The sequence below is a fragment of the Coprococcus sp. AM100_B19A genome (assembly GCF_027662015.1).
Taxonomy (GTDB): Bacteria; Bacillota; Clostridia; order Lachnospirales; family Lachnospiraceae; genus Allocoprococcus; species Allocoprococcus comes.
The window spans coordinates 115,343-173,013 of the sequence record NZ_JAQDKN010000005.1; the positions used below are offsets into that span (position 1 = coordinate 115,343).

Below are 57,671 nucleotides of genomic sequence, written 5' to 3' on the forward strand. Positions count from 1 at the left end.
CGCGCCTGTCTTGCGTTCCCTAAATTTAATTCAATTATTTTCCAACATCTCTAGCAACGCCGAATTTGTTGATTTATTTATGATTTCTGTAATTTTCAATCAACCAGATTAAACTATAATGGACCCTATAGTGTGGACATGAAATTTAGATAATTAGGTCAATTCCTTAGAGTATTTTCCAAGTTGTAGACATGAAATTGGTAAACAATTATTCCTTCATGGTCTTATTTCCAACTTGTAGACAAAGGTTTAACCACCATTGCTGTTGTGATATATTAATAAACAGAAAGGTGGACACACTATGAGCAAAAAAGTACCTTTTACAGAAGAACAATTACCTGTTTTGGAGTTGAATCCTTATACTTATTCCGTAAGTTCGAATCGCATTACGTTTACACTTGAATTCAAAAAATTCTTTGTTGATCAGATTCGAAATCACAGAAAAACAACCCCTGAAGTCCTTAAAGCAGCTGGTTATGATCCGTCTTGGTTTGCACAAGGATGCAAAAGCAGTCTGCGCAGACGTATTCTTGAAGAAGCAGATTCTGAGCAAGGACTTCGTCCTCCACGAGGCCTTTCTACAGAACAACAGCTTGCTGCATTCGAGGCAAAAGATCTTTCTACCCAAAAAACAGATGCCAGTATCAAAGAATTACAGGAACGGATTGTTCATTTAGAAAAACAGGTTGAGTTTTTAAAAAAAATTTCAAATATCGTAACAAATCCGAAACTGCAGTAGCCAAAACGCGTGAGCAGACAAGCGCTATCTTTGAATTAATCTTTAAAGAAACTCAAAACAAGTCTGCTTTAAATGTTTTGGAATTATGTAAGCTGGCAGGCGTTTCCAGATCCGGTTATTATCGCTGGATCGCAGCCTCAAATCAAAGAGCTATCCGTGAAGCATCTGATTATCAGGATTTTCTGCTAATCAAGGAAGCATATGATTACCGAGGTTATGCAAAAGGATCCAGGGGCATTTGCATGCGTTTAAAGCGTATGGGCATTACTATGAACAGAAAAAAAGTTCAAAGATTAATGCGAAAATACAACTTGTGCTGCCCTATACGCAAAGCCAATCCATATCGAAGAATGGCAAAGGCATTACGTACAAGTACAATTGCCCCGAATTACGTTAAGAGACAATTCCGTTCCTATGGCCCGCGAAAAGTATTACTAACAGATATCACCTATCTGCGGCTCAAGCAGAAGCATGTATATTTATCCGTTATAAAAGATGCATATACAATGCAGATCCTAGCTTATCAATTAAGCGAATCTCTGGAGATTGATTTTGTCCTTGAAACAATAAAGTCTCTCATGAGAAATCATTTATACGAGATGAATGCAGAAGTTTGGATTCATTCGGATCAAGGATGCCATTATACAAGTGTTGCATTTCGGCGGCTTTTGAATGACTTTAGGCTACGCCAGTCTATGTCCAGGCGAGGAAACTGTTGGGATAACGCACCACAGGAAAGTTTCTTTGGTCATATGAAAGATGAACTTCAGCCATATGTGAATACCTGGGATTGCTTTCAGGATGTAAAGGAACGAATTGATGATTACATAACTTACTACAATAATGATCGTTATCAAACCACCCTTGGAGGAATGTCTCCAAATGAGTATTATCATTATGTGGTTACAGGAGAGAAACCATCAGCATTGGTTGTTTAACCAATTGACCTAAAAAATTTACTGTGTCCTTGACATGGGGTCCAGTTTAAACGAATTTGTTGATCTGTTTTTAATTTCTGAAATTCTAAATCAACTATATCTGCATATTTCGTTGATTAGCTTTGAATTTTACAGTATCTAAGTCAATAAAATATTCTTATTCTGTTGACTTGTTTTTGAGTTTTATAGTATCTAGATCAATAATAGTTCCTTATTTCGTTGATTCATTTTCGGCTTTTAAGTTTTGCAATCATTTTTTTCAGTATAACGCATGTAAAAATGTGTATCAATGAAGCAAAAAATAAATATGAAAAACTGTAAAAAATATTGCCATCAATAAAAATCATATATATGATATTTATAAAGAACAAAGGAGGTTTAAAATAATGCCTATGAAAAAAAGATTATCCAGTTCCATTGGTACTATTATTGTTCTCTGTGCGATAATCATAATATCGTTGCAGAAATATCAGCCGGATAAAGAAGTAATTACTACTTTCATATATGAATGGCTAAATGACGATTCCAGGGCAGAGACAGAATACAAAAAAATTCTGGAAACCGGAAGTGATAATCAATCCTTATCTCAGCCTTTGCAAAAATACTTCATAACAGAAGCGGCATTCCAATCTTTCTTAAAGACATTTTATTATTTACCAGTAAAAATTCTGCAACAATACGATTCCTACAATTTAATAGACATTAACATAACAAAAGAATCTAATAGTTACTTTGTAAAAGTAGACTTAGAATTGATAAAAGAAGAAAAATCAAAGAATCATTCCATCACAATAAAAATTCAAATGGATCATAAAAAGTTTACCTATTTTACCATCACAGAAGGAAAAGAAATTTAACACAAATAAGCGGTTGAAAGATAAGAAACAAATAGGATATAATAACCCATAGATATTCAGGAAGGGAGGAAATCTTTCATGCAAAAAGTAATCAGTATCGGAAAACAGAATTTTGTATCTCTTCGGGAGAATGATTGTTTTTATATTGATAAAACAGATCTGATCTGTAAGTGGTGGGAATCAAAAGATGAAATTACTTTGATCACCAGACCGCGTAGATTTGGAAAAACATTGAATATGAGTATGCTGAATTGTTTCTTTTCCAATCAATTTACAGGACGGGAAGACCTTTTTAAAGGATTGGCAGTCTGGAAAAAGGAAAAGTATCGTAAAATGCAAGGAACCTATCCGGTAATTTTTCTGAGTTTTGCCGCAATTAAAGGCAGTAATTATGAAGATGCCAGAGATGGGATTATCATGGCGATCAATGAAGCCTATTCAGAACATAGGTATCTGCTTGAAAGTAATGAACTTACGGATGGTGAGAGGAAATGCTTTGAAGAGTTAGATTATTATGCAAAAAATCCAGGAATCAAAAAACAGGTGGCAAATGATACAATCTGTAATGCGGTAAAAAATCTGGCAAATTGCCTGAGCCGGTATTATAAAAAGAAAGTTATTATTTTGCTGGATGAATATGATACCCCGATGCAGGAAGCTTATCTCTATGGATATTGGAAAGAATTTACAGCATTTATCAGAAGTTAATTTAATGCAACGTTTAAGACAAATCCATATTTGGAAAGAGCAATGATGACAGGGATTACACGCGTGTCGAAAGAATCTGTATTTTCAGATTTAAATAATCTTAACGTTGCAACAACGACATCAACGGAGTATGAAACCTGTTTCGGATTTTCGGAAGAAGAAGTATTTCAGGCGTTAGAAGAGCGTGGGATGAACAATCAGAAAAAGCTTGTAAAGTCCTGGTATGATGGTTTTATATTTGGAAATACGCATGATATCTATAATCCTTGGTCAATTACTAATTTTTTAGATAAAAAACAGGTCCGTCCTTATTGGGCAGATACCAGTTCAAATAGTATGATTGATGAACTGATTCGAAAAGCTTCCACAGACATCAAAGAAAAGATGGAAGAATTGCTGCAGGGAAAAGAAATCGTAGTTAATTTTGATGAACAAATCGTATTTGAGCAGCTTGATCAAGATGAGAATGCAATCTGGAGCCTGATGCTGGTAAGTGGTTATCTGAAAGCAGAGCAGATAGAATATCGGGGCGTTTTGTTAGAGCCATGGTATCATCTGCGAATCACCAATCTGGAAACAACAGCAATGTTTACAACTATGTTTAAAGGATGGTTCGCAAAGAATCAATCCAATTATAATCAGTTCATGAAGGCATTATTAAGTGATGATATAGATGCTATGAACTATTATATGAATCAGATTATAATGACAATATTCAGTTATTTTGATGTAGGACAAAATGAACCGGAACGATTTTATCATGGATTTGTTCTGGGACTCATTGCGGATCAGACTGATATCTATGAGATTCGGTCGAACAGAGAAAGTGGTTTTGGACGTTATGACGTGATGATGATTCCTAAAATAAAAGAAACAAAAAAGTATCCGGCGATTATTATGGAATTTAAAGTGAGAAATATAAAAAGAGAAGAATCGTTGGAAGACACTGTGCAGACGGCACTGACACAGATTAAAGAAAAATGTTATGATGCAGAACTATATGACAGAGGTCTAAAAAAAGAAGAGATTCATCATTATGGTTTTGCATTTGAAGGAAAAAAAGTATTGATAGGATAAAAAGAAGAAAGTCAAACTGCTATTGCGATTTAAAACTTTTTCATATAGCAGTTTGACTTTATCCGTTTTATAGATTAATGTAAATAAAATCCCAGATCCAATATACATTCCGGAGGCAGATATTCTCGCGGAATATTCACAAGTGCAGTAATTTTCCATAAGATACCAAATCCAATCAGAATGAGTAGCATTCCTCTGACACATTTTCTATAATCTCCGGCAGGAAACTTATACAAATCTTTAATTCCAAAAGCAAAGATAAAAATTAAAATCAGGACGGTTATTCCAAACAAAAAGAAAAAAGATTTTTGCTTTTCTAAAATACGTCTGTTTTCACCAGACTGTTTTTTATGTTCCCCTTCCTGATCGATGGTGACTTCATCTCCATCTTTTAATGGATATGTAGACCATTTTATGATCTGCAAAAGTTGTCCTTTTTCATCTTTTTCTTCCGGAAGAAGAATACTATCTGCGGTTATGGAAAGAGGATCGACAGCCTTTGAAAAGGCGAGAAATTTTGTTCCGAATACTCCTTCTTGCTCTGCCAGATAAAAAATCATATTTGTATCGGTATTATAGCAACTTTTGGGAATACGGATGGTAGAATTAAGCTTTTCTTCTTCTGTCTGACTGATCGTTGCAATCTCTACAGGTATCTGCATCCATTTTTCTATACGGATGGATAAAATAGTACAGATCATTAAAGAAATCAGGATCATACATCCGGCATTCCAGGTTTTCTTTTTCATCATTTTATCAACTCCATAAAATATCTTTTAGTCCATCCGTCAATTCTGTATTGTAATATAAAAAGAAAAATGTCACTGGAAGTAAACATAGTAGACCACAGACGGATTGAATTCCAACAGCATTTTGATTGAGTGATGCGAGAAAAACAGAAAGGGGATAGTCGGTTTCTTTTTCGAGAAAAAGGATAGGCTGTTCAACCATATTCCAGCTTTCTGTAAATACTAATATAAATAATGTGATAACGGCAGGTTTTGAATTTGGAACTATAATGTAGCGAATCATTTGTAGCTGATTTACGCCATCCATTCTTGCGGCATCAAGTGTAGAATCTGGGATTGCCTGGAAAACGAAAGTAAGCCATACAGTTCCAAAAGGTGAAAATATTGCAGGGATTATCAAAGCTTTCCAACTGTTTAAAAGTTTTAGTTTTTCTAATAAAATATAATTCGGCAGCAGTGTTACCTGAATCGGTAAAATCATAAATAGTGCAAATAGTATAAACCAGAATTTTTTCAGAGGAAAAGAATATTTTGCAAATGCTGTTCCTGACATACAGGAAAAAAGGGTTTGTCCTGCCGCAATCATCAGACACATGGCAAGGCTTCTCCAAAATTTTATCAGATAATCAGGTTTTGCCAGAAAAACTTTATAATAATTCATCAGAGAAAATCCGGTATCTGAATGAAAAACTGAAAATACAATCAGATAGATAATTGGAAATAAAAAAATAAAGGCTATGATCGAAAAAACAAAGAGCCGGGTGTACTGTTTGTACTTATGCATCGGCAGTCCTCCTCTTTAGAAAATAGTATATCATATAGATAAGACCACTTAGAAAAAGAATAAATACGGTAATAATAGTTGCACTGGCGGAAACCTTTTGGTAATTCAGATTTTGTAAATTATTATTCATAAAATGTTGTAAAAAATAAATACTGTTGTCTGGATGAGTTCCGCCAAGTAAAAAGGCTTCTCTGTAGCATTTAAACGCATTCATTATGGAGAGTATTAATGTAAAAAGGATAACCGGAAACAATATAGGACAGGTAATATAATAAAAGCTCTGCCATTTTCCGGCTCCGTGAAGACTGGCATATTCATAATATTCTTTCGGAATCATCTGAAGTCTGGAAGAATAAATGAAAATATAATATCCAACAAATTTCCAGAAATATAAAATACAGATGATCCAAAAAGCGCTTGATGTATGAAGCCAGTCTTTTTCAGGAAGATAAAAAAAGTTTAGTATCAGATTCAAAAAACCATTATTTTTGAAAAAAAACTGGATGACTAAAACTATAGATGCGATTGGCATGATGATTGGATAAAGAAAAGAGAGTCGGAAAATTTTCTGACCTTTCGTAATCTGTTGTAAAATTACAGAAATACAGAGAGCTGTCCCTAAAGTAACTGGTATTGTAACAAGCATATATTTACAAGTGTTTTTTACTGCCAGTAAAAACATTGTATTTTTAAATAGTTCTTTATAATTATCAAGACCTACAAATTCGCGTTTTCCGATACCAAAAGAAACTGAATACCACAAAACAATCAAAAATGGGATCAGATAAAAGAAAAGAAATCCTGATATTGCAGGGAAAGCCAGTAAGAATCCCTTCTTCTTTTTTTTCATTGCATCACGCTCGCTTTCACTTAAAACTATTCTGTCACCTGTGTATGATAATCATTCCATGCTTTGTCTGCTAAAGCCGAAAGCTTATCTTGCCATATCTTTTTAAAATCAGTTTGCGGACCATATAATAAACTACTATTTTCTATAATCTCTTCATAAATAAAATGTTCAACTTCTGTCGGAAAATATGCTCCTTCTAAGGACTGAAATGCTTTTATAGCTAAATCCTGTTTTGACTGATCTAAGAAGGACAGTTTTGTACGGATGGCAGATACTTGTACCGGATAATCTGTTCCAAGGACACCATTTGCGCTTAGTGACATTCCATTAGTACTAGTTGATTCCTGAATTACGTTATTTAAAAAATACATTAAGAAGTGATAAGCTTCTTCTTTATAATCAGATGCCATACTTACAGCACCAAAGCAACGAATGGCAGCCATTTTTTTCCCCTGAATATCAGGGATTATGTCTATTTGCGTTGTGTGTTCGTTTATGTCATCCAAAGATGAGATTAAAATATGCGAAGAGCTAGTATCAGTATTATTTGTCTTTTCATTTTCTAAATAATCTTGTTTAAATAATAAGTATTCTAATGCGAAATTACTCCACTTTTCCTTATCAAAGAAAATCTGACCGGAATTGTAATCCGCAGCAGGTTGAAACCAGTTACCACTGATATTATCTAATTCGAATAGTGCATTTTTCAGAGCGTGGTCAGAAGAACTTTTTATATTTGAAATCCAATCTTCTAAGGTATCATTTTCCTGTGTATAATCAAGTACAGTATCGGAGATTAACATATTATAATGGCAGGAAAGAGGAAGAATATATTGTCTTTCCTGATATTGACCGGGGAGAAGAAAAGACGGATTATAGTTTTCCTTTTGCCAATAAGAATCTTTTTTCATATATTTATCCAATGAGGCGAATACACCACTTTGCATTGCCTTATAAGGATTTTCAAAAAGAGGTTCGTTCATCTGCGCAGCTCCATCGGTGGAACAGTTAACAAGATATAAGTCAGGACCTTTTCCAGACATGATCTGTGTACGGAGTTTCTGAATTTCTGCAGATCTTTTATCAGGATCAGGAGATAATATTTTAATTTCAAATTCCAGAGAGTTATTTTTGGATGTGGCATATTTTACAGCATCAATAACCTGCTCCTTAAAAGCAGGTTCTATAACAATAGAGAGTGTTTTGGAGACATCTTTATTTAGCTTTGTACATCCGGATAATCCAATTGAAAGGATGAGGAGTGGAAGAAGAGCAAATTTAAAATTGAACATTGGTATGATCCATCCTTAAAAATTACAAAGTATAATTGATTGAATTTAAATGATGTATATGTCTTAGTATCTAAATTTTAACACAAAAATAAAACGATGTCAAAAAAATAAAGGAATTTTTTGAAAACGAAGTAGTTCGTATGATTTTGTTGATTTTCGAAGAATACCAGAGGACGCTTGCATTTCAAAAAAATACAAGTTATCCTTAAGAAGATGTACAAAGGAGGAAAAGAAGATGCAGCTTGCAACAGCAATGAATCTAAGAAAAGCAATGGATGAGGAAACCAAAAGAGAGCGGTTCGCTTCCTGGTACAGCACACTGCCCGGAATCCCGGCACATGAAAAAGAGATCATAGAAAGGTCTTTAAAATATAACGTGTGGAAAGAACTCATAAAACTCTTTGTCGTTTATATGATCCTTTCACTGGTATGGTTTTTCGGAGCCGGTCAGTATGATCCGTTTGAAAGTGTAACAGGATATTCTCTCATAGGAAAAAAGAGCGTAATTGGAGTTGTGCAGGAGGATGGCGAGTCATTGCGCTTGAAAAATCCGAATAAAGGCGAGCATGTAAGTTACACACTTGCAGAACTTGGAATGGATCCGATCAAATATTTTTATGGCAGTCGGTTTCAGACATACTGGGAAAAAGAAAAGAATGGGGAATATCAGTTACTTGCGGTATTGCCGGAAAAGCAGGTATCGAAAATAGAAGGTCTTTATTATGGCGTAATGGGAGTCGGATATTTTGCAATTCTTATTGGCGGGATTTGTGCGTTTTTTATCCGGAGAAAACGATATACAGGATGGTTTTTATCGTTCTATTACAGGCTGGAAAAGTTTTACTCAGAATATGGTGTATGGCAGAAATACAGTGTTGAAAGAGGTTATGACACGGTCGATGCGATTATTGCTTACGGAAATGAAAATCCGATATATTTTGTAAACGAATTTTCGAATATCCATCTCACAAAAGAGGAAGTAAAGAAAAAGAAATCAAAGCTTGCCAAGGTCTGGCTAACATCAATAGCGGTTATGGCTGGGATTATACTTGTTATTTCACTGTATGTGAATATTACGTCAGCGATCGAGTGCAGGCAAAATGAGGCAAGAACAGCAGCAGTTTTAGAAAAGCTGCAGAATGCGATCGATGAAAAAACGACAGGTCTTGGTGAAAAATCGGAATATTACAATTATGCGGACATGATCGACCGGGCAAGGGATACATTCCCGGAAGAAGATATCTACTACAAGCTTCAGACAACGGAGGATTATGTCACGATAATTGTCACAACAAAAAAGAAACAAAATGTCTGCTTTGACCGGTATGTGCCGGTTCAGGGATCAATTGGTGATGAGGATACAGAGTATAAGCTTGAGATTGCCATGGTATCGGATGCGATGCAGCCGGACGACATTTTACATAATTATACAGGGATACTTAAGATAAAGTAAGGTAATGGCAAAAAGATGATTCTGCGAAAGGACGAAGGAGAAAATTTATGAAAAAGAAAAGATTTGCAATGGCAGCAGTATGCGCAGTCATGACTATAGCGCTTGCGGGATGCAGTATGCTCAGTTCCAAATTGAACGATATTACAGGAAAATTAGTGGGGAATTCGTACACGATCACGACCTATGATAATTACGGGAATCGTGTAATGACAACTACAGGAGACAAGATCAATGTGCAGGGAAATGCAGTGGAAACTTCAAGCTATGATTCAGACGGTAATGTTATCACAGGATATGAGCTTTCCTCTGTCATTACGATTACAATCGATGGAAAGGAAATCGAGAGTTGTGGTGATACCTGTATTTTTGCGCAGGACGCGTTGAAAGCGGATGTGGATTTTACGCAGGAGGATATTGAAAGCAATGCAAGCGGTAAGATTACAGACAATACTGCGTTCGCAGGTGTCCTGAATAAGTATAAAAATATGTTTGGAAAAGCCAGAGTTGTTGTTATCAAATCCCAACTGGGACAGCCGATCGTAGCGTATAGTGGAGAAGATGTGTACTGGGAAATCCCGGATGATCTGCCAAAGTTTACGAAGTTGATGATCGATGGGAAAGCGCTGTACATACACCGGGCGAATTTCCAGATCATTGATAAGAGTTTGTTGGAATCCAACTGATAAATTTACTGTGGTGAAATTTCACGGCTGATATAATCAAAGCATGGGTGCTATCATAACGGTGGTGGTTAGTCCTTTTTCAGAGGGTGCAGAGTGCTAGTGGCACTCGTTTTGCAACGACCGAAGTAGAACGGAGACCTGTGACCCTCTGATTACATAGAAACCTTGATAAGGAATCTGCTGGAAAGGAGGGCTAAGCCAATGAGTATTTTGGATTTTATTGCAGTTGTGAGTTTTGGAATCACCTGCTTTTGTGTCGGATACACATTCGGCAAAGATAATAATAAGACACAAGAATAACCGCCCCAGCCTGCAAACTGAACGGTTATTTTTAATCAATTAGTATAAGGGCTAACCGTCTATCGGTAGCACTCTTTTTCTATAGTCATATTATCATGTGTCTGTTGAAATGTCAAATTTTCTTACTTTAAATTGGGGTTAAAACCTTATATTTTAGGTCAAAAATTTTTGGTTTATATTTTGTTAGCATTTCTGAAAAAAATTTTTAGTGTAGAAAAATTCACAGTTTAGATTCAAACTTATTTCTCAAAAATATATTTTAATAGAGAGCCACATTCCAAAGAAAATGAGTAACTGTAAGTGAGAGAATGCTAAATTTATCAGGGAAAAAAGTTCTTAAAGAACAATATAAAATGGAAATAATACATGTATTAATAACCTGTGTAAAAGAATAAGTAACAGGAAAATGCATCAATCCAAAGAAAACAGAAGTAATAAAAATAGCAAAGAAATTATTTGATTTCTTTGACAAAAAAGTCAAAACAAATCCACGCCAGAGAATTTCTTCGGTCAGTACATTTAAAAGCATATTAAATATGTAGAAAAAGTTAGCTATGTTTATTCGGTCAAATTTAGCAATTATATTACGGAGTGCTTCAGAAAAAGGTGGTGGGGATAAGAAAGTAAAACGGAAAAAGATTCCCATAAATACATAAAGAACGATTCCACAAAATAATTGAATTATTGGTTTATGTAAATGAAATCCGTATTCTTCAAGAGACTTATTATAGACAGAAATATAAATTATAATTGCAATTGACGGAATAATCGTAATCAATAAAAAGAGCATTTCTGAAATAAGACCATTCAAATATACATAGATAATTCTTTGCAATAAAAACGCACCTAAAAGAGTATAAATTGGGAGAGCTAAGAAAAATATCCATTGTTTTGTTGTAGATTTCATACAGAATCTCCTTTTTGATTTTCTTGTGTAGTAATTGAAAGGTCTTGTTAGTTAAACTGGAATACAGAATATTTTTTTTCACATCTACAAAATGACCGCAATCAATCACTTGCCGCCCAATGATCAGCGCGGCGATCATTCCGGCAAATACTTTTGCGTTCACGGATCATTAGATATCCGTCGAGCCTGTATCCGTACACGATAAAAAGCAGGAACATCACCAGAGTTGGGATGGTCAGCTCTTTAAAGAACAGCACGATCAGGCCCACGCCGATTCCGGCGATAGAGAAACAATAGACAAGCGAGATGAACCAGACAATTTTTTTAAACCCGATCGAACTGATGACCAGTGCAATAATCAGTAAAATTAGAAACTTCATATGTATGTCTTTTTTTTGTAAAATTGAATTAGTATAATGATAACACTTTTGCGGAAACAAGTAAAGTTATTCCGTGCTTGCATTTTCCCAAAATACCAGTTATCCTTATCTGTATATCAAGAGGAGGCAGAAAAAAGTGGAAGAAACAAAAAAGTTGTCATGTATAGATTGCAATGTCAAGAAATGCAATGTAAAGCAGAATATAGAGAATCATAAGCCATATCCGGGATTTTGCGTGTCACATAATATGGACTTGAAAGACCGGCAGATGGCGCTTGATACCTATCTGGGAGATGAAAAAGATTTAAAGATCATGCGTGCAAGTGCCGAGATTGAGCACGATTTTTACTGCCAGGCAACCCGTGTGGAGGAGACGATCCGCTGGGCAAAAAAACTGGGTGTCAAGAAGATCGGAATTGCAAGCTGTGTGGGACTCTTAAAGGAAAGCCACCTGCTGGCAGGACTTTTGAGAGAATACGGCTTTGAAGTGTACGGTGTGGGCTGTAAGATCGGAGAAGTTCCAAAGACCGAGGTCGGCATTCCGGAACGCTGCGAGGAGGTCGGAGTTCATATGTGTAACCCAATCCTGCAGGCGCAGATGCTGAACAAAGAGAAGACGGACATCAATATCGTGATGGGACTTTGCGTGGGACATGACAGCCTCTTTTACAAATATGCCGAGGCGCCGAGTACAACGCTGGTTGTAAAGGATCGGGTGCTTGGAAATAATCCGGTGGCTGCTTTGTATACGCTGGACTCTTATTACAAAAAGTTACATCATCTGAATCTGGAGGAAGAATAATGCACATTCGACATATTTTATTTGATCTTGACGGAACGCTGCTTCCGATGAACCAGGACGAATTTGTTACCTTTTATATGCCGCTTCTGGCAAAAAAATATATATCCGAGGGGATTTCCTTTGATCCGAAAGCATTTATTGCATCCGTGTGGAAGGGCTATGGAGCGATGGTGAATAATGACGGAAGTTGTACCAACCGGGAAGCATTCTGGCAGTATATGGACGAACTGCTTCCGACGGATTCGGAGAATTCCGAACGGATTGCCCTTGATTTCTATGCAAATGAATTTAACCAGGCAATTGCGGTGACGCAGCCAAACAGTCTGTCGGACAAGATTGTGAAAAAGGCAAAGGAAAAAGGAATCCGCACCTACCTTGCAACCAATCCGGTATTTCCAAAGGTGGCAACGATGAACCGGATCAAATGGGCGGGACTGGATGCAGAGGATTTTGAGCTGATCACAACCTATGAGGATAATTGCTACTGCAAGCCAAATACGGATTATTACCGGACAATTCTTGAACAGTTTCATCTTAGACCGGAAGAGTGTCTGATGGTAGGAAATGACGTGGAAGAGGATCTTGCAATTCGGAAACTCGGTGTAAAGACATTCCTTGTTACAGATACGAAGGAAAATAAAAAGGATCTTCCAATCGAAAGCGATTATCAGGGATCGATGGAAGAGCTGTTTGCATTTGTGGAAAGCCTGGAAAATGCTTAAAAATTTATTGAAATTCCAAACTTTTATTGTAAATGCATGGCGGACGTGGTAAATTATTCTAAGTAGTATCCGGAGAGAACCGGAGAAGAGTATATGATAAGAAACAGAGGGAAACTGATATGAAGAAAAAGTTACTTGTTGTTTGTGGCGGACAGTCCAGTGAGCATTCAATTTCACGAATTTCCTGTAATTCAGTGATGAAGCATCTGGATAAAGATAAATATGAGATTACACTTGTCGGCATTGCAAAAGATGGGAAATGGTACATCTTAAAGCAGGAAGATAATGACCTGTCAAAAGATACCTGGCTTGACGGAGCAGAAGTGGTAGAAGGTGTATTCAATCTTCTGAGAAGTCAGGATGTTGCATTCCCGGTACTTCACGGACTTTACGGAGAAGATGGAACTATCCAGGGATTATTTGAACTGGCACAGCTTCCGTATGTAGGATGCCGTGTATTTGCATCCAGTGCATGTATGGATAAGATTTTTGCAAAGAAAGTATTTGAAAGTGCAGGAATTCCGCAGGTCAAATCTGTATATGTAAAGAAGCGCAATGATGGAAGACTGGTCGTTGTCGAAAAAGACATGGAAGAAACAGAAGAAGTAGAAGCTTCGATTATGAAAGAACTTGGTATGCCATGCTTTATCAAAGCAAGCCGTTCAGGATCCAGTGTGGGCTGTTATCGTTGTGATAAAGTTGAAGATTTACTTCCGGAGCTGGAAGAGGCAGCAAAATATGACACTCATGTTGTAGTAGAAGAGTGCGTGGATTGTATCGAACTTGAGACTGCTGTTCTTGGAAATGATGACATTATCGTATCCAGAGTCGGACAGATCATGCCACACGGTGAATTCTATACCTTTGAATCCAAATATGAAGATGCAGAGAGCAAGACATGTATCCCTGCAAAAGTAGATGAAGAGATTCAGGAACAGATCCGTAAGTATGCTGTTCGTGCCTTTAAGGCAATTGACGGACACGGACTGAGCCGTGTGGATTTCTTCCTGGATAAAAAGACCAATCACGTTTACCTGAATGAGATCAATACCCTTCCGGGATTTACAAGTATTTCCATGTATCCACAGCTGATGGAAGATTACGGATATAGTTATTCTGAACTGCTGGATAAACTGATTGAGATTGCTGATGAAAATTAATTACAGATAATAGAAGAATGTTTTGCTGCCGCCGTAATTGGCGGCAGTTTCAAATTACAACAGGAAATGGTATTTCAACAGCAAATAGTGAATGGATATTTTCCATTCAAAACACATTTCTTTTCATATTGAAATGGTTTGGACCGATCTTATCAATCATATGTATATACGGAATTCTAAAATGGTTAAAAAAGAATGAATAAAGAAAAACTCCAGAATCAATTTTATACTGCTGATTCTGGAGTTTCTTTTACTTAGAAATGATATAATTTCACTTTATTACTTCTCTTTACTATATTCCAGAGAAGCTTCCACAAATCCCTTAAACAGCGGATGTGGTTTGTTCGGACGGGATTTGAGTTCCGGATGTGCCTGTGTTCCGATGAACCAAGGATGTTCCGGAATTTCCACCATCTCTACGATTCTTCCGTCCGGAGAAAGTCCGGATAAGAGCATACCGTTCTGGGTAAGAGCATCACGGTAGTCATTGTTGACTTCATAACGATGACGATGACGTTCGTGGATTTCTTCTTTTCCATATAATTTATAAGCTTTTGATTCTTTGTTAAGAACACAAGGATAAGAACCAAGACGAAGGGTTCCACCGATGTCTTCAATACCGATCTGGTCAGGCATGATGTGGATGACCGGATGTGTAGTGTTTGGATTCAGTTCAACGCTGTGTGCATCATGATATCCGACAACGTCTCTTGCAAATTCTACGATGGCAAGCTGCATTCCAAGGCAGAGTCCGAGGAACGGAACCTTATGTGTTCTTGCATATTTGATAGCTTCGATCTTACCTTCGATACCACGGTCACCGAATCCACCAGGCACGAGGATACCACTTACATCACCGAGAAGTTCATCGACATTTTCCGGTGTGACAGTTTCAGAGTCAATCCATTTGATATTTACGGTTGTGTGGCTGTAGATGCCGCCATGTTTTAATGCTTCAACAACACTGATATATGCGTCATGGAGCTGGATATATTTGCCGACCAGGGCGACTGTTACATCTTGTGTCGGATGCTTCAGGCATTCGACCATCTCTTTCCAGTCTTTCAGATCCGGTTCCGGACAGTCAAGCTTCAGGCATTCGCATACAACGGAAGCGAGATGTTCTTCTTCCATGGCGAGTGGTGCTTCGTAAAGATATTCCACATCCAGGTTCTGAAGAACGTGATCAGATGGCACGTTACAGAAGAGGGCGATCTTGTCTTTGATTCCCTGATCCAGTGGATGCTCAGAACGGCAGACCAGAATATCCGGCTGGATTCCCATTCCCTGTAATTCTTTTACGCTTGCCTGAGTCGGTTTGGTCTTCATCTCCTGGGAAGCATGCAGATATGGGATCAGTGTGACGTGGATCAGCGCAACATTGTCATGTCCCATATCATGTTGGAACTGGCGGATAGATTCCAGGAAAGGCTGGCTTTCGATGTCTCCGACGGTTCCACCGACTTCGATGATCGCAATCTCGGTATCTGTAGCTGCAGGGTTGCGATAGAAACGGCTCTTGATCTCATTCGTGATATGCGGGATGACCTGTACGGTTCCTCCACCAAAATCTCCACGACGTTCTTTCTGAAGAACGGACCAGTAAATCTTTCCTGTCGTTACATTCGAGTTCTTGGTAAGACTTTCATCGATAAATCTTTCATAATGTCCAAGGTCAAGGTCTGTCTCAGCTCCATCGTCTGTTACAAAAACTTCACCGTGTTGTACCGGATTCATTGTACCCGGGTCAATGTTGATGTACGGATCAAATTTCTGCATTGTAACTGTGTACCCGCGTGCCTTGAGCAGACGCCCAAGAGAAGCTGCTGTGATTCCTTTTCCAAGACCTGAGACAACGCCTCCGGTAACAAATACATACTTAACTGCCATAGTTCCAGTTCCCTCCTTATGGTAATTTTTTTTGTCTACTACTCATTGTGTTCTGTAAAAAATAAGATAGAATGCGATTTCTATTCATCAGAAAAGTCCGGTATAACCTTCTGACAGATAAAAATAGAAAAAAACCCCATAAAAACAAATTTATGTGGCTCCCTCGCTACTTTGATTTCCCCTTGAAATCAATTCCCCTATAAAATACTTTAAAAGTATACACCCATTCCAGAAAAAAATACAACAATTTTTTTTGAAATGGGTGTATAAAAATCAAAAATATAATATTTGTCTACTGATAGATCGGTTTTTTCTCGTATCTCGGTTCAGATGTAACCTGGATGGATAACTTCTGGAACAGACGGATATCTACATTCGCAAGCATAACGGATACATGAGCCTGGCAGCCTTTTAAATTCGGGACTTGTCTGAGTGCCTGTTCAGCAACCGGATTGGAAGAGGCACTGATAGAAAGTGCAATCAGAGCTTCATCGATGTGAAGTCTTGGGTTCTTGCTTCCAAGGAATTCGGTTTTAACTTTCTGGATCGGTTCCAGGGCAGTCGGTGAGATCAGGTGCATATCATGATCGATTCCGGCGAGTTCTTTTAAGGCGTTCAGGATCAGGGCAGCAGATGCGCCAAGCAGATCAGAGGTTTTTCCTGTTACGATGCGTCCGTCCGGAAGCTCCAGAGCGGCAGCCGGTGCACCGGTTTCTTCAGCGCGTGCAAGGGCGGCATCAACAACCTTACGGTCATGTACGGTAACTCCTGCCTGATTCATCAGAAGCTCGACCTTATAAGTCTCTTCCTTCGGGCATTCACCGGAAAGGAAACGGTCCATGGTGCGGTAGTAGCGGCGAATGATCTCCTGACGGGAAGCTTCTTTGCAGACTTCATCGTCACAGATGCAGTTGCCAGCCATGTTAACACCCATGTCTGTTGGTGATTTGTATGGATTTTCTCCGTAAATGCGCTCAAAAATTGCACTCAGTACAGGGAAGATCTCTACGTCACGGTTGTAGTTGACGGTAGTAACACCGTAAGCTTCCAGATGGAACGGGTCGATCATATTTACATCGTTAAGGTCAGCAGTAGCTGCTTCATATGCTAAGTTGACCGGATGCTTTAACGGGATATTCCAGATCGGGAAGGTTTCGAATTTGGCATATCCTGCGCGGACTCCGCGCTTGTGCTCATGATAGAGCTGGGAAAGGCAGGTAGCCATCTTTCCACTTCCAGGTCCAGGTGCGGTGATGACAACCAGAGGTCTGCTTGTCTCAATATATTCGTTCCTTCCGTATCCTTCGTCACTTACGATCAGCGGGATGTTGGAAGGATAACCTTCTATTACATAATGGATATAAACTTTAATGCCAAGCTTTTCCAGACGTCCTTTGAAAAGATCGGCACTGTTCTGTCCGGAGTACTGTGTGATAACAACACTTCCGACAAAGAGACCATTGGCTTCAAATTCGTCTTTCAGGCGGAGAACGTCAGTGTCATAAGTGATCCCAAGGTCACCGCGGATTTTGTTGGCTTCAATATCGGCTGCACTGATAACGATCACAATCTCTGCGGTATCCGATAATTCTTTTAGTAAATGTAATTTGCTGTCCGGCTGAAATCCCGGAAGCACGCGGGAAGCATGATAGTCATCGAAAAGCTTTCCACCGAATTCGAGATACAGTTTGTTGTCAAACTGATTGATTCGCTCACGAATGTGAGAAGACTGCATTTGCAGGTATTTTTCATTATCAAACCCAATTTTCATAAAGTTCCATCCTTTTTGTCCATAATTTTACTTTCATAGAAGCAATTCAAACCTAGTATACTATAAAATATGACTTTTTTACAATCTTTTCATAAATTTTTCATTGATTTCTAAAAAACGCCTACTTATAATAGAGAGGACGACATTTAGGAGGTAGGTATGGATAACCAGAATAATAGAAATAAGCAAAACCTTCCGGGAAATAATAACCCGAATAATAAAAATAACCGCCAAAGATGGAATATTATATTATTTACCGTTATGCTGATCTCGTTTATCGTATTTGCGCTGTATCAGTTCCGGGAAGACACAGATGCCCGGGAGATTACCTATGATCAGTTCCTGAACATGGTAGATTCCGGGGAAGTTAAGAAAGTTGTGATCGAGGATGACAAGATTGTGATCACAGCGAAGACAGAAGCTGAGATGAAGAACAGCAAGAAAAAAGGCGCTTCTGAGAGCGATGTGGTCGAAGGTTCTGTAGCAGATAACAACGACAGCAGCAGTAAGGACAGCAGCGATGACAGTACAGGTCTGTTCAGTAATGTGACAAGGAAGCAGTATTATACCGGTATTGTGAAGGATGATACCCTTTCGGACAGACTGTATAAAGCAGGTGTTGAGTATGAACAGAAGATACCGGATTCTACATCTTATATGGTGATGAATCTTCTGGTCAACATTGTTCCGCTTGTGATCATGATCGGTCTGGGCGTGATGCTGATGCGCCGTATGACAAAGGGTGGCGGCATGATGGGCGTTGGCAAGAGCAATGCCAAGATGTATGTGGAAAAATCTACCGGAGTCACATTTAAGGATGTAGCCGGTCAGGATGAAGCAAAAGAATCCCTGCAGGAAGTAGTCGATTTCCTGCATAACCCTGGCAAATACACTGGAATCGGAGCGAAGCTTCCGAAGGGAGCACTTCTTGTAGGCCCTCCTGGAACCGGTAAGACACTTCTTGCAAAAGCAGTTGCCGGAGAAGCAAAAGTACCGTTCTTCTCTCTTTCAGGTTCTGCATTTGTTGAGATGTATGTCGGTGTCGGAGCGTCAAGAGTACGTGACCTCTTTAAGCAGGCACAGCAGATGGCGCCGTGTATTATTTTTATCGATGAGATCGATGCGATCGGAAAAAGCAGAGATTCACAGCTTGGTGGCAATGATGAAAGAGAACAGACACTGAATCAGCTCCTTGCAGAGATGGATGGATTTGACAGTAATAAAGGTCTTCTGCTTCTTGCGGCCACGAACCGTCCGGAGATCCTGGATCCGGCGCTTCTCCGTCCGGGAAGATTTGACAGACGTATCATCGTAGATAAGCCAGATCTCAAGGGACGTATTGATGTCCTGAAAGTACATGCCAAAGATGTTAAGATGGATGAGACAGTCAATCTGGAAGAGATTGCGCTTGCAACTTCCGGGGCAGTCGGTTCTGATCTTGCCAATATGATCAACGAGGCTGCGATCAATGCAGTAAAAAAAGGAAGAAATGTTGTATCCCAGGCAGACCTTTTTGAGGCTGTTGAGGTCGTTCTTGTGGGTAAAGAGAAGAAAGACCGTATCATGAGTCAGAAAGAACGCCGTATCGTATCATACCATGAAGTCGGTCATGCACTGGTAACTGCCCTTCAGAAGGACGCAGAACCGGTACAGAAGATTACAATCGTTCCGAGAACCATGGGTGCACTCGGTTATGTGATGCAGACACCGGAGGAAGAAAAGTTCCTGAATACCAAGGCTGAGCTGGAAGCAATGCTGGTGACAGCCCTTGCAGGACGTGCAGCAGAGGAACTGGTGTTTGACACAGTTACAACCGGAGCGTCGAACGATATTGAGCAGGCAACCAAGATCGCAAGAGCGATGGTAACACAGTATGGTATGTCTGAAAAATTCGGACTTATCGGACTGGAATCTATCCAGAACCGTTATCTGGACGGAAGAGCTGTTATGAACTGCGGAGAGGCAACCGCGGCAGAAATCGATCAGGAAGTTATGAAGATGCTTAAGGGAGCATATGCAGAAGCGAAGAGAATGCTTTCCGAGCATCGTGAAACGATGGATCAGATCGCCGGATTCCTGATTGAGAAAGAGACGATCACCGGAAAAGAATTCATGAAGATTTACCGCAGATGTGAAGGAATTCCGGAACCGGAAGAAAAGAAAGAAGAGAATCCTGTAAAAGAGCAGACGATCGAGATGCCGAAGAAAGAGGCAGATACCGAAGCTGCACAGCAGGAAGAGAAAGAAACGCAGAAGAAAGTAGAAAGAGATGAAGACGGATTCATCCTTCCGCAGAAGCGTGACTAGTCTAAAATAACAGAAGATGCAGAGGTTTCAGAACAATAGGTTCTGAAGCCTCTTTTTTTTCTGTAGATTCTTTTGAAAGAATGACTTGTATTGTCTGCAGGAAGCAAGGTATAATGTGACTATGGAAAATCAGACATTTATTATTGAAGACGAACTTAAAAAACTTCCTGGGAAACCGGGAGTCTATCTGATGCATGGGGAAAAGGACGAGATCATTTATGTTGGAAAGGCGATCAGCCTGAAGAACCGTGTCAGACAGTATTTTCAGCCGAGCAGGAACCGGGGAGCCAAGATTGACCAGATGGTGACGCATATCACCCGGTTTGAGTATATCGTGACGGATTCGGAACTGGAAGCACTGGTTCTGGAATGCAATTTGATCAAGGAACACCGGCCAAAGTACAATACGATGCTGATGGATGATAAGAGTTATCCATTTATCAAAGTGACAACCGGCGAAGCATATCCAAGGATTATGATGGCAAGGCAGATGAAGAAGGACAAGTCAAAGTATTTCGGCCCTTATACCAGTGTGACGGCGGTAAAAGATACGATCGAACTGATCCGGAAGCTTTACCGTCTGCGTAGCTGTAACCGCATCCTTCCGCGCGATATCGGGAAAGAAAGATGCTGTCTCTATCATCATATCAAGCAGTGCGATGCACCGTGTCAGGGGTATATTTCGCAGGAAAAATACAGAGAGTCGGTTGATGAAGTACTCAAATTCCTGGGAGGAAATTATGATAAAATCTTAAAGGATCTGGAGAAAAAGATGCAGGAGGCATCGGATGATCTGGAATTTGAGAAAGCAATTGAATACCGGGAGCTTCTGCACAGCGTGAAGCAGATTGCACAGAAGCAGAAGATTACCGATACAGGGGGCGAGGACCGGGATATTGTGGCTCTTGCAAGAGAGCATGAGGATGCGGTGGTACAGGTATTCTTTATCCGCAATGGTCGTTTGATCGGCAGAGATCATTTTTATCTGCGGATTGCCCAGGGAGATGAAAATGCAGAGATCCTCTCCAGCTTTATCAAGCAGTTTTATGCCGGAACGCCATATATTCCGGGCGAACTGATGCTTCCGGTGGAACCGGAAGAGCGGGAGATCCTGGAAGCATGGCTTGGAGAAAAACGTGGGCATAAGGTTCATTTCCGTATCCCGAAAAAAGGGGAAAAAGAAAAGCTTGTTGAGCTTGCGGCGAAAAATGCAAAGATGGTACTGGAAAAAGATAAGGAGCGTATCAAGCGTGAAGAAGGAAGAACGATCGGTGCAGTAAAAGAAATAGAAAAGTTGCTTGACCTTAATAACCTGGTGCGTATGGAGGCGTATGATATTTCCAATACCAATGGATTTGCCTCGGTAGGGTCGATGATCGTTTATGAGAGGGGCAAACCGAAACGAAACGATTATCGTAAGTTCCACATCAAGGGTGTGCAGGGGGCGGATGATTATGCAAGTATGCGTGAGGTCCTCACCAGAAGGTTCCGGCATGGTCTGGAGGAACAGAAAAGCGGGAAAGAGCTGGGAAGTTTTAATGTTTTTCCGGATCTGATCATGATGGATGGTGGAAAAGGACAGGTTAATATAGCACTGGAAGTACTGGATGAACTTCATTTATCCATTCCGGTATGCGGTATGGTCAAAGATGACCACCATCGGACGAGAGGACTCTACTATCAGAATATTGAGATTCCGATCGACCGCAATTCCGAAGGGTTTCGGCTGATCACAAGAGTGCAGGATGAGGCACACAGATTTGCTATAGAATTTCACCGGAAACTGCGTAGTCAGGGACAAGTGCATTCGATCCTGGATGATATTCCGGGAATCGGACCTGCGAGAAGGAAAGCACTGATGCGGACATTTGCCAGCCTGGATGAGATTAAGAATGCAGAGGTGGAAGATTTGAAAAAAATTCCATCAATGGATGAAAAATCGGCAAAAAACGTGTATAATTTTTTCAGAGGAAGCGAAAAGGAAGGTACAGAAGCTACTCTGATGGAAGAACAATAAAAGGAGACAGGACTATGGGAGTTACATTAACAAAAATCGTAGAGAAGATGGAACTTAGAAATCTTACTCCGGATGTCGATATGACACAGCGGGAAGTAAAAATTCCGGATATTAACCGTCCGGCACTTCAGCTCGCCGGATTTTTTGATCATTTTGATTGCGAACGGATTCAGCTTATCGGATATGTAGAGTACACTTATCTGCAGACACTGGAATATGAGCATAAGATGAAAATATATGATACACTGCTTGAGTATGGGATTCCATGCTTTATTTTCTGCAGAAATCTGCAGCCGGATCCGGAATTTCTGGAGAAAGCAGTGAAGAACAATATTCCGGTATTTATTACGGATAAACAGACTTCTTCCTTTTCTGCAGAACTGATCCGCTGGATGAAAGTGGAACTGGCACCGTGTATTTCAATTCACGGGGTACTGGTGGATTGTTATGGAGTCGGTGTTCTGATCATGGGAGACAGCGGTATCGGTAAAAGTGAGGCGGCACTGGAGCTGATCAAGCGAGGCCATCGTCTGGTAACAGATGACGTGGTGGAGATCCGGAAGGTCAGTGATGATACTCTTGTTGGTACAGCACCGGATATTACCCGCCATTTTATTGAACTTCGCGGAATTGGCATCATTGACGTAAAGACGCTGTTTGGTGTGCAGAGTGTAAGAGAGACACAAAATATTGATCTCGTCATTACGCTTGAGGACTGGAACAAGGATCGCGAATACGACAGGCTTGGACTTACTGAGGAGTATACAGAATTTCTTGGTAATAAGGTTGTATGCCACAGTATTCCAATCCGCCCGGGACGTAATGTTGCCATTATCGTAGAATCAGCGGCAGTCAACCACAGACAGAAACAAATGGGCTATAACGCAGCTCAGGAGCTGTACCGCCGGGTACAGGAAAATCTAAAAAAGAATATGTAAGGAGCAGGAGACAGATGAAATATTGTTTTGGTATCGATATAGGCGGAACGACAGTAAAGATGGGACTTTTTCAGGAAGACGGAGAGCTTCTTGACAAATGGGAGATCAAGACACGTACGGAGAACCAGGGAGAAGCAATACTCCCGGATATTGCGCAGGCAGTGAAAGCAAAGATGGCAGAAAAGAAACTGGTGAAGGAACAGATCATCGGACTTGGAATGGGGCTTCCGGCACCGGTAACCGAGGATGGAATTGTTCAGAATACAGCAAATCTCGGATGGGGATACAAAGAAGTGACACGTGAACTGGAAGAGCTTCTTGACGGAATGAAAGTGATTCCGGGGAATGATGCAAATGTAGCTGCGCTTGGTGAGATGTGGAAAGGTGGCGGAAAAGGCCACAAGAATGTTATTATGGTTACCCTTGGAACCGGTGTTGGCGGTGGAATCATCGTGGATGGAAAGTGCCTTGTAGGGGCACACGGTGCTGGCGGAGAGATCGGTCATCTGTGTGTAAACTACCAGGAGACAGAAACCTGTGGATGTGGAAAGAAAGGCTGTCTGGAACAGTATGCTTCAGCAACAGGAATCACAAGACTTGCCAATATGCGTCTTGCAAAAGATGAGAAACCAAGTACCCTCAGAAATGTAGCAGAGATGTCTGCGAAAGAAGTGTTTGATGCAGTGAAAGCCGGAGACGAAGTTGCAATCGAAATCGCAACTGAATTTGGAAAGTATCTGGGACATGCGCTGGCGAACCTTGCAGCTGCCTGTGATCCGGCGGTTATCGTAATCGGCGGAGGGGTATCAAAAGCCGGAGAGGTTCTGCTGGATTACATCAAAGGTCCATTTAAAGAAATGGCATTCTTTGCAGACAAAGATACAGAATTTGCACTCGCAGAACTTGCAAATGATGCAGGAATCTGCGGAGCAGCAAAACTGGTACTGAAATAAGTGAAAGATATTATAAAAAAACAAAAATCTTGTGAGAAATATTTAACATTCTTGCAAGATTTTTGCTTTTTACAGAAGAAAATGCAGAATGTAAAATGTTTACATTTGACATTCTGCACAAAATGATGTAGACTTATCATAGTAATATTATTAAATAAGCCTATGAACTCTAAAGAATTATGAAGAGGAAGACGAAATGATAATACGTAAAACATTAAGAGAGCAAGTAGTTGAAATTTTAAGACACAAGATTTTATCAGGAGAGATCAAACCGGGAGAACGAATTATAGAGGCAAAAGTAGCAGAAGAGCTGAAAGTCAGCAGAGGTCCCTTAAGAGAAGCTCTTAGGCAGATTGAAGAAGAAGGGCTGGTTGTATATGAAGCACAGAAAGGCTGCGTAGTAAAGACGATGACTTATGAAGAGATGCAGGAAACATACCTGATCCAGTCTACGCTTGAGAAACTGGCAGTGCAGATGTGCGGGGGAGAGATCAGCAAAGAACAGGATGAAGAGATGCAGAAGCTTGTTCTTTCCATGGAGAAAGCGGCCAATCAGAAAAATCTGTATGAAGTTATAGAATTCGATGAACAGTTCCATGAATGTATTGTGAAGACCGCACACAGTGAAAAACTTCATAGAATCTGGAAAATACTGGAAGGAGGGAATACGGCGGCATATTATACGATGGATACAAAAACTCTGGTACCATTTGATGTGGTCCACATCAATCATCAGAGAATTTTGGATCTGTTTCATAAAGGGACAGTCGAAGATATCTGTAAAGAGATAGAATTCCACTACATGGTTGTCCCGCATGTTCTGTACGAAAATCAAAAGAAAAAAGGAGAAAAGAACTGAAGGTATGGAGAGAAAGAATATGTATTTAATTAAAAACGGAACCGTTCATACAGGGACGGGGAAAGTGCTTGAAGAACATGATATTTTAGTTGAAGGAACGAAGATTAGAAAGATTGGAAAGAATCTTTGTGAAGAAGATGCAGAAGTGATTGATGCAACCGGAAAACAGGTTTTCCCGGGTTTCATCGATCCACATTCTTCTATCGGAGCTATGGGGATTCCGACTCGTTACAGAGATAATGCAGAAACTACAAATGTAATCAATCCGGATCTGAGCGTGAAGTATGCCATCGATCCAGATGAAGTGAATGCACAGGAATTCTACAAATCAGGAATTACATCTGTTGGATTTTCACCGGATCACAGCAATGTGATCGGAGGACAGATTACAGTGTGTAAGACAGCTCCGGATCATATGGCAAACCGTATTGTAAAAGAGCACGCAGCAATGAAGGGAAGCGTATGCTCAACCGTTAAGGATGTATATGGTGCAAGTAACCAGATGCCGAAAACAAGAATGGGAATTTTCCATTTGCTCAAAGAAGCAATCAGAAAAGATGACCTTTTGAAGAAATATCAGATGCCATTTGTCATCGCAGCAGAAACTGCAGGTGAGATTCAGTGTCTTATGGAGCTTCTGAAAGATGAAGATATCCAGCTTACAATCGTAGACGGATTTGAATTCGGCGATGCGATCGAAGAACTGAAAGAAAAAAAAGTTGGAATTATCTTTGGTAATTTCAGCAACCTGTCACAGATTTCAAAACATGTAATCGACCTTTCCAGATTAAAAGAACTGGTAGAAAACGGAAACCGCATCGCATTTACAAACACATGCAAAGGTGCTTCTGAAGGTAGAGAAGTATTCATCTGGAGTGCAATCGAAGTATATCGTGCAGGAATCGATGCTGAGGATGTAGTAAAAATGATGACGATCCAGCCAGCCGAGATGCTTGGTGTTGCAGATCAGATCGGAAGTATCGAAGTTGGAAAAGACGCGGACATCACAATTTACAGTGATCATCCTGTAAAATCTTATGCGGCACACGTACAGTTTTGTATGATAAATGGAAAGGTGGTATTATCGTAATGCAGACATTAATCAAAAATGGTATTTTGTATACAATGACAGAGGATAAGGGCATCTTTCAGGGTGATATTCTCGTCGAAGGAACAAAGATCAAAGAAGTAGCAGAACATATCAGTGAAGACTGCTTAGAGGATGGAGATAAGCTCATTGAGGCAGAAGGATATTATGTTCTTCCGGGACTTATCGATGCACATTCTCACATCGGATTATTTGATTTCAATGTGGATCCGTGTGTAGACGATGCCAATGAGATGACAAATCCGGTTACTCTTTCTGTTGATGCACGTTTTGGAACAAATCCAAATGCAAGAGAATTTAAAGTAGCTTATGAGCACGGAATCACAACCATGCTTCTGACTCCGGGAAGCGGAAATGTATTTTGCGGACTTCCGTTTGCACTTAAAACTTATGGAAACAATGTGTTTGATATGACAATCAAATTTCCATGTGCTGTAAAGATTGCTCTTGGCGGTAATCCGAAAAATACATACGGAGATCAGAGAAGACTTCCGATGACAAGAATGGGAATCGCTAAGGTTCTGGATGATACCTTTGCAAAAGCAAAGAAATACATGGAAGACAAAGAACAGAATAAAGAAGTGGAGTATGATCCGGATATGGAAGCTCTTTGCCTGGCTTTAAAAGGAGAAATTCCATGTAAGATCCACTGTACACAGTATGATATGCTCACAGCAATTGAGATTGCGAAAAAATACAACGTACACTTCTCATTAGAACATGCATGGGGAGCAACCGATTATCTGGATGAAATCGTGGAAAGCGGATGCGATGTATGTTACGGACCGATTGCAACTTACCGTAGTCCTGGAGAACGTAGAAAAATCGATGTGGAAGCTGTAAAAATGCTAGATGACAGAGGAGTGAATGTGGCGATGATCACTGATTCACCGATTCTGAGTGAAGAATCTCTGTATCATCATGTGGGAGAAGCAGTGCGTGAAGGACTTGCACAGGAGAGAGCAGTAAGAACGGTTACGATCAATGCTGCAAAAGTGCTGGGCGTAGAAGACCGTCTGGGAAGCCTGGAAGAAGGAAAAGATGCAGATATTATTGTAATGAAAGGAAAACTCGGACTTGATACCGATGCAATGGTATACTATACGATGATTGAAGGTAAGATCGTATATCAGAAATAGAAACCAGATTGATAGATAAAAAAGAGAGATCAGTGAATTTCAAATATTCACTGATCTCTCTTTATTCTAATTAGATGATAGATTCTTACTGTCCATTGCCAGAATCTGAGCCGCCGGTATTGCCGGAATCAGTGCCGCCACCGGTATTACCGGAATCGCCACCGGTATTACCAGAATCGCCACCGGTATTACCAGAATTGCCACCGGTATTACCAGAATTGCCACTATTATTACCGGAATCAGTGCCGCCGCCGGTATTGCCGGAATCACCGCCGGTACCACCGGTAGTATCCCCATTAGTGCCGGTAGAGTTACCGGAGGAGTTTCCACCCGTTGTACTATTAGAATCGGATTTGTCATTCGAATTTTTTGTACTGTTTGTGGTAGTTGACTTGCTTGCATGTCCGGAACATGTCTCGGTCGGGACAGTATCCGGATCAAACCATTCGGTCTGTGACGGACAGCCGGAACCGGCAAGTTTACCGGAAATTGTACATACGCTCTTCTGAACGAGAGAACTTGGCATCTCGAAGTCTTTGTAGGTAAGTCCCAAAGCTTCATCGATCCGGTTCATGATCTTAGCCCAGATCTTGAAATGATAGTTCCAGCTTCCTTCAGACATTTCCTGGTTACCATCGTAACCCATCCAGATACCACAGGTATAATACGGTGTAAATCCTTCGAACCAGAAGTCACGGTTGTCGGAGGTTGTACCGGATTTACCGGATGCAGGCATATTATTGAGCTGTGCATCGGTTGCAGTACCCTTTGTGACAACATCCTGCATGGCGTTGGTAAGAAGTGCTGCAGTTGTATCTTTGATCACAGTGTGGCTTTCCGGATTGGAGTTGTCGATCAGGACATTACCATCATGATCCAATACCTTTGTGTACAGGGATGGTTTGTTATATACACCGCCGTTTGCAATGGATGCATAGGCTGCTGTCAGTTCATAGTTGTAAACACCATGGGAAATACCACCAAGAGCAAGAGACTCTACAGCATCGTCTTCGGTAAGTGTGGAAAGCCCAAATTTCTCGCAGTATTCAAAACCAAGATTGATACCAATCTTATTCAATGTCTTTACCGCAATGATGTTCATGGACTGTTCGATCGCCTGACGGTATGTTACGGTACCTTTATAGTAATCGCCCCACCAGTTATGAACCTGATGATGTTCAAGGTCGTGCTGATAGTAGTATTCTTCATCAACTTCGGTGGTAGCAAGTGTAAGATCTGCGCTGTCCAATGCCGGAGCGTATACGGCAAGAATCTTGAATGTAGAACCTGCGTTACGGGTAGAACCCTTGTATGCGCGGTTCAGTCCACGGTTGGTTGTCTTTTGTCCACGGCCACCGACAAGAGCTTTGATCTGCCCTGTTTTCTGATCGATGATGGTTAGTGAAGTCTGCGGCTGTGGAGAGAGGTTGACGTACTCATCATAGGTCTCGCCATCCTGGAGAAGACTGTTACGGAATGCGTCAATTCTTTCCTGTGCAGCTTCCTGTGATCCGAAGAGAAGTCCTTCATCATCACCGTACTGATCTGCCCCGAATTGTTTCAGGTGTCCGGCACTGTAGTTATCTACCGAGCCATCAGTATGATAGACTGTGAGGGCATAATCAACACCCCAGTCAATATTGACCGGATAATTGTTGTCATCATTCAATTCTTCATCACAGATGTTCTGCATCGTAAGATTCTGAGTTGAATAAATGGTGAGACCACCGCTGTACAGTGCGTTCTCTGCCTGTGTCTGGGAATATCCAAGTCCGTCTTCTGAGGTGAGATCTTCGATCAGCTGCTCAGACAGGGCATCAACAAAATAAGAGTTGACGGTGTTGGTCTCTTCGATCCGTGTATTTACGTTCTGAATTCTGGAATATACGTCATCTGCCAGTGCTTCATCATGGGCAGCCTGGTCGATCCAGCCCTGATCGAGCATATTATCCAGAACTTTTTTGCGGCGGGTTGCGTTGTCTTCCGGATTGGTGATCGGATTGTATCTTCCCGGATTCTGTGTGATTGCAGCGATGGTTGCAGATTCGGAAAGGTTAAGTTCATTGACATCCTTATTAAAATATCTCTGTGCGGCTGACTGTACTCCCAGACAGTCCTGACCAAGGTTGATCGTGTTCAGGTAGCTTTCAAGGATTGAATCTTTATCAAGCTGCTTTTCAACCTGAATTGCGAGATACTGTTCCTGGATCTTACGTTCCAGCTTTTCTTCAAAAGTGTTTTCATTTACAAAGTCAGGAAAGACATTGTTCTTGATCAGCTGCTGGGTAATGGTACTGGCTCCTTCAGAGAAGTTGCCACCATGAGTGATACCAACAACAAAAGCACGGATAATACCTTGGATATCAATACCGTTATGCTTGTAAAAACGGGAGTCTTCGATTGCGACGAATGCATGCTGCAGATCCTCCGGGATCTGATCAATCGTCTTATATACACGGTTGGCACCTGCACCGGTGAATTCGGCTATTGTTGTCGTGCCGTCATCTGCAAGTGCGGTGGACGTATAACCCTGTGGTTTGATGCTGTCAGCTGTAATCTCAGGTGCATTATCAATCACATGCCTGATGATAAAGCCACCTCCGATCGCTGCGAGGATACAGCAGACAAAGATACATAATAGAAAACCTTTAAAAAGGCGAACGCCCAGTTTCTTTTTGTGCATATTCTTTTTCGATGTTATGCGTTTTTGTTTTTTAGAAGCTTTTCGCTTTCCATAATTCATGAATGCTTCCTCCTTCATATTGCAATATTATATCAAACTTGATAATTTAAATAAAGGAAAACTTGAAAACTTCAATGTTCCATTTTACAAAATTAAGAAAAATTTCGGAAATATAGGGAAATTGTAACATTTTTGTAATTTTCTTGCATCTGAAGAAATAGATTTGTATACTGGGAATAGTGAAAATATAAGGAAAATGAAGGGAAAAACGCAGACATGCAGGAAGAATACAAAACAGTATACCGGGGAGGAGAAGGGGAAATTGTTGAAAAGAAATCCCGTTTTATCGCAACGGTAAGACCGGTACACTCAGAAGAAGAAGTACTGGCATTTATAGAAGAAGTGAAGAAAAAATACTGGGACGCAAGACATAACTGTTTTGCTTATGTGATCGGTGTAACAAATCCAACTCTGAGATGTAGTGATGACGGGGAGCCTGCAGGTACAGCAGGAAAACCGATGCTGGATGTGCTTACAGGGGAAGGTCTTCACGATACGGCGGTTGTTGTGACCAGGTATTTTGGCGGGACGCTTCTGGGAACAGGTGGTCTGGTGCGGGCTTATCAGGGAGCAGTAAAGGAAGGTCTTCAGGCAAGTACTGTGATCACAAAGCGCCTGGGTTACCGGTATGAGATTGGAACGGATTATACCGGACTTGGGAAGATCCAGTATATCCTCGGACAACGGCAGATCAGTGTGCAGGATACACAGTATACGGATAAAGTGCTGATGAAAGTGATTCTGCCTTATGATCAGGAGCAATGTGTGGTTTCCGAGATTACAGAGGGAACAAATGGACAGGGTGTGATCGAAAGAGGAGACAGCTGCTATTTTGCGGAGGATGGAAAAGAAATCTTGGTTTTTGAGGAATAGAACAGGAAAAAGAACCCCTATACAGAACGGAGAATCCGTTCTGTATAGGGGTTTTAATGTCTTAGTATACAGGAGGAACTGCAGATAGCAAGTTCTCTGTATGAGCTTATTGGTTTACTGGAATTCCGGTTCGATCAGACCGTAGGTTCCATTCTTTCTCTTATATACAACATTGACTTCGTCTGTCTCAGCATTGCTGAATACGTAGAAGTTATGTCCGAGAAGTTCCATCTGAATGCAGGCATCCTCCGGGAACATTGGTTTGATGCCGAAACGTTTGGTACGGACGATCTCAATCTCGTCTGACTCTGCTGCCGAAGTATCGGATTCAATAAATTCCTGACGGAAATCATGTCCGCCCTGCTGTTTTGCAATCAGTTTGGTTTTATACTTTCTGAGCTGACGCTCGATAATTTCTTCTACGAGATCAATGGATACATACATATCGCTGCTTTCCTGCTCGGAACGGATAATGTTTCCTTTTACAGGGATCGTAACTTCGATTTTCTGACGTTCTTTTTCTACACTGAGTGTAACGATAATGTCAGTTTCAGGAGTAAAATACTTTTCCAGTTTTCCTAATTTCTGTTCTACAGCCTGTCTGAGACCAGGTGTGATGTCAATGTTTCTTCCGCTAATGATAAAATTCATACAGCTCAACTCCTTTTTTCTCATATTTCTCATAGTATGTACGGAGATAAGTGCATCTATAAGAGCTTGACCGGCAGGATGTATAGATAGTTTTTATATCCTTCCGGCTATAGCTACATTATACTCTATCATAGGGGAGAGATGCAATGGTAAATGCAAAAAAATTATTAAAATTCTGTAAAGAAAACTGAATTATCAGAAAATTCTGTCAATGTATGGAGCGGATTACTTCGATACGACTGATCTTGCCATTATGCATTTTGGCAACGCGCAGACCAAAATTATCGAAGAATGTACTTGCACCAACACCAATTTCCGTTTTTTCCTGTTCAAATCTTTTAGTGATCACGTCATATAAGGTTTGTTCATCTTCATATGGAATATGGACGTGCAGGATGCTGTTTACAATCCGTGCTTTTGTAGTAGCACGGAAAATGATTTTTTCAGATTCATCAAATTCAATAAAAAGGAACTTTCTGGTTGCAAATAAAAGTGCGATGGAGATCACACCGATCAGGCTGGATACCGGATTATTATGTGCCATGATCACCTGTCTGGCGATGGCAAATAACAGCACCTCAAACACAGTGGAAGGCTTGTGCTGATAAAGCATACGGATCAGCTCGACACCAATGATCAGATTGAAACAGGTTTCTACCAGGTCTTCGTAATTTGGATAAATATTCAGATCCGGAACATTTGGCATGGACAGGATCAGCTGGACAAGCAGAATGATGATTCCGGCAGCCAGAACGAATGAAATGATAAATTCCAGAAGTACGGTCAGCTTATGGAGTGCTGCGTTTAAGTATTTTTTCATAAAAAATCCCCCTTGTTCGTTGTATACAAAGATTGTAACGGATACAAGGGGGAAGTGTAAAGAAAAATCTATAGTTTTTTACTGGAAATTGCTTCTCTTACGGAGTTTCGGATCCAGAATCTTTTTACGGATACGCAGGCTCTTCGGTGTGACTTCCAGAAGTTCATCGGTATCGATGAAATCAAGTGCTTCTTCCAGACTGAGGATTCTCGGCGGAGTAAGCTTTAAGGCTTCATCAGCACTTGAAGAACGGGTATTGGTAAGGTGTTTGGTCTTACATACATTCAGTTCGATATCATCTGTCTTCGCATTCTGACCGATTACCATACCGGAGTAAACCTTTTCACCAGGTCCGATGAAGAGTGTTCCACGATCCTGTGCGTTGAACAGACCGTAAGCTACAGCTTCACCTGTCTCGAAGGCGATCAGGGATCCCTGGCTTCTGTACTGGATATCTCCTTTATACGGAGCGTAGCAGTCAAAGGCTGTGTTCATGATACCGTTACCTTTTGTATCGGTCAGGAATTCTCCACGATAACCGATCAGACCTCTTGACGGGATGGAGAATTCAAGACGGGTGTATCCGCCATTAGACATTCCCATGTTGCGGAGTTCGCCTTTTCTCTGGCTTAATTTATCGATAACTGTACCTGTAAATTCATCCGGTACATCAATGTATACGGTTTCCATTGGCTCGAGCTGCTTGCCGTTTTCGTCTTTTTTGTAAAGAACTTCGGCTTTGCTGACTGCGAATTCATAACCTTCACGACGCATGTTTTCAACGAGGACGGAAAGATGAAGCTCTCCACGTCCGGATACCTTGAAGCTGTCTGTGTTGTCTGTCTCTTCAACACGAAGGCTGACGTCTGTATTCAGTTCACGGAATAGACGGTCACGGAGGTGACGGGAAGTGACGAATTTACCCTCCTGTCCTGCAAACGGACTGTCGTTGACAACGAACTGCATTGCGATCGTAGGCTCGGAAATCTTCTGGAATTCGATCGGAACCGGATTGTCCGGCGAACAGATCGTATCACCGATGGAAATATCTGCAATACCGGAGATTGCAACGATAGAACCGATGCCTGCTTCTTTTACTTCTACTTTATTCAGACCGTCAAATTCATATAATTTGCTGATCTTTACTTTTTTCTGTTTGTCCGGATCATGATGGTTTACAACAACTACATCCTGGTTGACAGAAATCGTTCCGTTATCGACTTTTCCAACACCGATACGGCCAACGTATTCATTGTAATCGATGGTGCTGATCAGCATCTGTGTACCTGCATCAGGATCTCCTTCCGGAGCCGGGATGTAATCCAGGATGGTCTCAAACAGAGGAACCATGTCTTTCGGTTCATCGTCGATATTGTAAGTTGCATATCCGTCTCTTGCAGAAGCAAAAAGGAACGGGCAGTCAAGCTGTTCGTCAGATGCGCCCAGATCGATGAGAAGTTCAAGAACTTCATCGATAACTTCATCCGGACGTGCTTCCGGACGGTCGATCTTGTTGATACATACGATAACCGGGAGCTTCAGTGCAAGAGCTTTTTTCAAAACGAATTTGGTCTGAGGCATGGCACCTTCAAAAGCGTCAACCAGAAGAACCACTCCATTGACCATCTTAAGGACACGTTCTACTTCTCCACCGAAATCGGCATGTCCAGGAGTGTCAATGATATTGATCTTTGTATTTTTATAAACAACTGCAGTATTTTTGGAAAGAATGGTAATTCCACGTTCACGTTCGATATCGTTGGAATCCATTACTCGTTCGGCTACTTCCTGATTTTCACGGAAAACACCGCTCTGTTTTAAAAGTTCATCTACTAATGTTGTTTTACCATGGTCAACATGGGCGATGATAGCGATATTTCTAATGTCTTCACGTTTTGTCTTCATATTCTCAAAACCCTTCTTATTACCTATTTAAAGTTACAACCCGTATAGTTTATCACATTTTGAAAAATTTACAAGTAGAAAGAAAAAAATTTGACTTTCTGCAAAAAAAGAGTTTACTTTTTGTTCTAAAAACTGGAAAAGCTTCATAGATTAGATAGTGATCAAGAGTAAGAACGCGGTAAAATACGCCTGCGAAGAGGAAGGAGATTTACATTATTATGTCAGATAAGATTATTGAAAATAACCAGGTAACGATCATGGGAAAGGTAGCAACTGAATTTTCATTCAGCCATGAGGTCTTCGGAGAAGGCTTTTATATGGTAGAGGTAGAAGTGAAAAGACTGAGCAATTCAGAAGACCGTATTCCGCTGATGATCTCAGAGAGGCTGATCGACGTGACACAGGATTATACCGGAGAGTATATTATGGTGCACGGACAGTTCCGCTCTTACAATCGGCATGAAGAGCAGAAAAACCGTCTGGTATTATCCGTATTTGTACGGGAGATTTCCTTTATGGAAGAAGAACCTGACGGGACAAAGACCAACAGTATTTGGCTGGATGGCTATATCTGCAAGGAACCGATCTACCGGAAGACACCGCTTGGAAGGGAGATCGCAGATCTTTTGCTTGCGGTTAACCGCCCATATGGAAAATCTGATTACATTCCATGTATCTGCTGGGGGAGAAATGCAAGATATGCCTCCGGTTTTGAAGTGGGAGAGCATGTACAGCTTCTGGGAAGGATCCAGAGCAGGGAATATGTAAAACGGATTTCAGATACCGAGACGGAAAAGAGGGTTGCTTATGAAGTTTCGGTCAGTAAACTGGAAAAGACTCTGATTGACAGTGCCTGCATTTAATGCTAAACTGAATTTGATCGTTTAGTATCATAAAGCAACATGTCAGGAGGAATATTATGGCTATATTTACAGGATCAGGAGTGGCACTTGTAACGCCGTTTCATGAGGACGAGAGTATAAATTATGACAAACTGGATGAAATGCTGGACTACCATTGTACACATGGGACCGACAGTATTATCATCTGCGGAACAACAGGTGAATCCTCTACTTTATCAGAAGAAGAGCACATGGAATGCATCAAATTTGCAATCGAGCGTGTCAAGGGAAGAATCCCGGTGATCGCAGGTACCGGTTCCAACAGTACCTACACAACGATCCAGATGTCAAAAGAGGCAGTAGAAGACGGTGCAGACGGACTGCTGCTTGTAACACCATATTATAACAAATGTACACAGGACGGACTGATCGCACATTATACCGCTGTTGCAAAAGAAGCAAAAGCACCAATCATCCTTTACAGTGTGGCGAGCCGTACCGGTGTGAATATTGCTCCGGAGACAGTTGCAGCTTTACATAAAAATATAGAGAATATTGTTGCGGTAAAAGAAGCATCAGGCAATATTTCCCAGATTTCAAAGATCATGCAGCTGACAGATGGCAAGATCGATCTGTATTCAGGCAATGATGACCAGATCGTACCGCTCCTTTCTGTTGGAGGAAAGGGTGTCATCTCAGTTCTTGCGAACGTGGCTCCGCAGTATACACATGACATCTGTGCAAAGTTCTTTGAAGGAGATGTCAAGGGAAGCTGTAAGATGCAGCTGGATGCGATTCCGCTGATCGAGAAGTTATTCTGTGAAGTGAATCCGATTCCGGTTAAAAAGGCTTTAAATCTGATGGGATGGCAGGCAGGTCCTCTGCGTATGCCTTTGACAGAGATGACAGAAGCACATACAGCACAGCTTGCAAAAGAACTGGAAGCATTTGGAATTAAACTGGCATAATAAAGGGTCAGATTATAGAGAAAAGGGACTGACTGGAGTATCCATCAGTTCCTTTTGTGCTATACAGGAATTTGTGAAAAGATACACAAGAAAATGGAGATAACAAGGAGGAATACAAAATGGTTAAGGCAATTATGCATGGATGTAACGGAAAAATGGGACAGGTGATCTCGGGACTTGTAAAGGAGGATGATGTGATCGAGATCGTGGCAGGTATTGATAAATTCACCGGAATCGAGAATCCGTACCCGGTATTTACAAGCCTTGCAGAGTGTGATGTGCAGGCAGATGTTGTGATTGATTTCTCAAACGCAGCAGCAGTTGATGAGCTTCTGGATGTATGTGTGGAGAAAACTCTTCCGGTTGTTCTTTGCACAACAGGACTTTCTGAGGAACAGCTTGCAAAGGTGAAAGAAGCAGGAGAAAAAGTTGCGGTTCTCCGTTCTGCAAACATGTCACTGGGAGTCAATCTTTTGATGAAGCTTTTAAAGGATGCAGCAAAGGTTCTTGCTCCGGCAGGCTTTGATATTGAAATTGTAGAAAAACATCATAATCAGAAAATTGATGCTCCAAGTGGAACAGCGATCGCACTTGCAGATTCGATTAATGAAGCGATGGCTGACCAGTATGTATACAATTATGACCGCAGCCATGAACGAAAAAAACGTGAGAAAAACGAAATCGGGATCGTTGCAGTACGTGGAGGTACGATCGTTGGACAGCATGACGTCATCTTTGCGGGGGCAGATGAAGTGATCGAATTCCACCACACTGCATATTCAAAAGCAATTTTTGGAAAAGGTGCAGTTGAAGCTGCCAAATTCCTGGCTGGAAAACCGGCAGGAATGTACGATATGAGTGATGTGATCGGACTGTAAGCAGAAAAAGCTTTTATACAAGAGGGAGGAAGTTATGAAAGCATTAGAGGAGAAATATCTGGAAGGGCTGTCGGAATTATTTCCATCAATCGCAGCTGCGTCCACAGAAATTATTAACTTACAGGCAATCGTGAATCTTCCAAAAGGAACGGAACATTTTCTGACGGATATTCACGGAGAATATGAAGCGTTTGCACATGTGCTGAAGAACGGATCGGGTTCGGTAAAGCGCAAGGTCGATGATGTATTTGCAAACACAATGAGCAGCCGGGACAAGCAGACACTGGCAACCTTGATCTACTATCCGCGGGAGAAGATGGAGCGGATCCGGGAAGAAGAACAGAATATGGATGACTGGTACAAGATCATGCTGTACCGTCTGATCGAGGTAGCAAAACGTTCGGCGAGCAAATATACCAGATCGAAGGTCAGAAAAGCACTCCCGAAGGATTTTGCATATGTGATCGAGGAACTGATCACAGAAAAGTCAGGAATGACAGATAAGGAATCATATTATAATTCGATCATCAGTACAATTATCCAGATCGGAAGAGCGGAGGAATTTATTGTAGCCTTGTGTGAACTGATCCAGCGTCTGGTTGTGGATCACCTGCATATTGTCGGTGATATTTACGACAGAGGTCCGGGACCGCATCTGATTATGGACAAGCTGATGGAGTATCATTCGGTGGACATCCAGTGGGGGAATCATGATATCCTGTGGATGGGAGCGGCAGCGGGGCAGAAATGCTGTATTGCGAATGTAATCCGTATCTGTGCCCGCTATGGGAATCTGGATATTCTGGAGGATGGATATGGGATCAATCTGCTTCCACTTGCAACTTTCGCATGGAAACAGTATGCAAAAGATCCCTGTGAATGCTTTTTATTAAAAGGGCAGGACAACTGCAAACCACAGGAGCTGGAACTGAATATGAAAATGCACAAGGCAATTTCTGTTATCCAGTTCAAAGTAGAAGGACAGGCAGCAGAGCTTTATCCGGAATTTGGTTTCCAGAGAAGAAACTTTCTGGATAAGATCAACTACGAGGAAGGGACTATAACGATAGGAGGAAAAATCTATCAGCTTCTGGATGATTATTTTCCGACCATAGATCCGAAGAATCCATATCAGCTTTCAGCTGAAGAAGAAGAGATCATGAACCGCCTGGTGAAAGCGTTCCAGAGCTGTGAAAAATTGCAGAGGCATATGCGTTTTCTTTTGAACAAAGGAAGTCTTTACAAGATTTATAATTCCAATCTGCTGTATCACGGCTGTGTTCCACTGAATGATGACGGATCACTCAGAAAGGTAAAGATATACGGTAAAAGCTATCAGGGAAGGACACTTTATGATGTGATGGAGTCCTATGTGAGAAAAGGATTTTTTGCGGTAGATCCGGATGAAAAGAAAAAAGGGCGTGACCTGATGTGGTATATCTGGCAGGGTGCGAATTCTCCTCTTTTCGGCAAAGATAAAATGGCGACCTTTGAGCGTTATTTCCTTGCAGAAAAGGAGCTGTGGAAAGAGAAAAAGAATGCGTATTATCTTCTTCTTGAAGATGAAAATGTGATGAACGGAATTCTGGATGAATTTGGCCTGGACAGAGAAATTTCCCATATCATCAACGGACATGTTCCGGTGAAAACGAAAAATGGAGAGAATCCGGTCAAATGTGGTGGAAAAGTGCTTGTTATTGATGGCGGATTTTCAAAAGCGTACCAGAAAGAAACCGGAATTGCAGGATACACGCTGATCTATAATTCCTATGGACTGATCCTTGCGGCGCATGATCCGTTTGAATCGACGGAGGCAGCTATTGAAAAAGAAAGAGATATCCATTCGGACAGTGTGATCGTAAAACGGACACTCGAACGCAAGACGGTAGGAGATACTGATGTTGGAAAAGTACTGAAGGAACGGATCGCGGATCTGGAGGCATTGCTGGACGCTTACAGAAGTGGTCAGATCATCGAAAAAATGTAACTGTTCAGAGCCAAGCAAAATTTCATAAAATAGGTGTAAAATGCGTAGCATTTTGGAGGTTGGCTCTGAACAGTTACGAAAAAAATTAAAAATAAGTATAAAAATCCTTTTTCTGCGGATAGTAATAGTACAAGTATTTTACAGAAAAAGGAGAATTACAACATGCAATATCTAAGAAGAATGGTTCTGGTTTTTACCTGTGTGATGCTGATGGGAGGAATTACGGCGTGTGGAAATGGTGATAACGCTGCAAATCCGGATACGAATACCGGTGGGACGAATCAGAATGGAACGGTAAATGATGTCACAAACGATATCGGAGATGGCGTTGAGGATGCAGTAGATGATGTGAAAGACGGAGTCGATGATATGACCAGAAACAGGACAGAGGACCGGAATGTAAATGATAATCATACAATAGATGGTCAGGAATAGGGAAAAGGCAAGACTTTGCGGAAAAGTCTTGCCTTTTTACAGACAAAAGGTAGTAAAATGTCCGTGGGTGTGATACAATATGACGGTATGCAAAGACGAGATCAACAGAAAAAGCGGAGGACTTCATGAAATTTCGACCATGTATAGATATTCATAACGGTGCAGTCAAGCAGATTGTGGGTGGTAGCCTGAAAGATGCGGGAAATGCAGCGGTAGAAAATTACATATCCAGACAGGATGCAGATTATTATGCGACAATGTATAAGAAAGATGGACTTACCGGAGGACACATTATTTTGCTGAATCCACCGGCATCGGAATACTATGATGCGACAAAGGCACAGGCACTGAAAGCACTACATGCCTATCCGGGCGGAATGCAGATCGGCGGAGGAATTACTGCAGAAAATGCTGCAGAGTATCTGGAGGAAGGGGCAAGTCATGTGATCGTTACATCCTATGTATTTCAGAATGGACAGGTGCGGTATGACCGGCTGGACCGGCTGAAAAAGGCAGTAGGGAAAGAGCATCTGGTACTGGATCTCAGCTGCCGGAGGCGCGAGAACAGTTATTATATTGTAACCAACAGATGGCAGACATTTACTGAGCTCAGACTGATACCGGAGGTCCTGGAAGAGCTGTCCGGATGGTGTGATGAATTTCTGGTTCACGGGGTTGATGTAGAAGGAAAAGCATCTGGTACAGAGGAAGATCTGGTCAGGATGCTTGCGGCGTGGGACGGACTTCCGATCACCTATGCCGGTGGAATTGGAAGCATGGAGGATCTGCGGGAGTTTGCACGGATCAGCGGGGAAAAGCTGGACTATACGATCGGCAGTGCACTGGATCTTTTTGGCGGTAAGATTCCGTATGCCGAGCTGACAGAACCGGTGAAATAAACTGATTGAAGAATAAAAGAAATGGTGCTACAATGGATACTGTCTATCTATAGCGGAAAAAAGCAAAACACTTCAGACAGAAGTGATAAGCAAGGAATATAAGGAGCTTAATAAAATGGGAATTATTGAAAAGATATTTGGAACGCACAGCGAACATGAATTGAAGCGAATCTACCCGATCGTGGATCATATTGATGCGCTGGAGCCGGAGATGCAGAAGCTCTCCGATGAGGAATTGAAAGAAAAGACGAAAGAATTCAAGGAGAGGCTTGCAAAAGGAGAGACATTGGACGATCTTCTTCCGGAAGCGTTTGCTGTTGTAAGAGAGGCAGCTGTCCGTGTACTTGGAATGCGCCACTACCGTGTACAGATGATCGGTGGTATCATCCTGCATCAGGGCCGTATTGCCGAGATGAAGACCGGTGAAGGTAAAACACTTGTATCTACACTGCCGGCATACTTAAATGCACTGACCGGAGAAGGGGTGCATATTGTAACAGTCAACGACTATCTGGCAAAGCGTGATGCTGAGTGGATGGGAAAGGTTCATGAATTCCTGGGACTGACTGTTGGAGTTGTTCTGAACCAGATGGATAATGATGAACGACGTGCAGCGTATAATTGCGATATCACTTATGTGACGAATAATGAACTTGGTTTCGATTACCTCCGTGATAACATGGTTATCTATAAAGAACAGCTGGTACAGCGCGGTATGAAATATGCACTTATCGATGAGGTTGACTCAGTTCTGATCGATGAAGCGAGAACACCGCTTATCATTTCCGGACAGAGCGGAAAGTCAACCAGACTTTACGAAGCATGTGATGTTCTGGCAAGACAGCTGGAGAGAGGTGAAGCAAGCGGGGAATTCTCTAAGATGAATGCCATTATGGGAGAAGAGATCGAAGAGACCGGAGACTTCATTGTCAATGAAAAAGAAAAGAATATCAACCTGACCGAAGAGGGTGTGAAGAAGGTTGAGAAGTTCTTCCATATTGAGAACCTTGCTGACCCGGAGAACCTGGAGATCCAGCACAACATCATTCTGGCACTGCGTGCACATAATCTGATGTTCCGTGACCAGGATTATGTAGTAAAAGATGATGAGGTCCTGATCGTTGATGAATTTACCGGACGTATCATGCCGGGACGCCGTTATTCTGACGGACTTCATCAGGCAATCGAAGCAAAAGAGCATGTAAAGGTCAAGAGAGAAAGCAAGACTCTGGCTACCATTACATTCCAGAATTTGTTTAATAAATATGAGAAGAAATCCGGTATGACAGGTACAGCCCTCACAGAGGAACAGGAGTTCCGTGATATTTACGGAATGGACGTTATTGAGATTCCGACGAATGTTCCGGTACAGAGAATTGACCTGGAGGATGCCGTTTACAAATCAAAGAAAGAGAAATTTAACGCAGTTATTGATGCAATCTGTGAAGCGCATGAAAAAGAACAGCCGGTTCTGGTTGGTACGATCACGATCGAAACTTCCGAGCTCCTCAGTAAGATGCTCAGTAAACGCGGCGTAAAACATAATGTACTGAATGCCAAGTTCCATGAATTGGAGGCTGAGATCGTTGCACAGGCAGGACAGCATGGGGCTGTTACGATCGCAACCAACATGGCAGGCCGTGGTACGGATATCAAGCTTGATGAAGAATCAAGAGCAGCCGGCGGACTGAAGATCATCGGTACAGAACGTCATGAGTCCCGTCGTATTGACAACCAGTTGCGTGGACGTGCCGGACGTCAGGGCGATCCGGGAGAATCCAGATTCTATATTTCTCTGGAGGATGACCTGATGCGTCTGTTCGGTTCCGAGAGACTGATGGATGTATTTACCAAGCTTGGAGTAGAAGAAGGAGAACAGATCGAGCACAAGATGCTTTCAAGTGCGATTGAGAAGGCTCAGAAGAAGATTGAGAGCAATAACTTTGGTATTCGTAAGAACCTGCTTGAATATGACCAGGTAATGAACGAACAGAGAGAGATCATCTACGATGAAAGACGCAGAGTCCTTGACGGTGAGAATATGAGAGATTCTATCTTCCATATGATCACAGACTTTGTGGAAAATACTGTCGATGCCAATCTTTCTGAGGAACAGGATTTTGAAGAATGGGATCTTGGAGCAATGAACCGTGACCTTCTGGATGTGATTCCAACGCTTCCGCCGGTTACGGAGGAGGATGCAAAGGATAAAGAGCCAAAAGAGATCAAGCATCTCCTGAAAGAACGTGCTGCAAAAGCATACGAAGAAAAAGAAGCACAGTTCCCGGAAGCAGAGCATCTGCGTGAGGTGGAGCGTGTGTTCCTTCTGCGTGTGATCGATGCAAAATGGATGGATCACATTGATGATATGGATCAGTTACGTCAGGGAATCGGTCTGCAGGCTTACGGACAGAGAGATCCTTTGGTTGAATACAAGATGATCGGATATGATATGTTCGGTGAAATGACACGTGCAATCGAAGTGGATACAGTCAGACTTCTCTTCCATGTCAATGTAGAACAGAAGGTTGAAAGAGAACAGGTTGCAAAGGTAACCGGTACCAATAAAGATGACAGCGTTGCGAAGGGACCAAAGGTACGTGCCGAGAAAAAGATATATCCAAATGATCCATGCCCGTGTGGAAGCGGCAAGAAATACAAACAGTGCTGTGGAAGAAAATAAATACGACTGTTTGGATTTTTATATAATTTTATGAGATTTGAGGTGATACAGTGGTTGAATTAGACGGATTTAAGCAGACATTAAATGCGTATGAAGAACCCCTGAAGGAAATGAGGGATTCACTTTGACCTGGCAGGCAAAGAAAAACGGATTGAAGAGCTGGAAAGAAAGATAGAAGAACCGGGGTTCTGGGACAAGACAGAGCTTTCGCAGAGGATCATGAAAGAACTCCGGAAAATGCAGGACTGTGTGAAGGAGGTCCGGGATCTGGAAAGTTCATATGAAGATATCAATGCACTGATCGAACTTACGGAAGAGGAAGAAGACCGGGAGATGATCAAAGAGATCCAGCGTGAGATCGCTAAATTTGAAAAAGAATTTGAAGATCTCAGGATCCGGACGCTTCTTTCGGGAGAATATGATTCCTGCAATGCAATCGTGACACTGCATGCAGGAGCCGGAGGAACAGACAGCTGTGACTGGGCAAATATGCTGTATCGTATGTATACAAGATATGCACAGTCAAAAGGATTTCAGATAACCGTGCTGGACTATCAGGACGGAGATATTACCGGACTGAAAGGAATCACGTTTGAAGTAACGGGAGATAATGCATATGGCTATTTTCAGTCAGAAAAGGGAGTGCACCGTCTGGTGCGTATTTCTCCGTTCAATTCAGCAGGCAAGAGGCAGACATCTTTTGCATCCTGTGATGTGATACCGGATATTGAAGATGATATTGACATTGAGCTGAATGACGACGACCTGCGGATCGATACCTACCGTTCGAGCGGAGCCGGAGGACAGCATATCAACAAGACTTCGTCTGCGGTGCGGATCACGCATCTTCCGACAGGAATCGTAGTGCAGTGCCAGAATGAACGTTCGCAGCTTTTTAATAAGGACAAAGCGATGCAGATGTTGAAAGCCAAGCTGTATCTTTTGAAAAAGCAGGAGCAGGAAGAAAAGGTATCCGGTATCCGGGGGGAAGTTCAGGATATCAATTTTGGAAGCCAGATCCGATCCTATATTTTACATCCTTACAATCTGGTCAAGGATCACCGTACCGGTGAAGAGACCGGAAATGTAAGTGCAGTTCTGGATGGGGAGCTGGATCCATTTATCAATGCTTATCTGAAACAGAGGAGTAACAATGGATAATACAAAGTACTATGTGGTAAAGAAAAAAGCAGTGCCGGAGGTGCTCATAAAGGTTGTCGAGACAAAGAGACTGCTCGCAACCAGACGTGGAATGACTATTCAGGAAGCGACAGAAGAGATCGGTATCAGCAGAAGTTCTTTCTATAAATATAAGGATGATATTTTCCCATTTCACGAAAATGAAAAAGGAAGGACTGTTACGATGGTTATTCAGCTTGATGATACACCGGGGGTTATGGCAGAGCTTTTAAACGCGGTGGCAAGGTATCAGGCGAATATCCTGACCATTCACCAGAGTATTCCGATCAACGGGGTGGCAACACTGACGCTCAGTGTGGAGGTGCTGCAGACAACGAAGAATCTGTCGGAAATGGTGGAAGAGATTGAACAGCATTCAGGTGTGCATTATTTGAAAATCGTAGGCAGGGAGTAGACAAAAAGATGAAGATTGCAGTATTGGGTTATGGTACCGTAGGTTCTGGTGTGGTAGAGGTTCTGGATGTAAATCAGAAGCTGATCGCGTCACGGGCAAAAGAAGAAATTAAAGTAAAATATGTGCTGGATCTGAGGGATTTCCCGGGAGATAAGATCCAGGAAAAGATTGTTCATGATTATGAGATTATCCTGAATGATCCGGAGATTGGAATTGTAGTAGAAGTAATGGGCGGTGTGGAACCGGCGAATACCTTTGTCAGAAAAGCGCTGGAAGCAGGAAAAAGTGTTGTGACATCCAATAAGGCGCTGGTTGCCAAACATGGATCCGCACTTCTTAAAAAAGCACGGGAAAAGAATGTGAATTTCCTTTTTGAAGCAAGTGTGGGAGGGGGGATTCCGATCCTCCGGGCACTTGGATCATCGCTGACAGGTGATGAGATCGAAGAAATTGCAGGAATCCTGAACGGAACAACCAATTACATGATGACCAGGATGTTCTACGAGGGAGCAAACTATGAAGAGGTTCTCCGGGAAGCACAGAAGAATGGATTTGCAGAGGCAGATCCGACTGCTGATGTGGAAGGACAGGATGCATGCCGGAAGATCGCGATCCTTGCATCGATCATCTCAGGAAAATATGTGGATTTTGAAGATATATATACAGAAGGTATTACAAAGATCACAACAGAAGATATGCAGTATGCAAAGGCTCTGGGAATGAATATCAAACTTCTTGCTGAATGTAAGCATGTGGATGGAACTCTTTATGCGGGAGTTGCACCGGTGCTTCTTCATGCAGAACATCCGCTTTACAGTGTGAATGGTGTATTTAATGCCGTATTTGTAAAGGGGAATATGCTGGGAGATGCGATGTTCTACGGAAGTGGGGCAGGAAAGCTTCCGACTGCAAGTGCGGTTGTGGCTGACATTGTGGCAGTTGTACAGAATCAGGGCAGAGATATCATGAATTTCTGGAGCGAAGAAAAGCTTACATTGGAAGACAGAAGCAAGACCAGCAAGAAGTTCCTGGTGCGAATCCGTGGAAATGAGGATGCGCTCAAAGAACGAATCGGCAATGATTTTGGTGAAGTAAGATTTGTAGAGGCAGGAGTCAATGGAGAATTCGGTTTTGTCACACCGGTGATGACCGAGGGAGAATATGAGGAAAAAGCAAAAGCTTATCCGGAAATTCTGCATATGATAAGAGTAGAAGAAGAAGTATAAAAATGCAGGAACTGTAGGAGGAAATTATGCTGGTAGTTAAGAAATTTGGCGGCAGTTCGGTTGCAGATAAAGAGAGGATCTTTAATGTGGCAAGACGCTGCGCAGAAGAGTATCAGATGGGGAATGATGTGATCGTTGTTCTCTCTGCAATGGGAGATACAACAGATGAACTGCTTGAGAAGGCAGCCGAGATCAATCCGTATCCATCAAAACGAGAACTTGATATGCTCCTTACCACGGGAGAGCAGGTATCTGTGGCACTGATGGCAATGGCACTTCAGTTTTTGAATGTTCCGGCAATCTCGCTGAATGCATTCCAGGTAAAGATGCATTCTACGGCGCGGAACGGAAATGCAAGATTTAAAAGAGTGGATACAGACCGTATCACCCACGAACTGGAGAACCGTAAGATCGTGATCGTAACCGGATTCCAGGGAGTCAACCATTATGGAGACTATACCACACTTGGAAGAGGTGGATCCGATACGACAGCTGTGGCACTTGCGGCTGCAATGCATGCAGACAAATGCGAGATTTATACAGACGTAGACGGTGTTTACACTGCAGACCCGAGAGTGGTACCGAATGCACGCAAAATCGAAGAGATCACCTACGATGAGATGCTGGAGCTTGCAACATCAGGGGCAAAGGTTTTACATAATCGTTCTGTAGAGATGGCGAAAAAATACGGGGTTGAGCTGGTTGTACGTTCCAGCCTGAACACAGAAGAAGGAACCCTGGTCAAGGAGGTAGCAAAGGTGGAAAAAATGTTAATTACCGGCGTTGCGGCAGATAAAAATACAGCGAGAATTTCAGTAATGGGTGTAGAAGACAAACCAGGTACTGCATTTAAGATTTTCAATACACTTGCAAAGCATAATATTAACGTAGATATTATTCTTCAGTCAGTTGGACGTGACGGAACAAAAGACATTACGTTTACTGTATCACAGGATGATCTTAAAGAGGCAATGGAAGTTCTGGAAGCCAGAAAAGAAGCCCTTACGATCAAAGAGATGAATTATAACGAAAAAGTTGCAAAGGTATCGATCGTAGGAGCCGGAATGCTCAGCAATCCGGGCGTTGCTGCGACCATGTTTGAATCACTTAGCAATTCCAATATCAATATCAATATGATTTCTACATCAGAGATCCGTATCACGGTTCTGATCGATGAAAAAGATGCAGACCGTGCACTGGTTGCAATCCATGACGGATTTGGTCTGGAAGACTAATAAAAAGAATGTGGTCGCAAATGTACCGGATGGAGCATTTGCGGAAGAAAAAAGGATTGGGAAATTTCTCAATCCTTTTTCTGACTCAGTGTACTGTTATGATATTTGCTGGAAAAGGTGACATCCTCACCAAACCAATCCGGCGGGGTAAAGGAATTTGCCTCTTCTTCGGAAGAGAATTCGACTTCGGCAAGGAGAAGTGGGGCGAGATCACCGGCGAAGACATCAAGCTCGATCGTGAGATGATCTCCGTAAGGGATGCAGTAGCGTTCTTTTGTGATAATGCGCCCGTCTGCCTTTTCGCGCAGATGGCGGTAGGCTTCCTCGGTAAGAGGAAGATTATGTTCTTCACGAATCATCAGACCTTTGGATTTGTAGGTCAGGATGTAGTCATCAGCATCCCTGCGGACACGGACAACCGGTTCGGTGCATAGATAAGCCTGCTCAAGTGTGCGGTGCGGATAAGCTTCAAGGTGATCCGGAAGCTTATGAATCAGATATTTGCGTTCTATTTCCATGGGAAAGCCCTCCTTATATATTCATTAACAGTATAGCGGAGTTTTTCGGGGGAGACAAGGCAGAAAGTTGCCATTTTTGCAGGCTTCTGTTACAATGGGGAACATCAGGAAAAAGAAAGGATGGACAAGATTATGAGTGAAGTATGTGTATTTCTTGCAGATGGATTTGAAGAAATTGAAGGTCTTACGGTCGTTGATCTTTTAAGAAGAGCCGGGATCGAGACCAGAACCGTTTCCATCATGGGACAGGAAGAGATCCAGGGGGCACACGGAATTATAGTAAAAGCAGACAGCTTGTTTGAAAATACAGATTTTTCAGAGGTGAAGATGCTGGTGCTTCCGGGGGGGATGCCGGGAACAATCCATTTAAAAGAACACAAAGGTCTTGAAAAGCTGATCTTAAAACATAATGAAGAAAAAAAATATCTGGCTGCAATCTGTGCGGCACCGACCGTATTTGGCGGAATGGGAATCCTGAAAGGAAAGAAGGCAATCTGCTATCCGGGAATGGAAGAAGGACTTACCGGAGCGGAAGTTACCTGTCAGCCGGCAGTGACAGATGGACATATCACAACCAGCCGGGGACTTGGAACCGCGATCGATTTTGCACTTGCGCTGATCAGCGAGCTGCGGGATAAAGAAAGCGCAGATACCATTTCAAAGCAGGTAGTCTATGAACGGTAGTTTCTGGAAAAAGAGAAAAGCAGGCAGTGTGTTTCTGGCAGTGTTGCTTTTGACTACACTGTTTGCCGGATGTGGGATCAATGAAGGAAAGGCGGAAAAATATGTGCAGGCGAACCTGGATCTGACTTTTCAGGGACAAACCCAGGAAGCAAAAGAAATCCTCGGAGCATCAGACAGTGATCTGAAAAAGGTCTATGAGAACGGGATCAATGCTTTTGTCCAGGACTGTCTGCTAAATGGTGTGGAGACGGAAAATGACTTTTCTGAGACATATGGTGTATTGATCAAAGAGATCTTTAGTTCTGTCCGTTATCAGGTAAGTGGTGTAAAAAAGACAGGGAGTAAGACCTGTGAGGTGACGGTAAAGTACCAGTCGGTGGATGTATTTACCCGCTTCATGCCGAAGCTGAAGGAAGAGTCCGAGAAGATCCAGGCAGACAAAGATGCAGGAAAGTACAGCGGAACAGATGAAGAAATCAAAGAGGCAATGGTGTTGGATTACATGACCGGTGCATACAGCCTTTTAAGAAGTTCTTATCTTGATATGCAGTATGGAGAGAAGCAGGAATATACCTTTACCGTGACGCAAAAAGGGCGGAATACCTGGTCGATCGGTGATGAGGAATTAAATGGCTTTATAGAACGAATTTTAGAGCTTGATAAACTGTAGAAGTTGTGCTATACTTGTAAAATGATTGTAATGTAGATAAGTCTGTCGACTTTTTGCATATGTAAATTTAGGAGGAAATGGTAATGAGTTTACAAGTTGAACAGTTAGAACACAATATGGCGAAACTCACAATCGAAGTTTCAGCAGAAGAATTAGAAGGAGCACTTCAGAAAGCATACCAGAAACAGAAAAGCAGAATTAATGTTCCTGGATTCCGTAAAGGAAAAGTTCCGCGCCAGCTCATCGAAAAGATGTACGGACCGGAAATCTTCTATGATGATGCAGCAAACGCTCTGATTCCGGAAGCATATTCAAAAGCATACGATGAAAGCGGACTTGAGATCGTATCTCAGCCGAAGATCGATGTAACACAGATCGAAAAAGGAAAACCGTTCATCTTCACAGCTGAAGTAGCTACAAAGCCGGAAGTAGAACTTGGCGAATACAAAGGAATCGAAGTTCCGAAATATTCTAACCGCGTAACACAGAAAGAAATCGACGCTAAGCTTGAGGAAGAACAGCTTAAGAACGCAAGAACAATCACAGTAGAAGGACGTCCGGTACAGGATAAAGACGAAGTTGTCCTTGATTTTGAAGGATTTGTAGACGGAGAAGCTTTTGAAGGTGGAAAAGGAGAAAACTATCCGCTGACAATCGGTTCAGGATCTTTCATTCCAGGATTTGAAGAACAGCTGATCGGTGCAGAACCAGAAAAAGAAGTTGAAGTTAAGGTTACATTCCCGGAAGATTACCATGCAGAAGACCTCAAAGGAAAAGAAGCTGTATTCAAATGCACAGTTCATGAGATCAAAGCAAAAGAACTTCCGGAGCTTGATGATGAATTTGCTTCAGAAGTATCAGAATTCGATACTCTTGATGAATTAAAAGCTGATATCAAAGCTAAGATCAAAGAGCAGAAAGTAAACGATGGCAAGAGAGCACAGGAAGATGCAGCTGTAGATGCGATCATCGAATCAGCTAAGATGGATCTTCCGGAAGCTATGGTTGATACACAGGCAAGACAGATGCTTGATGAATTCGCTCAGAGAATGCAGCAGCAGGGACTGACTCTTGACCAGTACATGCAGTTCACAGGCATGACAGCTGACAAGATGATGGATGAACTTCGTCCGCAGGCTGAGAAGAGAATCAAGACAAGACTTGTTCTTGAAGCAATTGCAAAAGCAGAAAACATCGAAATCACAGATGAAAAATTAGACGAAGAGATCGCTAAGATGGCAGAAGCTTACCAGATGGAAGCTGACAAGCTTAAGAGCTTTATGGGCGACAAAGAAAAAGAACAGATGAAGCAGGATATGGCAGTTCAGGAAGCAATTACATTTGTAGTTGACAATGCCGTAGAAAAATAAGTATCTGTTTCATACTTTAATATAGCAGGAGGAGTGTTACATGAGTAGTTTAGTACCTTATGTCGTTGAACAGACAAGCCGTGGAGAACGCTCTTACGACATTTATTCAAGACTTTTAAAAGACAGAATCATTTTCCTGGATACTGAAGTGAATGATGCATCAGCGAGCCTGATCGTAGCGCAGCTGCTGTTTTTGGAAGCAGAAGATCCAGAAAAGGATATCCAGTTTTATATTAACAGTCCTGGCGGATCGATTTCAGCGGGTATGTCGATCTACGACACTATGAATTACATCAAATGTGACGTCTCTACGATGTGTATGGGAATGGCTGCAAGTATGGGAGCCTTCCTTCTCGCAGGCGGAGCAAAGGGAAAGAGATATGCCCTTCCGAATGCAGAGATCATGATTCACCAGCCTTCAGGCGGTGCACAGGGTCAGGCAACCGAGATTGAGATCAATGCACAGCATATTCTGAAGATCAGAGAAAGAATGAACAGATTGATGGCTGCAAATACAGGTCAGAGTTATGAGACAATTTGTGCAGATACGGAAAGAGATAACTGGAAGACTGCCGAAGAAGCTTTGGCATATGGATTGATTGATAAGGTTATTACAAGCCGTTAACGGGAAAAGGGAATGTCCTTATTGGGACATTCCCTTTACGTGTAAAAAAGTGCGAGGTAAGAATATGGCAGGAAAATATGAAGAAATCGTAAGATGTTCTTTTTGCAATAAACCACAGAGTCAGGTACGCAAGATGATCGCCGGACCAAATGGGGTGTTTATCTGTGACCAGTGTGTGGATGTATGTACTGAGATCATTGAAGATGAACTTGGTTATGAAGAAGAAAATGCATATGATGATATCAATCTTCTGAAACCGGAAGAAATCAAGGCATTTCTGGATGATTATGTGATCGGACAGGACGAAGCAAAGAAAGTACTTTCTGTTGCGGTATATAATCACTATAAGCGTATTATGGCAGAAAAAGATCTGGGCGTGGAGCTTCAGAAGAGTAATATCCTGATGGTAGGACCGACAGGATGTGGTAAGACTTTTCTGGCACAGTCTCTCGCAAAAATTCTGAATGTACCGTTTGCAATTGCAGATGCAACTGCGCTTACAGAAGCGGGATATGTCGGAGAAGATGTAGAGAATATTCTTCTTAAGATCATTCAGGCAGCAGATGGTGATATTGAACGTGCAGAGCACGGAATCATTTATATCGATGAGATTGACAAAATTACAAGAAAATCTGAGAATCCGTCGATTACCCGTGATGTATCAGGAGAAGGTGTTCAGCAGGCACTTCTGAAGATCCTGGAAGGTACAATCGCAAATGTACCGCCACAGGGTGGACGTAAGCATCCGCAGCAGGAGATGATCCAGATCGATACCACCAATATTTTATTTATCTGCGGTGGAGCGTTTGAGGGAATAGATAAGATCATAGAGAACAGAATAGATAAGAAATCCATTGGATTTGAGGCACAGATCGCGCAGCGGCATGAGGAAGATATCGACCGGCTTCTGCAGCAGATCCTTCCACAGGATCTTGTGAAGTTCGGACTGATCCCGGAACTTGTAGGACGTGTGCCGGTAACTGTATCCCTGGAACTTCTGGATAAGGAAGATCTGATCCGCATTCTGACGGAACCAAAGAATGCGATTGTAAAACAGTACCAGAAGCTTCTGGAGCTGGATGATGTGGAACTGGAATTCGACAAAGAGGCGCTGGAGGCGATTGCTGAGACTTCCCTGAAGCGTAAGACAGGAGCCAGAGGACTCCGTGCGATCATGGAAAATGTAATGATGGATATCATGTATAAAGCACCGTCTGATGAGAATCTGAAATACTGTCTTGTGACAAAAGAGGCAGTACTTGGGGAGAAAGCACCGAGTACAGAAAAGATCGAAGCAAGACCGGAAAGTGCATAAGAAAATCAGACGTATGGAAATGGGTGCTGACGGTTAAGGCCAGAAGCATCCATTTTTATTTAACAGGAGAAAAAACTATATGAACAGAACAGAAAGTCTGCCAATGGTTGCCCTGCGGGGAATGACAATTCTGCCGGAGATGGTGGCACATTTTGACATCAGCCGGGAACGCTCGATTGAAGCGGTTCAGGAAGCGATGGCAAGCGACCAGAAGATTTTTTTGCTGACACAGAAAGATGTGGAAGTGGAAAATCCGGGAGAAGCAGATCTCTACCGTGTGGGAACAGTTGCGACAGTAAAACAGATCATCAAACTGCCAAAGCAGATTCTGCGGGTGCTTGTATCTGCAGAAGAGCGGGCGGTTTTAAATACAATAGAATTTGCAGATCCGTATCTTCGGGCAAATATTACGATCCCGGAAGAGAGTGATCCGGATATTGCAGGCGAGATCAACCGGGAAGCGATGATGCGGGGACTTCGGGATCTGTATCTGGATTATGCGGCGAGAATGCCGAAGATCACAAAAGATATGGTAAACCAGATCAAAGAGATCACGGAATTGAAAAAGATGGTGAATCAGGTGGCAGCGAATATGCCTCTGGATTACCGGGAATTGCAGGAAATCCTGGAAGAACTTGATTTTGACAGACGTTATGAGCTTATTTCCTTTAAGTTGGTCAATGAGATGCAGATCATGAACATCCGCGATGAGATCCAGATGAAGGTGAAAGAGCGTGTGGATAAGCATCAGAGAGAATATATCCTGCGCGAACAGTTGAAGCTGATCCGAGAAGAGCTTGGTGAGGATACTACAATTTCCGATGCGGAGGAATTTGCACAGAAGGCAGAAGCGCTGGATGCACCGGATGAGGTAAAAGAAAAGCTGAAAAAAGAGATCAGCAGATTTAAAAATTCCATGCAGAGTCCGGCAGAAGCGGGTGTGATCCGTACATATATTGAAACCATGCTGGAAATGCCATGGAATAAGCGGGCTGAGGATTTTACAGACATTGCATATGCGAAAGAGCTTCTGGAAGCAGAACATTACGGACTGGAAGAGGTTAAAGAACGTGTGCTGGAGTTTCTGGCAGTACGTGCTCTTACGAAAAAGGGTGATAGCCCGATCCTGTGTCTGGTAGGTCCTCCGGGAACTGGAAAGACATCCATTGCAAGATCACTTGCAAAAGCACTGAAAAAACCGTATGTGAGAATTTCTCTTGGCGGTGTCCGTGATGAGGCTGAAATCCGTGGACACAGAAAAACTTATGTTGGTGCAATGCCGGGACGGATCGCAAACGGTATTAAGAGCGCCGGGGTAAAGAACCCACTGCTCCTTCTGGATGAGATTGATAAAGTCAGCACAGACTATAAGGGAGATACTTTTTCTGCGCTTCTGGAGGTGTTGGACAGTGAACAGAACAATCGTTTCCGTGATCATTATCTGGAAGTCCCGGTCGATTTGTCTGAGGTGACATTTGTAACGACGGCTAACTCGCTGCAGACAATCCCCCGGCCACTTCTTGACCGTATGGAAGTAATTGAGGTCAGCAGTTATACGGAGAACGAAAAGCTGCATATTGCGACAGAACATCTGATTCCAAAGCAGTTGGAAAGACATGGACTAACAAAAGAACAGCTTACGATCAGTAAGGGCGTGATCTGGAAAATTGCGCAGAACTACACCAAGGAAGCCGGTGTGCGTCAGATGGAGCGTGAAATCGGTAATATCTGCAGGAAGGCTGCCAGAGAGATCTATGAACATGATAAAAAGAGAGTTCAGGTAACAGAGCGGAATATTGAAAAGTATCTTGGAAAAGAAAAGTACACCTATCAGATGGCAAATGCCGAGGATGAGGTGGGAATCGTCCGTGGTCTGGCATGGACCAGTGTAGGAGGAGATACCCTGCAGATTGAAGTGAATGTAATGCCAGGAAAGGGTGAGATTATTCTGACGGGACAGCTTGGCGATGTGATGAAAGAATCTGCGCAGGCAGGAATCAGTTATATCCGGTCAATCAGCAGTAAATATAAGGTTGCTGAAGATTTCTTTGAAAAACATGATATCCATATCCATATTCCGGAAGGGGCAGTTCCGAAAGATGGACCTTCAGCCGGTATTACGATGGCGACTGCGATGCTCTCTGCAATTACAGACAAGAAAGTGCGTGCCGATCTTGCCATGACGGGTGAGATTACGCTGCGGGGAAGAGTACTTCCGATCGGAGGACTGAAAGAGAAGCTCCTGGCGGCAAAGAATGCCGGAATCAGGACGGTACTTGTACCGAGGGAGAACAAAAAAGATGTGGATGAACTTTCTTCTGAGATCACAAAGGGACTGGAGATTATTCCGGTATCGCAGATGGAAGAGGTTCTGAAAATCGCACTTATGCGCACACGGAGGAAAAAAGATGGTAATTAAGAATGTAAATCTGGAAACAGTCTGTGGAATTACAAGTAAATTGCCGGATCACACTTTACCGGAGATCGCATTTGCCGGAAAATCCAATGTCGGTAAATCCTCTCTGATCAATGCACTGATGAACCGGAAGGCGCTTGCCAGAACTTCGGCAAAACCTGGAAAAACACAGACCATCAACTTTTACAATATCAACGAAGAAATGTATCTGGTGGACCTTCCGGGATACGGTTATGCAAAGGTTTCCGAGCAGGAGAAGGCACAGTGGGGAAAGCTGATCGAGCGTTATCTTCATGGCTCTAAACAGCTGCGAGCCGTCTTCCTTCTGATCGATATCCGTCATGATCCATCTGCGAATGATAAGATGATGTATGACTGGATCGTGGATCAGGGATTCAATCCGATCATTATCGCGACAAAGCTTGATAAGCTGAAGAGAAGTCAGGTACAGAAGCAGGTAAAGGCAATTAAGACCGGACTGAAGCTGCTTCCGGGAACTGTTGTGATTCCTTTCTCAGCAGAGACAAAGCAGGGACGGGATGAGATCTGGAATCTTGTAGACACAGAATTCCTGGGAAAAGGAACAGAGGAATAACCTTGAAAAATCCATTGCATTATCAGTTTTCGGATTATGATTGTGGATCGACGTCCATGCAGAATGCGAGCAGCTTCCTCAATGCATCCAAACAAGATGTATGGCGATTCGGGCGCTGATATCTCAAGTGGGTTGCATCAACTAAGATACGGGGAGAAAAAGTTCACCCCCACAAATTCCACTTTGGGCGGGATTTGTGGGGGTTGCTTTTTCTAGTTGGTTGGCAAGAAAAGCAAGTGGGATACCAATTTTTAGAATGTGGATATCATTTTAGATTTCTTGCCAGATTATATAAATTTTTGATTACATCAGTTTTCTAAACAGATCTTTCAGATCTTCTACGGATGCGTCTTTTGGATTTCCAGGTGCGCAGGCATCGGCGTGGGCGGATTCTGCGAGGAACTGGAGATCTTCTTCTTTGAGGGATTCGAGTTTGGATGGGATTCCTACGTCTTCAGAGAGTTTGCGGACTGCATCTACAGCCGCTTTTCTGTATTCTTCCTGAGACATATTATCTACGCCTTCAACTCCCATTGCGCGGGCGATTTCACGGTATTTTTCTCCTGTGCAGTCTGCGTTGTATTCCATTACGATCGGAAGCATCATTGCGCATGCAACACCGTGTGGTGTGTCATAGACTGCTCCAAGGGTATGAGCCATTGAGTGAGCGATTCCAAGACCTACGTTTGAGAAGCCCATTCCGGCGATGTACTGTCCAAGAGCCATTCCTTCTCTTCCTTCTTTAGTGTTTTCAACAGCACCGCGGAGAGATTTGGAGATAATCTCGATTGCTTTTAAGTGGAACATATCTGTCATTTCCCATGCGGCTTTTGTGGTGTAGCCTTCGATCGCATGAGTTAATGCATCCATACCGGTTGAAGCGGTCAGTCCTTTTGGCATAGAGGACATCATTTCTGGGTCTACAATAGCGATGATCGGCATATCATGTGGGTCTACACAGACGAATTTACGTTTCTTTTCTACATCTGTTACTACATAGTTGATCGTAACTTCTGCAGCAGTACCGGCTGTTGTCGGAACGGCAATGATCGGAACGCAAGGTTTCTTTGTCGGAGCTACACCTTCCAGGCTTCTTACATCTTCAAATTCTGGGTTTGCGATGATGATACCGATTGCTTTGGAAGTATCCATAGAAGATCCGCCGCCGATTGCGATAATGTAATCAGCACCTGAATTTTTGAAAGCCTGAACACCGTGCTGTACGTTCTCGATAGTCGGGTTTGCTTTGATATCAGAGTAGATTTCGTAAGCAAGTCCTTCTTTGTCTAAGATATCTGTTACTTTGGAAGTAACATTGAATTTGATCAGATCCGGGTCAGAACATACAAGAGCTTTTTTGAAACCGTGAGCTTTTGCTTCTGTTGCAGTCTCTGCGATTGCACCTGCTCCATGATAAGATGTCTGATTTAACATAATTCTGTTTGCCATGATACATATCTCCTTTTCGTTTATGATAAAATCACTTGTTTCTGATACTATTTTAACAATAAGAAGGTGGTAAAAAAAGTTACAGAATATGAAAAGTGTAACATTTATACAAAAAATTAAGACAAAATATGCAAATCAGTGAAGAGTTGCACAAGTTTTTCCGGCATGCCAAGTACCAGTTGTTTTGCAAGCTGCGCAGGCGGAAATTTCATTCCGCCAAGCAGCCATTTGACAGTCATGTAAATCGAGCCACGGCAGTACATCTCTAAAAGAAATGAAGTTTCTGCATCCGGGCGTCTTCCGGTTTTCTGGAAAATAAGGTTTGAATAGAATTCCAGAATCAGTTCAAAATCATGTTCTTTTAAAGAATTCTGATCGTCAGAGCGGAATGCTGCAGCGAAAAACAGGTGCTCTTCCTTTAAATATTCAAATTTTTTGACCAGTCCGTCATAAACAGTGGTACCTTCGCCCATATGTTCAAATGATTTAAGAAGAAGTTTGTCAAAATACCAGTTGATCAGATCATATTTATCAAGAAAATTGCGGTAAAAGGTCTGGCGTGTGACGCCGCAGACTTCCACAATCTGGCGGATGGTGATATCATCGACAGAAGTGGTCTTCATGCAGGTTTTCATTGCTTCGGCGAGCCGGTATTTGGTAGATTCGGATTTGGCCATGTTCAATTCTCCTTAATCGTAAGCATGTTTTTTCTATATAAATAGTACGGTATGATCAAAGCTGTGGTAGTGATCCAGGAAATCGGATAACTAAGCATTACACAGGTTGTGGTATGGTGTGCCGGTAAGACAAACATAATCCACGGAATACGGATCAGACATACGCCGCCAAGTGTGATCAGTGTCGGCAGCAGGACATCGCCGGTTCCGCGAAGTGCACCGGAGAGAAC

Annotated in this window: 50 protein-coding genes and 1 pseudogene (1 of these 51 cut by a window edge); 35 read left to right on the plus strand and 16 right to left on the minus strand. The window is 42.1% G+C overall.

The window, feature by feature from the left end; translation table 11 throughout:
• The first annotated feature begins 301 nt into the window (after positions 1 to 301).
• The 4 genes and pseudogenes from PGQ33_RS06725 (at position 302) to PGQ33_RS16975 (ending at position 4,319) form a co-directional block, all read left to right on the plus strand.
• On the plus strand, positions 302 to 739 hold the full coding sequence (locus tag PGQ33_RS06725) for an HTH domain-containing protein (protein ID WP_270205500.1): 438 nt from the start codon (positions 302 to 304) through the stop codon (positions 737 to 739).
• 38 nt (positions 740 to 777) lie between these two features.
• Positions 778 to 1,677 carry an IS3 family transposase gene (locus PGQ33_RS06730; protein WP_270203516.1) on the plus strand — a complete coding sequence of 300 codons (900 nt, stop codon included), beginning with the start codon at positions 778 to 780 and terminating at the stop codon, positions 1,675 to 1,677.
• Positions 1,678 to 2,063: 386 nt separating this feature from the next.
• Positions 2,064 to 2,534 (plus strand): hypothetical protein, encoded by a 471-nt coding sequence (locus tag PGQ33_RS06735; RefSeq protein ID WP_055246762.1) that lies wholly within the window; start codon positions 2,064 to 2,066, stop codon positions 2,532 to 2,534.
• 78 nt (positions 2,535 to 2,612) lie between these two features.
• A pseudogene (locus PGQ33_RS16975) lies at positions 2,613 to 4,319 on the plus strand (AAA family ATPase).
• A 74-nt stretch (positions 4,320 to 4,393) separates the two neighbouring features.
• On the opposite strand, the gene PGQ33_RS06745 reads toward PGQ33_RS16975, so the two are convergent.
• The 4 genes from PGQ33_RS06745 to PGQ33_RS06760 are packed head-to-tail and all read right to left on the minus strand — an operon-like array spanning position 4,394 to position 7,994.
• Positions 4,394 to 5,071 (minus strand): hypothetical protein, encoded by a 678-nt coding sequence (locus PGQ33_RS06745; protein ID WP_008374417.1) that lies wholly within the window; start codon positions 5,069 to 5,071, stop codon positions 4,394 to 4,396.
• 4 nt (positions 5,072 to 5,075) lie between these two features.
• On the minus strand, positions 5,076 to 5,852 hold the full coding sequence (locus PGQ33_RS06750; RefSeq protein WP_022220100.1) for a carbohydrate ABC transporter permease: 777 nt from the start codon (positions 5,850 to 5,852) through the stop codon (positions 5,076 to 5,078).
• Positions 5,845 to 6,702 carry a carbohydrate ABC transporter permease gene (locus PGQ33_RS06755; protein ID WP_008374422.1) on the minus strand — a complete coding sequence of 286 codons (858 nt, stop codon included), beginning with the start codon at positions 6,700 to 6,702 and terminating at the stop codon, positions 5,845 to 5,847. Before PGQ33_RS06755 ends, PGQ33_RS06750 begins: the two co-directional genes overlap by 8 nt.
• A gap of 26 nt (positions 6,703 to 6,728) precedes the next feature.
• Entirely contained in the window at positions 6,729 to 7,994 is a 1,266-nt protein-coding gene (locus PGQ33_RS06760) for an extracellular solute-binding protein (protein WP_117556923.1), read from the minus strand.
• A gap of 235 nt (positions 7,995 to 8,229) precedes the next feature.
• Between PGQ33_RS06760 and PGQ33_RS06765 the strand changes: the two genes are divergently transcribed.
• Entirely contained in the window at positions 8,230 to 9,447 is a 1,218-nt protein-coding gene (locus PGQ33_RS06765; RefSeq protein WP_270205501.1) for a hypothetical protein, read from the plus strand.
• Between the two features lie 47 nt (positions 9,448 to 9,494).
• On the plus strand, positions 9,495 to 10,130 hold the full coding sequence (locus PGQ33_RS06770; protein ID WP_173690289.1) for a DUF5052 family protein: 636 nt from the start codon (positions 9,495 to 9,497) through the stop codon (positions 10,128 to 10,130).
• Between the two features lie 559 nt (positions 10,131 to 10,689).
• Here the strand turns inward: PGQ33_RS06770 and PGQ33_RS06775 are convergent.
• Together PGQ33_RS06775 and PGQ33_RS06780 are read right to left on the minus strand one after the other, a co-directional pair.
• Positions 10,690 to 11,337, minus strand: a complete 648-nt coding sequence (locus PGQ33_RS06775; RefSeq protein WP_173687153.1) for a CPBP family intramembrane glutamic endopeptidase — start codon at positions 11,335 to 11,337, stop codon at positions 10,690 to 10,692.
• Positions 11,338 to 11,438: 101 nt separating this feature from the next.
• Positions 11,439 to 11,717 carry a hypothetical protein gene (locus PGQ33_RS06780; RefSeq protein ID WP_270205502.1) on the minus strand — a complete coding sequence of 93 codons (279 nt, stop codon included), beginning with the start codon at positions 11,715 to 11,717 and terminating at the stop codon, positions 11,439 to 11,441.
• A gap of 136 nt (positions 11,718 to 11,853) precedes the next feature.
• Here PGQ33_RS06780 and PGQ33_RS06785 point away from each other — a divergent pair, with 136 nt between their 5' ends.
• From PGQ33_RS06785 to PGQ33_RS06795, 3 genes are all read left to right on the plus strand, one after another.
• Positions 11,854 to 12,519, plus strand: coding sequence for a DUF1847 domain-containing protein (locus PGQ33_RS06785; RefSeq protein WP_270205503.1), 666 nt, complete (start codon positions 11,854 to 11,856; stop codon positions 12,517 to 12,519).
• Positions 12,519 to 13,241 (plus strand): HAD family hydrolase, encoded by a 723-nt coding sequence (locus PGQ33_RS06790; protein ID WP_270205504.1) that lies wholly within the window; start codon positions 12,519 to 12,521, stop codon positions 13,239 to 13,241. Before PGQ33_RS06785 ends, PGQ33_RS06790 begins: the two co-directional genes overlap by 1 nt.
• Positions 13,242 to 13,360: 119 nt before the next feature.
• Positions 13,361 to 14,401 (plus strand): D-alanine--D-alanine ligase family protein, encoded by a 1,041-nt coding sequence (locus tag PGQ33_RS06795; RefSeq protein WP_270205505.1) that lies wholly within the window; start codon positions 13,361 to 13,363, stop codon positions 14,399 to 14,401.
• A gap of 279 nt (positions 14,402 to 14,680) precedes the next feature.
• On the opposite strand, the gene PGQ33_RS06800 is transcribed toward PGQ33_RS06795, so the two are convergent.
• Entirely contained in the window at positions 14,681 to 16,291 is a 1,611-nt protein-coding gene (locus PGQ33_RS06800) for a CTP synthase (RefSeq protein WP_022220297.1), read from the minus strand.
• A 292-nt stretch (positions 16,292 to 16,583) separates the two neighbouring features.
• Positions 16,584 to 18,062, minus strand: coding sequence for a DUF1846 domain-containing protein (locus tag PGQ33_RS06805; protein ID WP_008374444.1), 1,479 nt, complete (start codon positions 18,060 to 18,062; stop codon positions 16,584 to 16,586).
• Positions 18,063 to 18,221: 159 nt separating this feature from the next.
• On the opposite strand from PGQ33_RS06805, the gene ftsH reads away from it, so the two are divergent.
• From ftsH to PGQ33_RS06840, 7 genes are all read left to right on the plus strand, one after another.
• Positions 18,222 to 20,369, plus strand: a complete 2,148-nt coding sequence (gene ftsH / locus PGQ33_RS06810) for an ATP-dependent zinc metalloprotease FtsH (RefSeq protein WP_055156964.1) — start codon at positions 18,222 to 18,224, stop codon at positions 20,367 to 20,369.
• A 121-nt stretch (positions 20,370 to 20,490) separates the two neighbouring features.
• Entirely contained in the window at positions 20,491 to 22,386 is a 1,896-nt protein-coding gene (gene uvrC, locus PGQ33_RS06815; RefSeq protein WP_270205547.1) for an excinuclease ABC subunit UvrC, read from the plus strand.
• A gap of 14 nt (positions 22,387 to 22,400) precedes the next feature.
• On the plus strand, positions 22,401 to 23,324 hold the full coding sequence (hprK, locus tag PGQ33_RS06820; RefSeq protein WP_008374454.1) for an HPr(Ser) kinase/phosphatase: 924 nt from the start codon (positions 22,401 to 22,403) through the stop codon (positions 23,322 to 23,324).
• A 14-nt stretch (positions 23,325 to 23,338) separates the two neighbouring features.
• Positions 23,339 to 24,277: an ROK family glucokinase gene (locus PGQ33_RS06825; RefSeq protein WP_008374456.1), complete on the plus strand. Its 939-nt coding sequence runs from the start codon at positions 23,339 to 23,341 to the stop codon at positions 24,275 to 24,277.
• A gap of 196 nt (positions 24,278 to 24,473) precedes the next feature.
• Positions 24,474 to 25,136: a GntR family transcriptional regulator gene (locus PGQ33_RS06830; protein ID WP_195250794.1), complete on the plus strand. Its 663-nt coding sequence runs from the start codon at positions 24,474 to 24,476 to the stop codon at positions 25,134 to 25,136.
• Between the two features lie 19 nt (positions 25,137 to 25,155).
• Complete coding sequence (locus PGQ33_RS06835; RefSeq protein ID WP_270205506.1) at positions 25,156 to 26,226, plus strand: amidohydrolase family protein; 1,071 nt, start codon at positions 25,156 to 25,158, stop codon at positions 26,224 to 26,226.
• Entirely contained in the window at positions 26,226 to 27,383 is a 1,158-nt protein-coding gene (locus PGQ33_RS06840) for an amidohydrolase family protein (protein WP_270205507.1), read from the plus strand. The genes PGQ33_RS06835 and PGQ33_RS06840 overlap by 1 nt, the downstream gene beginning before the upstream one ends.
• An 85-nt stretch (positions 27,384 to 27,468) precedes the next feature.
• Here PGQ33_RS06840 and PGQ33_RS06845 read toward each other — a convergent pair whose 3' ends face one another.
• On the minus strand, positions 27,469 to 30,126 hold the full coding sequence (locus PGQ33_RS06845; RefSeq protein ID WP_270205508.1) for a transglycosylase domain-containing protein: 2,658 nt from the start codon (positions 30,124 to 30,126) through the stop codon (positions 27,469 to 27,471).
• 216 nt (positions 30,127 to 30,342) lie between these two features.
• Here PGQ33_RS06845 and PGQ33_RS06850 point away from each other — a divergent pair, with 216 nt between their 5' ends.
• Positions 30,343 to 30,999 carry a YigZ family protein gene (locus PGQ33_RS06850; RefSeq protein WP_270205509.1) on the plus strand — a complete coding sequence of 219 codons (657 nt, stop codon included), beginning with the start codon at positions 30,343 to 30,345 and terminating at the stop codon, positions 30,997 to 30,999.
• A gap of 114 nt (positions 31,000 to 31,113) precedes the next feature.
• Here the strand turns inward: PGQ33_RS06850 and hpf are convergent, their stop codons facing one another.
• The 3 genes from hpf to typA form a co-directional block, all read right to left on the minus strand.
• Complete coding sequence (gene hpf, locus PGQ33_RS06855) at positions 31,114 to 31,650, minus strand: ribosome hibernation-promoting factor, HPF/YfiA family (RefSeq protein ID WP_022220288.1); 537 nt, start codon at positions 31,648 to 31,650, stop codon at positions 31,114 to 31,116.
• 208 nt (positions 31,651 to 31,858) lie between these two features.
• Complete coding sequence (locus PGQ33_RS06860; RefSeq protein WP_008374483.1) at positions 31,859 to 32,470, minus strand: transporter; 612 nt, start codon at positions 32,468 to 32,470, stop codon at positions 31,859 to 31,861.
• Between the two features lie 78 nt (positions 32,471 to 32,548).
• Complete coding sequence (typA, locus tag PGQ33_RS06865; protein WP_117556949.1) at positions 32,549 to 34,375, minus strand: translational GTPase TypA; 1,827 nt, start codon at positions 34,373 to 34,375, stop codon at positions 32,549 to 32,551.
• A gap of 218 nt (positions 34,376 to 34,593) precedes the next feature.
• Here typA and PGQ33_RS06870 point away from each other — a divergent pair, with 218 nt between their 5' ends.
• The 11 genes from PGQ33_RS06870 (at position 34,594) to PGQ33_RS06920 (ending at position 47,122) form a co-directional block, all read left to right on the plus strand.
• Positions 34,594 to 35,238, plus strand: a complete 645-nt coding sequence (locus PGQ33_RS06870) for a single-stranded DNA-binding protein (RefSeq protein ID WP_008374486.1) — start codon at positions 34,594 to 34,596, stop codon at positions 35,236 to 35,238.
• Between the two features lie 56 nt (positions 35,239 to 35,294).
• Complete coding sequence (gene dapA, locus PGQ33_RS06875) at positions 35,295 to 36,185, plus strand: 4-hydroxy-tetrahydrodipicolinate synthase (RefSeq protein ID WP_008374488.1); 891 nt, start codon at positions 35,295 to 35,297, stop codon at positions 36,183 to 36,185.
• Positions 36,186 to 36,304: 119 nt separating this feature from the next.
• On the plus strand, positions 36,305 to 37,063 hold the full coding sequence (dapB, locus tag PGQ33_RS06880; protein WP_117835640.1) for a 4-hydroxy-tetrahydrodipicolinate reductase: 759 nt from the start codon (positions 36,305 to 36,307) through the stop codon (positions 37,061 to 37,063).
• 34 nt (positions 37,064 to 37,097) lie between these two features.
• Positions 37,098 to 39,050, plus strand: coding sequence for a fructose-1,6-bisphosphatase (locus PGQ33_RS06885; RefSeq protein WP_117824291.1), 1,953 nt, complete (start codon positions 37,098 to 37,100; stop codon positions 39,048 to 39,050).
• A 162-nt stretch (positions 39,051 to 39,212) separates the two neighbouring features.
• Entirely contained in the window at positions 39,213 to 39,485 is a 273-nt protein-coding gene (locus PGQ33_RS06890; protein WP_117556957.1) for a hypothetical protein, read from the plus strand.
• 125 nt (positions 39,486 to 39,610) lie between these two features.
• Positions 39,611 to 40,384 carry a phosphoribosylformimino-5-aminoimidazole carboxamide ribotide isomerase gene (gene hisA / locus PGQ33_RS06895; protein WP_117824292.1) on the plus strand — a complete coding sequence of 258 codons (774 nt, stop codon included), beginning with the start codon at positions 39,611 to 39,613 and terminating at the stop codon, positions 40,382 to 40,384.
• A 115-nt stretch (positions 40,385 to 40,499) separates the two neighbouring features.
• Positions 40,500 to 43,067 (plus strand): preprotein translocase subunit SecA, encoded by a 2,568-nt coding sequence (gene secA / locus PGQ33_RS06900; protein WP_022220283.1) that lies wholly within the window; start codon positions 40,500 to 40,502, stop codon positions 43,065 to 43,067.
• Between the two features lie 50 nt (positions 43,068 to 43,117).
• Positions 43,118 to 44,228 (plus strand): peptide chain release factor 2 gene (gene prfB, locus PGQ33_RS06905; RefSeq protein ID WP_117556961.1). Its coding sequence is split into 2 segments (ribosomal slippage): positions 43,118 to 43,192 and positions 43,194 to 44,228, totalling 1,110 coding nucleotides; the frame shifts between segments, so codons are not numbered across the junction.
• Positions 44,221 to 44,661: an ACT domain-containing protein gene (locus PGQ33_RS06910; protein ID WP_008374505.1), complete on the plus strand. Its 441-nt coding sequence runs from the start codon at positions 44,221 to 44,223 to the stop codon at positions 44,659 to 44,661. The genes prfB and PGQ33_RS06910 overlap by 8 nt, the downstream gene beginning before the upstream one ends.
• A gap of 8 nt (positions 44,662 to 44,669) precedes the next feature.
• The gene (locus tag PGQ33_RS06915) at positions 44,670 to 45,887 is read left to right on the plus strand and encodes a homoserine dehydrogenase (protein WP_270205510.1); all 1,218 of its coding nucleotides are present in this window, start codon (positions 44,670 to 44,672) and stop codon (positions 45,885 to 45,887) included.
• Between the two features lie 26 nt (positions 45,888 to 45,913).
• On the plus strand, positions 45,914 to 47,122 hold the full coding sequence (locus PGQ33_RS06920) for an aspartate kinase (RefSeq protein WP_117824294.1): 1,209 nt from the start codon (positions 45,914 to 45,916) through the stop codon (positions 47,120 to 47,122).
• Positions 47,123 to 47,190: 68 nt separating this feature from the next.
• On the opposite strand, the gene PGQ33_RS06925 is transcribed toward PGQ33_RS06920, so the two are convergent.
• Positions 47,191 to 47,640 (minus strand): CYTH domain-containing protein, encoded by a 450-nt coding sequence (locus PGQ33_RS06925; RefSeq protein WP_270205511.1) that lies wholly within the window; start codon positions 47,638 to 47,640, stop codon positions 47,191 to 47,193.
• Between the two features lie 132 nt (positions 47,641 to 47,772).
• Between PGQ33_RS06925 and PGQ33_RS06930 the strand changes: the two genes are divergently transcribed.
• From PGQ33_RS06930 to yihA, 7 genes are all read left to right on the plus strand, one after another.
• Entirely contained in the window at positions 47,773 to 48,324 is a 552-nt protein-coding gene (locus PGQ33_RS06930) for a DJ-1 family glyoxalase III (RefSeq protein WP_117557029.1), read from the plus strand.
• On the plus strand, positions 48,314 to 48,994 hold the full coding sequence (locus tag PGQ33_RS06935; protein WP_270205512.1) for a hypothetical protein: 681 nt from the start codon (positions 48,314 to 48,316) through the stop codon (positions 48,992 to 48,994). Before PGQ33_RS06930 ends, PGQ33_RS06935 begins: the two co-directional genes overlap by 11 nt.
• An 83-nt stretch (positions 48,995 to 49,077) precedes the next feature.
• Positions 49,078 to 50,364 (plus strand): trigger factor, encoded by a 1,287-nt coding sequence (tig, locus tag PGQ33_RS06940; protein ID WP_055246719.1) that lies wholly within the window; start codon positions 49,078 to 49,080, stop codon positions 50,362 to 50,364.
• A 40-nt stretch (positions 50,365 to 50,404) separates the two neighbouring features.
• Positions 50,405 to 50,989 (plus strand): ATP-dependent Clp endopeptidase proteolytic subunit ClpP, encoded by a 585-nt coding sequence (gene clpP / locus PGQ33_RS06945; RefSeq protein WP_008374523.1) that lies wholly within the window; start codon positions 50,405 to 50,407, stop codon positions 50,987 to 50,989.
• A gap of 64 nt (positions 50,990 to 51,053) precedes the next feature.
• A complete protein-coding gene (clpX, locus tag PGQ33_RS06950) occupies positions 51,054 to 52,304 on the plus strand; it encodes an ATP-dependent Clp protease ATP-binding subunit ClpX (RefSeq protein ID WP_008374524.1) in 1,251 nt (416 codons plus the stop codon).
• Positions 52,305 to 52,383: 79 nt separating this feature from the next.
• A complete protein-coding gene (lon, locus tag PGQ33_RS06955; RefSeq protein WP_173824702.1) occupies positions 52,384 to 54,723 on the plus strand; it encodes an endopeptidase La in 2,340 nt (779 codons plus the stop codon).
• The gene (yihA, locus tag PGQ33_RS06960; RefSeq protein WP_008374529.1) at positions 54,713 to 55,315 is read left to right on the plus strand and encodes a ribosome biogenesis GTP-binding protein YihA/YsxC; all 603 of its coding nucleotides are present in this window, start codon (positions 54,713 to 54,715) and stop codon (positions 55,313 to 55,315) included. Before lon ends, yihA begins: the two co-directional genes overlap by 11 nt.
• 303 nt (positions 55,316 to 55,618) lie before the next feature.
• Here yihA and fucO read toward each other — a convergent pair whose 3' ends face one another.
• The 3 genes from fucO to PGQ33_RS06975 all read right to left on the minus strand — a co-directional run.
• Positions 55,619 to 56,764, minus strand: a complete 1,146-nt coding sequence (gene fucO / locus PGQ33_RS06965) for a lactaldehyde reductase (RefSeq protein WP_270205513.1) — start codon at positions 56,762 to 56,764, stop codon at positions 55,619 to 55,621.
• A 116-nt stretch (positions 56,765 to 56,880) separates the two neighbouring features.
• On the minus strand, positions 56,881 to 57,441 hold the full coding sequence (locus PGQ33_RS06970) for a TetR/AcrR family transcriptional regulator C-terminal domain-containing protein (RefSeq protein ID WP_008374533.1): 561 nt from the start codon (positions 57,439 to 57,441) through the stop codon (positions 56,881 to 56,883).
• Positions 57,442 to 57,443: 2 nt separating this feature from the next.
• Positions 57,444 to 57,671, minus strand: the end of a protein-coding gene (locus PGQ33_RS06975) for an MATE family efflux transporter (protein WP_270205514.1). The gene runs 1,131 nt beyond the window's last position; the window shows 228 of its 1,359 coding nt (coding positions 1,132-1,359); its start codon lies off the right edge, out of view; its stop codon occupies positions 57,444 to 57,446.

Excerpts from the sequence above, each read along its gene's own strand:
- PGQ33_RS06800 (WP_022220297.1), bottom strand. The coding sequence starts at position 16,291 with ATGGCAGTTAAGTATGTATTTGTTACCGGAGGCGTTGTCTCAGGTCTT.
- PGQ33_RS06845 (WP_270205508.1), bottom strand. The coding sequence starts at position 30,126 with ATGAATTATGGAAAGCGAAAAGCTTCTAAAAAACAAAAACGCATAACA.
- hpf (WP_022220288.1), bottom strand. The coding sequence starts at position 31,650 with ATGAATTTTATCATTAGCGGAAGAAACATTGACATCACACCTGGTCTC.
- PGQ33_RS06885 (WP_117824291.1), top strand. The coding sequence starts at position 37,098 with ATGAAAGCATTAGAGGAGAAATATCTGGAAGGGCTGTCGGAATTATTT.
- PGQ33_RS06725 (WP_270205500.1), top strand. The coding sequence starts at position 302 with ATGAGCAAAAAAGTACCTTTTACAGAAGAACAATTACCTGTTTTGGAG.
- yihA (WP_008374529.1), top strand. The coding sequence starts at position 54,713 with ATGGTAATTAAGAATGTAAATCTGGAAACAGTCTGTGGAATTACAAGT.
- lon (WP_173824702.1), top strand. The coding sequence starts at position 52,384 with ATGAACAGAACAGAAAGTCTGCCAATGGTTGCCCTGCGGGGAATGACA.
- secA (WP_022220283.1), top strand. The coding sequence starts at position 40,500 with ATGGGAATTATTGAAAAGATATTTGGAACGCACAGCGAACATGAATTG.
- PGQ33_RS06910 (WP_008374505.1), top strand. The coding sequence starts at position 44,221 with ATGGATAATACAAAGTACTATGTGGTAAAGAAAAAAGCAGTGCCGGAG.
- PGQ33_RS06835 (WP_270205506.1), top strand. The coding sequence starts at position 25,156 with ATGTATTTAATTAAAAACGGAACCGTTCATACAGGGACGGGGAAAGTG.
- PGQ33_RS06795 (WP_270205505.1), top strand. The coding sequence starts at position 13,361 with ATGAAGAAAAAGTTACTTGTTGTTTGTGGCGGACAGTCCAGTGAGCAT.
- PGQ33_RS06755 (WP_008374422.1), bottom strand. The coding sequence starts at position 6,702 with ATGAAAAAAAAGAAGAAGGGATTCTTACTGGCTTTCCCTGCAATATCA.
- PGQ33_RS06760 (WP_117556923.1), bottom strand. The coding sequence starts at position 7,994 with ATGTTCAATTTTAAATTTGCTCTTCTTCCACTCCTCATCCTTTCAATT.
- PGQ33_RS06825 (WP_008374456.1), top strand. The coding sequence starts at position 23,339 with ATGAAATATTGTTTTGGTATCGATATAGGCGGAACGACAGTAAAGATG.
- uvrC (WP_270205547.1), top strand. The coding sequence starts at position 20,491 with ATGGAAAATCAGACATTTATTATTGAAGACGAACTTAAAAAACTTCCT.
- PGQ33_RS06850 (WP_270205509.1), top strand. The coding sequence starts at position 30,343 with ATGCAGGAAGAATACAAAACAGTATACCGGGGAGGAGAAGGGGAAATT.
- tig (WP_055246719.1), top strand. The coding sequence starts at position 49,078 with ATGAGTTTACAAGTTGAACAGTTAGAACACAATATGGCGAAACTCACA.
- PGQ33_RS06970 (WP_008374533.1), bottom strand. The coding sequence starts at position 57,441 with ATGGCCAAATCCGAATCTACCAAATACCGGCTCGCCGAAGCAATGAAA.
- PGQ33_RS06750 (WP_022220100.1), bottom strand. The coding sequence starts at position 5,852 with ATGCATAAGTACAAACAGTACACCCGGCTCTTTGTTTTTTCGATCATA.
- PGQ33_RS06915 (WP_270205510.1), top strand. The coding sequence starts at position 44,670 with ATGAAGATTGCAGTATTGGGTTATGGTACCGTAGGTTCTGGTGTGGTA.
- typA (WP_117556949.1), bottom strand. The coding sequence starts at position 34,375 with ATGAAGACAAAACGTGAAGACATTAGAAATATCGCTATCATCGCCCAT.
- PGQ33_RS06765 (WP_270205501.1), top strand. The coding sequence starts at position 8,230 with ATGCAGCTTGCAACAGCAATGAATCTAAGAAAAGCAATGGATGAGGAA.
- PGQ33_RS06860 (WP_008374483.1), bottom strand. The coding sequence starts at position 32,470 with ATGAAAAAATACTTAAACGCAGCACTCCATAAGCTGACCGTACTTCTG.
- PGQ33_RS06830 (WP_195250794.1), top strand. The coding sequence starts at position 24,474 with ATGATAATACGTAAAACATTAAGAGAGCAAGTAGTTGAAATTTTAAGA.
- clpX (WP_008374524.1), top strand. The coding sequence starts at position 51,054 with ATGGCAGGAAAATATGAAGAAATCGTAAGATGTTCTTTTTGCAATAAA.
- PGQ33_RS06925 (WP_270205511.1), bottom strand. The coding sequence starts at position 47,640 with ATGGAAATAGAACGCAAATATCTGATTCATAAGCTTCCGGATCACCTT.
- PGQ33_RS06890 (WP_117556957.1), top strand. The coding sequence starts at position 39,213 with ATGCAATATCTAAGAAGAATGGTTCTGGTTTTTACCTGTGTGATGCTG.
- PGQ33_RS06930 (WP_117557029.1), top strand. The coding sequence starts at position 47,773 with ATGAGTGAAGTATGTGTATTTCTTGCAGATGGATTTGAAGAAATTGAA.
- PGQ33_RS06935 (WP_270205512.1), top strand. The coding sequence starts at position 48,314 with ATGAACGGTAGTTTCTGGAAAAAGAGAAAAGCAGGCAGTGTGTTTCTG.
- PGQ33_RS06870 (WP_008374486.1), top strand. The coding sequence starts at position 34,594 with ATGTCAGATAAGATTATTGAAAATAACCAGGTAACGATCATGGGAAAG.
- PGQ33_RS06780 (WP_270205502.1), bottom strand. The coding sequence starts at position 11,717 with ATGAAGTTTCTAATTTTACTGATTATTGCACTGGTCATCAGTTCGATC.
- PGQ33_RS06770 (WP_173690289.1), top strand. The coding sequence starts at position 9,495 with ATGAAAAAGAAAAGATTTGCAATGGCAGCAGTATGCGCAGTCATGACT.
- PGQ33_RS06840 (WP_270205507.1), top strand. The coding sequence starts at position 26,226 with ATGCAGACATTAATCAAAAATGGTATTTTGTATACAATGACAGAGGAT.
- PGQ33_RS06790 (WP_270205504.1), top strand. The coding sequence starts at position 12,519 with ATGCACATTCGACATATTTTATTTGATCTTGACGGAACGCTGCTTCCG.
- clpP (WP_008374523.1), top strand. The coding sequence starts at position 50,405 with ATGAGTAGTTTAGTACCTTATGTCGTTGAACAGACAAGCCGTGGAGAA.
- hisA (WP_117824292.1), top strand. The coding sequence starts at position 39,611 with ATGAAATTTCGACCATGTATAGATATTCATAACGGTGCAGTCAAGCAG.
- PGQ33_RS06745 (WP_008374417.1), bottom strand. The coding sequence starts at position 5,071 with ATGATGAAAAAGAAAACCTGGAATGCCGGATGTATGATCCTGATTTCT.
- dapB (WP_117835640.1), top strand. The coding sequence starts at position 36,305 with ATGGTTAAGGCAATTATGCATGGATGTAACGGAAAAATGGGACAGGTG.
- PGQ33_RS06920 (WP_117824294.1), top strand. The coding sequence starts at position 45,914 with ATGCTGGTAGTTAAGAAATTTGGCGGCAGTTCGGTTGCAGATAAAGAG.
- PGQ33_RS06775 (WP_173687153.1), bottom strand. The coding sequence starts at position 11,337 with ATGAAATCTACAACAAAACAATGGATATTTTTCTTAGCTCTCCCAATT.
- dapA (WP_008374488.1), top strand. The coding sequence starts at position 35,295 with ATGGCTATATTTACAGGATCAGGAGTGGCACTTGTAACGCCGTTTCAT.
- PGQ33_RS06735 (WP_055246762.1), top strand. The coding sequence starts at position 2,064 with ATGCCTATGAAAAAAAGATTATCCAGTTCCATTGGTACTATTATTGTT.
- hprK (WP_008374454.1), top strand. The coding sequence starts at position 22,401 with ATGGGAGTTACATTAACAAAAATCGTAGAGAAGATGGAACTTAGAAAT.
- fucO (WP_270205513.1), bottom strand. The coding sequence starts at position 56,764 with ATGGCAAACAGAATTATGTTAAATCAGACATCTTATCATGGAGCAGGT.
- ftsH (WP_055156964.1), top strand. The coding sequence starts at position 18,222 with ATGGATAACCAGAATAATAGAAATAAGCAAAACCTTCCGGGAAATAAT.
- PGQ33_RS06805 (WP_008374444.1), bottom strand. The coding sequence starts at position 18,062 with ATGAAAATTGGGTTTGATAATGAAAAATACCTGCAAATGCAGTCTTCT.